Origin of the sequence: Caballeronia catudaia, from assembly GCF_001544755.2 — a bacterium.
GTDB classification, from domain to species: Bacteria; Pseudomonadota; Gammaproteobacteria; order Burkholderiales; family Burkholderiaceae; genus Caballeronia; species Caballeronia catudaia.
Genome location: NZ_FCOF02000047.1, coordinates 1 through 48111, shown reverse-complemented (window position 1 = coordinate 48111; position 48111 = coordinate 1). Strand labels below are relative to the sequence as shown.

Annotated in this window: 33 protein-coding genes; 17 read left to right on the top strand and 16 right to left on the bottom strand. The window is 66.9% G+C overall.

The features are described from left to right. Positions 1-678: 678 nt before the first annotated feature. The gene (gabT, locus tag AWB75_RS30690) at positions 679-1962 is read right to left on the bottom strand and encodes a 4-aminobutyrate--2-oxoglutarate transaminase (protein ID WP_061127781.1); all 1284 of its coding nucleotides are present in this window, start codon (positions 1960-1962) and stop codon (positions 679-681) included. Between the two features lie 136 nt (positions 1963-2098). Between gabT and pdxR the strand changes: the two genes are divergently transcribed. Both pdxR and AWB75_RS30680 read left to right on the top strand, forming a co-directional pair. Continuing rightward, positions 2099-3586, top strand: coding sequence for a MocR-like pyridoxine biosynthesis transcription factor PdxR (gene pdxR, locus AWB75_RS30685; RefSeq protein WP_061127771.1), 1488 nt, complete (start codon positions 2099-2101; stop codon positions 3584-3586). A 102-nt stretch (positions 3587-3688) separates the two neighbouring features. Then, positions 3689-4885 (top strand): M20 aminoacylase family protein, encoded by a 1197-nt coding sequence (locus AWB75_RS30680; protein WP_061127780.1) that lies wholly within the window; start codon positions 3689-3691, stop codon positions 4883-4885. A 9-nt stretch (positions 4886-4894) separates the two neighbouring features. Here the strand turns inward: AWB75_RS30680 and AWB75_RS30675 are convergent, their stop codons facing one another. From AWB75_RS30675 to AWB75_RS30660, 5 genes are all read right to left on the bottom strand, one after another. After that, on the bottom strand, positions 4895-6436 hold the full coding sequence (locus AWB75_RS30675) for a methyl-accepting chemotaxis protein (RefSeq protein WP_061127770.1): 1542 nt from the start codon (positions 6434-6436) through the stop codon (positions 4895-4897). A 155-nt stretch (positions 6437-6591) separates the two neighbouring features. Continuing rightward, positions 6592-6753, bottom strand: a complete 162-nt coding sequence (locus tag AWB75_RS38250; RefSeq protein WP_200823057.1) for a hypothetical protein — start codon at positions 6751-6753, stop codon at positions 6592-6594. Between the two features lie 43 nt (positions 6754-6796). Continuing rightward, on the bottom strand, positions 6797-7390 hold the full coding sequence (locus tag AWB75_RS30670) for a glycosyltransferase family 9 protein (RefSeq protein ID WP_061127769.1): 594 nt from the start codon (positions 7388-7390) through the stop codon (positions 6797-6799). A gap of 321 nt (positions 7391-7711) precedes the next feature. Then, on the bottom strand, positions 7712-8206 hold the full coding sequence (locus AWB75_RS30665; RefSeq protein ID WP_061127779.1) for a hypothetical protein: 495 nt from the start codon (positions 8204-8206) through the stop codon (positions 7712-7714). A 138-nt stretch (positions 8207-8344) separates the two neighbouring features. Further along, on the bottom strand, positions 8345-9844 hold the full coding sequence (locus AWB75_RS30660; RefSeq protein WP_061127768.1) for a UdgX family uracil-DNA binding protein: 1500 nt from the start codon (positions 9842-9844) through the stop codon (positions 8345-8347). A gap of 208 nt (positions 9845-10052) precedes the next feature. On the opposite strand from AWB75_RS30660, the gene AWB75_RS30655 reads away from it, so the two are divergent. Further along, positions 10053-10763 (top strand): glycosyltransferase, encoded by a 711-nt coding sequence (locus AWB75_RS30655; RefSeq protein ID WP_061127778.1) that lies wholly within the window; start codon positions 10053-10055, stop codon positions 10761-10763. Between the two features lie 185 nt (positions 10764-10948). Here the strand turns inward: AWB75_RS30655 and AWB75_RS30645 are convergent, their stop codons facing one another. Continuing rightward, positions 10949-11860: a LysR substrate-binding domain-containing protein gene (locus AWB75_RS30645; RefSeq protein WP_061127767.1), complete on the bottom strand. Its 912-nt coding sequence runs from the start codon at positions 11858-11860 to the stop codon at positions 10949-10951. Positions 11861-11967: 107 nt separating this feature from the next. Here AWB75_RS30645 and AWB75_RS30640 point away from each other — a divergent pair, with 107 nt between their 5' ends. The 5 genes from AWB75_RS30640 to AWB75_RS30620 all read left to right on the top strand — a co-directional run bounded on the left by AWB75_RS30640 (position 11968) and on the right by AWB75_RS30620 (position 17549). Next, positions 11968-13191, top strand: a complete 1224-nt coding sequence (locus AWB75_RS30640; protein ID WP_061127766.1) for a CaiB/BaiF CoA transferase family protein — start codon at positions 11968-11970, stop codon at positions 13189-13191. Further along, positions 13184-14323 (top strand): acyl-CoA dehydrogenase family protein, encoded by a 1140-nt coding sequence (locus AWB75_RS30635; RefSeq protein ID WP_200823056.1) that lies wholly within the window; start codon positions 13184-13186, stop codon positions 14321-14323. Before AWB75_RS30640 ends, AWB75_RS30635 begins: the two co-directional genes overlap by 8 nt. Positions 14324-14355: 32 nt before the next feature. Next, entirely contained in the window at positions 14356-15105 is a 750-nt protein-coding gene (locus tag AWB75_RS30630) for an electron transfer flavoprotein subunit beta/FixA family protein (protein ID WP_061127765.1), read from the top strand. A 13-nt stretch (positions 15106-15118) separates the two neighbouring features. Further along, positions 15119-16051, top strand: coding sequence for an electron transfer flavoprotein subunit alpha/FixB family protein (locus AWB75_RS30625; protein WP_061127764.1), 933 nt, complete (start codon positions 15119-15121; stop codon positions 16049-16051). 64 nt (positions 16052-16115) lie between these two features. Then, positions 16116-17549, top strand: coding sequence for a purine-cytosine permease family protein (locus tag AWB75_RS30620; protein ID WP_061127776.1), 1434 nt, complete (start codon positions 16116-16118; stop codon positions 17547-17549). 7 nt (positions 17550-17556) lie between these two features. On the opposite strand, the gene AWB75_RS30615 is transcribed toward AWB75_RS30620, so the two are convergent. Further along, positions 17557-18333, bottom strand: a complete 777-nt coding sequence (locus AWB75_RS30615) for a hypothetical protein (RefSeq protein WP_061127763.1) — start codon at positions 18331-18333, stop codon at positions 17557-17559. Between the two features lie 231 nt (positions 18334-18564). On the opposite strand from AWB75_RS30615, the gene AWB75_RS30610 reads away from it, so the two are divergent. Next, positions 18565-20337 (top strand): ATP-binding response regulator, encoded by a 1773-nt coding sequence (locus tag AWB75_RS30610; protein WP_061127762.1) that lies wholly within the window; start codon positions 18565-18567, stop codon positions 20335-20337. 40 nt (positions 20338-20377) lie between these two features. Here the strand turns inward: AWB75_RS30610 and AWB75_RS30605 are convergent, their stop codons facing one another. The 8 genes from AWB75_RS30605 to tssJ form a co-directional block, all read right to left on the bottom strand. After that, positions 20378-21085 (bottom strand): response regulator transcription factor, encoded by a 708-nt coding sequence (locus AWB75_RS30605; protein ID WP_061127761.1) that lies wholly within the window; start codon positions 21083-21085, stop codon positions 20378-20380. Positions 21086-21121: 36 nt separating this feature from the next. Beyond that, entirely contained in the window at positions 21122-22909 is a 1788-nt protein-coding gene (gene mltA, locus AWB75_RS30600; protein WP_061127760.1) for a murein transglycosylase A, read from the bottom strand. A 33-nt stretch (positions 22910-22942) separates the two neighbouring features. Continuing rightward, complete coding sequence (locus AWB75_RS30595) at positions 22943-24796, bottom strand: serine/threonine-protein kinase (protein WP_061127759.1); 1854 nt, start codon at positions 24794-24796, stop codon at positions 22943-22945. Next, the gene (tagF, locus tag AWB75_RS30590) at positions 24793-25554 is read right to left on the bottom strand and encodes a type VI secretion system-associated protein TagF (RefSeq protein WP_061127758.1); all 762 of its coding nucleotides are present in this window, start codon (positions 25552-25554) and stop codon (positions 24793-24795) included. The genes AWB75_RS30595 and tagF overlap by 4 nt, the downstream gene beginning before the upstream one ends. Then, positions 25551-29180, bottom strand: a complete 3630-nt coding sequence (gene tssM, locus AWB75_RS30585) for a type VI secretion system membrane subunit TssM (RefSeq protein WP_061127757.1) — start codon at positions 29178-29180, stop codon at positions 25551-25553. Before tssM ends, tagF begins: the two co-directional genes overlap by 4 nt. 1 nt (position 29181) lies before the next feature. Then, positions 29182-30507 carry a DotU family type VI secretion system protein gene (locus AWB75_RS30580; protein WP_061127756.1) on the bottom strand — a complete coding sequence of 442 codons (1326 nt, stop codon included), beginning with the start codon at positions 30505-30507 and terminating at the stop codon, positions 29182-29184. Between the two features lie 21 nt (positions 30508-30528). Further along, positions 30529-31869: a type VI secretion system baseplate subunit TssK gene (tssK, locus tag AWB75_RS30575; protein WP_061127755.1), complete on the bottom strand. Its 1341-nt coding sequence runs from the start codon at positions 31867-31869 to the stop codon at positions 30529-30531. A gap of 76 nt (positions 31870-31945) precedes the next feature. Beyond that, a complete protein-coding gene (gene tssJ / locus AWB75_RS30570) occupies positions 31946-32440 on the bottom strand; it encodes a type VI secretion system lipoprotein TssJ (protein WP_087087019.1) in 495 nt (164 codons plus the stop codon). Between the two features lie 150 nt (positions 32441-32590). Here tssJ and AWB75_RS30565 point away from each other — a divergent pair, with 150 nt between their 5' ends. The 8 genes from AWB75_RS30565 to AWB75_RS30530 all read left to right on the top strand — a co-directional run bounded on the left by AWB75_RS30565 (position 32591) and on the right by AWB75_RS30530 (position 48071). Beyond that, on the top strand, positions 32591-34825 hold the full coding sequence (locus tag AWB75_RS30565; RefSeq protein ID WP_235012301.1) for a CHAT domain-containing protein: 2235 nt from the start codon (positions 32591-32593) through the stop codon (positions 34823-34825). A gap of 44 nt (positions 34826-34869) precedes the next feature. Next, entirely contained in the window at positions 34870-36615 is a 1746-nt protein-coding gene (locus AWB75_RS30560) for a ShlB/FhaC/HecB family hemolysin secretion/activation protein (protein ID WP_087087027.1), read from the top strand. A 32-nt stretch (positions 36616-36647) separates the two neighbouring features. Next, positions 36648-42887 (top strand): two-partner secretion domain-containing protein, encoded by a 6240-nt coding sequence (locus AWB75_RS30555; RefSeq protein ID WP_061127754.1) that lies wholly within the window; start codon positions 36648-36650, stop codon positions 42885-42887. Positions 42888-42898: 11 nt separating this feature from the next. After that, complete coding sequence (locus AWB75_RS30550; RefSeq protein WP_061127753.1) at positions 42899-43945, top strand: type VI secretion system protein TssA; 1047 nt, start codon at positions 42899-42901, stop codon at positions 43943-43945. Between the two features lie 90 nt (positions 43946-44035). Next, positions 44036-44563, top strand: coding sequence for a type VI secretion system contractile sheath small subunit (gene tssB / locus AWB75_RS30545; RefSeq protein WP_061127752.1), 528 nt, complete (start codon positions 44036-44038; stop codon positions 44561-44563). Positions 44564-44640: 77 nt separating this feature from the next. Then, positions 44641-46107, top strand: coding sequence for a type VI secretion system contractile sheath large subunit (gene tssC / locus AWB75_RS30540; RefSeq protein ID WP_087087018.1), 1467 nt, complete (start codon positions 44641-44643; stop codon positions 46105-46107). Positions 46108-46702: 595 nt separating this feature from the next. After that, the gene (locus AWB75_RS30535) at positions 46703-47302 is read left to right on the top strand and encodes a PAAR domain-containing protein (RefSeq protein WP_061127751.1); all 600 of its coding nucleotides are present in this window, start codon (positions 46703-46705) and stop codon (positions 47300-47302) included. A 10-nt stretch (positions 47303-47312) separates the two neighbouring features. Continuing rightward, entirely contained in the window at positions 47313-48071 is a 759-nt protein-coding gene (locus tag AWB75_RS30530; RefSeq protein ID WP_087087025.1) for a peptidoglycan recognition protein family protein, read from the top strand. Positions 48072-48111 lie beyond the last annotated feature (40 nt).

Sequence of the window (48111 nt, the reverse complement as noted above, 5' to 3'; positions counted from 1 at the left end):
AACTCCGGACGAACCATTCGTCCGAAGTGTTACCCATGTCCTGGAACAGGTGTTACCCATGTCTCCGGTCTATACACTGCTGCAAAGAAAGTAACCAAAGAAACAGCTATCCCCAGCCTAAGCACTCCATGCCGGCCGCGGCACAGAACTAATCTTGTGGTCCGGCAGTAGCGAGTGCCCCCAAAGGTCTTACCGGGCTTGGATCGCGCACGGTCTGCCACATCGCGCCGCACTACTGACTGGTTCAGCACCATTTAGCTCCAGCCCGCTTCGCGGCCGACCGGTCAATCGGGTTTGCGCGTGCTTTCGTGCTGACGGCTCCATCTCACTGCATGTGTGGCCAGTTGGTTTCCCTTGCATACCCGGCGGCAGCGCGTAGCGCTGTGCCGAAGCTATTTCGTGCTGAACCAGCACGCTCAACGTATTAGCTTGTCAGACCGTGCGCGGTCCACGCCCGGCTCAACAATGGGAACACTCGCTACTCTGGGGGCCATTAGGCCAATTGCCTGTGCCGCGGCCGGTGTGAAGTGCTTAGGCTGGGAAAAGCTGCTTTCTTTGGTGACTTTCTTTGCAGCAGCAAAGAAAGTTACCCCCGCCCCGGGGAGGGGCAACGCTAATAGACCGACATCAAAACAGGATTCAACGACAAACAAGCAAACAAACAAACGACTAACAAAATCAAGCCGCCACGCCGACGGCTTCCGTCAACACCTCTTCAAGAATCCCAAGCGCCTCATCGAAAACCGTCTCTTGAATGGTGAGCGGAAACAGAAACCGCACCACGTTCGAATCAACGCCGCAAACAAGCAAAAGCAATCCGCGCTCAAGCGCCCGCGTCTGCACGAGTTTGGCGAACGCGGCGTCGGCATCATGCGACCCAGGCTTGCAGAATTCGACCGCGATCATCGCGCCAGGCCCGCGCACGTCGGCGATTTGCGGCACATCGGCCTTGAGCGCCCGCAGCTTCGCCTTGAGCTTGTCACCGAGAACCACAGCACGCTCGCAGAGCTTCTCTTCGTCGATGATGTCGAGCACCGCGTGAGCCGCCGCCACCGAAAGCGGGTTGCCCGCATACGTGCCGCCGAGACCGCCCGGCGCGGCCGCATCCATGATGTCCGCGCGTCCGACGACACCCGACAGCGGCATGCCGCCCGCCAGCGACTTCGCGATCGCCATCAGATCCGGCACGACGTCGTAATGCTCCATCGCGAAAAGCTTGCCGGTGCGCGCGAAACCGGTCTGCACTTCATCGGCGATCAGCAGAATGCCGTGCTCGTCGCAGATCTTGCGCAGGCCGCGCACGAATTCGACAGGCGCGGGATTGAAACCGCCCTCGCCCTGCACGGGTTCGAAGATGATCGCCGCCACGCGCGCAGGTTCGATGTCCGCCCTGAACAGATGGCCGATCGCGCGCAGCGATTCGTCCACCGATACGCCACGCACAGGATTCGGAAACGGCGCGTGATACACGTCCGACGGGAACGGCCCGAAGCCGGTCTTGTAAGGCGCGACCTTGCCAGTCAGCGCCATGCCCATCAGCGTGCGGCCGTGAAAGCCGCCCGTGAAAGCGATCACGCCCGGACGGCCCGTCGCGACGCGCGCGATCTTCACCGCGTTCTCGACGGCCTCCGCGCCCGTCGTGAAGAACGCCGTCTTGTTCGGATACCGGGTCGGCGCGCGCGCGCCGATCCTTTCAGCGAGCGACACATACGACTCGTACGGCACGATCTGATACGCGGTGTGCGTGAAGCAGTCGAGCTGCGCGCGGATCGCCTCGACGATCTTCGGATGACGATGCCCCGTGTTGCACACCGCGATGCCCGCCGCGAAATCGATGAAGCGCCGTCCCTCGACGTCCCACAGTTCGGCGTTCTCGGCGCGTGCCGCGTAAAAATCGCACATCACGCCGACGCCGCGCGGGGTCGCGGCGTTCTTCCGGGCTTGCAGGGCGGCGTTCTTCAGGGTCGTGGTCACGGCGGGAATCTCCTTGGCGCTGTGTCGGATGAGGTCGGTAAGGCTGAATCGAACAGAGCCGACTATAGTAAGATTTGGCCCGTAAGATCAGATCCATTTGAATAAATAAATAGGAGCCAATCTGATGTCCACACGCGCAAGCGTGCTCTCCGACTGGCTCGCGCAGCGCATCGACCGCGGCAACGGCCAGCCGATCTACCGCCAGTTGCACAGGCTTTTGCAGCAGGCGATCCTCACGCGCGAGCTCGCGGCCGGCGCGAAAGTGCCGTCGTCGCGGCTGCTCGCGGCGGAGCTCGGCATCGGGCGCAACACGGTGACGCAGGTGTACGAGCAACTGGCGCTCGAAGGCTACGTATCGTCGGCGACGGGGCGCGGCACGTTCGTCGCGGACAGCGCGCCCGACGACATCCTCTTCGACGACGCACCTTCGGACGCCGGCACGCGCACCGCCGCGCAATCGACGCTTTCCGCGCGCGGGACGCGGCTGATCGGGGGCGCGGGCGTCTCGAAGCGCCAGGGCGGCGCGTTCATGCCGGGCGTGCCCGACGTGTCGCGGTTTCCGTCGCGCGCATGGAACCGCCTGCACGCGAAATACTGGCGCAAGCCGCGCCCCGATCTGCTGACCTATGCGCCCGGCGGCGGCCACGCGGGTCTGCGCCACGCGCTCGCCGACTATCTGCGCACGTCGCGTTCGGTGCGCTGCACGCCGGAACAGATCGTCGTGACGACCGGCATTCATCAATCGATCGATCTCGCCGCGCGCCTGCTCGCGGATTCCGGCGACACCATCTGGACCGAAGACCCGTGCTACTGGGGCGTGCGCAGCGTGCTGCAGGTTTCCGGACTTGATCTGAAGGCGATTCCAGTCGACGCCGAAGGCATCGCGCCGGCGCCCGCCGATCTCGCCGCGCCGCCGAAGCTGATGCTCGTCACGCCATCGCATCAATATCCGCTCGGCATGGTGATGAGCCTCGCGCGCCGCCGCATGCTGCTCGAATACGCGCGGCAGCATCGCTGCTGGATCATCGAGGACGACTACGACAGCGAATACCGTTACGGCAGCCGGCCGCTCGCCTCGCTGCAGGGCATGGACACGGCCGGGCAAGTGATCTATGTCGGCAGCTTCGGCAAGACGCTGTTTCCGGGGCTGCGCATCGGTTATGTCGTGGTGCCGGAGGCGCTCGCGGAGAGCTTCGCCACGGCGAGCGCCGAGTTGTATCGCGAAGGGCAACTGTTGCAGCAGGCGGTGCTCGCGGAGTTCATCGGCGAGGGGCATTTCACGTCGCATATCCGGCGCATGCGCGCGCTCTACAGCCAGCGGCGCGACACGATGCTCGCGACGATCGCCCAGCGCTACGGCGACACGTTCGCCATCGCCGGCGGCGATGCCGGGCTGCATCTCGTGCTGAAGCTGCCGAAACACGTCGATGATCGCGCGCTGGCCGCCGCCGCGCTCGCGGAGGACATCGTCGTGCGGGCGCTGTCGGGTTATTACGCGCATCGGCCGGACGCGGAATCCGGCTTGCTGATCGGTTACGCATGCGTGCCGGACGAGGACATCGCGCCGGCTTTCGCGAAACTGGCCGATGTGATCGACCGCTTTTTGCGCTGATTTCGCCCGAATAGTCGAAAAGTTTGCGCCAACACTGGAAAGCGGCGCGCATGTGGAGGATCATGTGCGCCGTTTTCCATGTACCGCATCGAGGGTTTTTCCATGACGACAGCTTCATCCGGCCGACACTTCACCGTCATCGCCGATCTCTCCGACGACGCGCCCGCGCTGCGCGAGATCCGCCACGACATCCACCGTCATCCGGAACTCTCGTACGAGGAGACGCGCACCGCGGCGCTCGTCGCCGGGCGGCTGGAGGAATGGGGCTGGACCGTGACGCGCGGCGTCGGCGGCACGGGCGTCGTCGGCACATTGAAAGCGGGCGACGGCGCGAAGAGCATCGGCCTGCGCGCCGACATGGACGCGCTGCCGATCATCGAGCAGAGCGGCAAGCCCTGGGCGAGCGAGACGCACGGCAAGATGCACGCGTGCGGCCACGACGGCCACACGGCGATGCTGCTCGGCGCCGCGCGCCAACTCGCGCGCACGCGCCGCTTCAACGGCACGGTACATCTGTACTTTCAGCCGGCGGAAGAGCACGGCGTGCCGAGCGGCGCGCAGAAGATGATCGAGGAGGGCCTGTTCGAGCGCTTTCATTGCGACGCCGTGTTCGGCGTGCACAATCATCCGGGTGCGCAGCCGGGCACGTTCCTGTTCCGCAAGGGGCCGTTCATGGCCGCGGGCGATCAGGTGTCGATCGTGATCGAAGGCGTCGGCGGGCATGCGGCGCGTCCGCACCTGTCGGTCGATCCGGTGGTCGTCACGGCGAGCATCGTGATGGCATTGCAGACGATCGTCGCGCGCAACGTCGATCCGGCGCAGCCGGCCGTCGTCACCGTCGGCTCGATGCATGCGGGCACGGTCAACAACGTCATTCCGAATCGCGCGACGCTCGAGCTTTCGGTGCGTTCGTTCAACCCGCAGGTGCGCGAGCTGCTCAAGCGCCGCATCACGGAACTGGTCGAAGCGCAGGCCGCGAGTTATGGCGCGAAGGCGACGGTCAAGTATCTGGAAGGCTATCCGGTCGTCGTTAATTCGGACGCGGAAACGGAATTTGCGATCCAGGTGGCGCGCGAACTGGTGGGCGAGGAAAACGTCGTCGCGCACGCGGATCTGCTGATGGGCAGCGAAGATTTCGCGTTCATGCTGCAGGAACGGCCGGGCTCGTTCCTGCGCATCGGCAACGGCGCGGGCGAGGACGGCTGCATGGTCCACAACCCGCATTACGATTTCAACGACAGGAATCTGCCGGTCGGGGCGGCTTACTGGGCGCGGCTGGTGGAGCGGTTCCTCGCGTGACCGGAAGCGTCACGCCGGCAACCTGAAACTCCCGATCGCCTCGCGCAGCACATCCACCTGATCCTTCAGCGAATGCGCGGCGGCGGCCGCTTCTTCGACGAGCGCGGCGTTCTGCTGCGTCACCTGATCCATCTCGACGACCGCGCGGTTCACCTGCTCGATGCCCGCGCTCTGCTCGCGCGACGCGTGGCTGATCTCGTCGAGAATCTCGTTCACGCGGCGCACCGACTGCACGATCTCGGTCATCGTCGAGCCCGCGTTCGACACGAGCGACGCGCCTTGCCCGACCGTCTGCGTCGACGTTTCGATGAGCGCCTTGATCTCCTTCGCCGCCGTCGCCGAGCGCTGCGCGAGGCTGCGCACTTCGGCCGCGACGACCGCGAAGCCGCGTCCCTGCTCGCCGGCACGCGCCGCTTCGACAGCGGCGTTCAAAGCAAGAATGTTCGTCTGGAACGCGATGCCGTCGATCACGCCGATGATGTCGCCGATCTGCTGCGAGCTTGCCGTGATGCGCGTCATCGTGTCGATCACGTCACCGACGACGCCGCTGCCGCGCGTCGCCACGTCCGCCGCCTGTTCCGCGAGACGCGCCGCCTGCGCCGCGCTTTCGGCGTTGTTCTTCACGTTCGCGGTCATCTGGTCCATGCTCGACGCGGTCTGCACGAGCGCCGCGGCCTGTTCCTCGGTGCGCTGCGACAGGTCCGTATTGCCCGCCGCGATCTCCGAAGCGCCGACGTTGATGTTCTCGGTGCCGTTGCGCACCCGCGAAACCGTTTCGACGAGACCGCGCTGCATCACGCTCAGTGCATGCAGAAGGCTGGTCGTATCGTCCGGATGGACGTCGACGGTGCCCGTCAGATCGCCGCGCGCGATGCGATGCGCCGCGCCGACCGCGAGTTCCAGCTCGCCGCCGAGATTGCGCCTGATGCTGCGCAGGACGATCAGCATCGCCGCCGTCGCGATGCCGCCGAGCAGCGCCGTGATCGCGAGCCAGCGCAGCGCGCTCGCGTAGAACGCGCTCTGCACGTCGTCCATGTACATGCCGGTGACGAGATACCAGTCCCACTGCGCGAAACGCTGCGAATACGACATCTTGCCGACCGGCTTGTCGCTGCCGGGCTTCGGCCACAGATAGTTGACGAAGCCGCCGCCGGGCTGATCGCCCGCCTTCACGATATCGACGAACAGGCGATTGCCCGCCGGGTCCGTGTAGCCCGACAGATCCTGCCCGTTCATGCCCGACTTGATCGGGTGCATCACCATCTTCGGATGCGAGTCGTTGATGGAGAGATAGCCGTCCGTCCCGTAACGGATTGCGCCGACCGCTTCGAGCGCGCGCTTCTTCGCTTCTTCTTCGGTGAGCGTTTTGTTCGCCGCGAGCGCCGCATAGTGCGCGGTGATCGCGTGCGCCTCGTTGACGAGGGTCTTCAACTGCTCCTTGCGGTCGTCGATCATCGACGTCCGGTTCTGCCACGCTCCGATGATTCCGATCGCGATCAAGCCGATCCACAGCACGGCGATCATCGAGCCGAGCTTCCTGTTCAACGTCATTCTGTTCATATTGCGCCCGTCGCCTCTTTGCGTTGTCTGTCCTCGTGCGACGGCGCATGCCGCCGCATGCCCGCTTTACGGCAGGCTGCGCGGCACATGTAGGGCGGGAACTCCCGTAGGAAGGCGCGGGTGGATCGCTACGTCAAATCATCAGATCAAAGGCGCCGGATCGGGTCCTTGTCGGGCGGTGCATCGGGATGCTGCGGCTCTTCCGGGCGATGCCCCGGCGAATTCGGCAGGAACGGATCGGATTCCGGATCGCGGTTGGGGTCCGCGATGGGGTCCGGAATGGGCGTGGTCTGCATATCGAATTTCATGATGTCCCCCGGAAGGTGGAACGGTGACGCGTTGGGCTCGCCGTTACGCTGATTCGTGCGCCGCCGGCATGTGCAGCGTGAACGGCTCGCCCGGATGCGCGTCGCCGGTTTTCGACAGCGCGGCGCGGGCGCGGGCGGCAATGGCGTCGCTGCCGGTGTCGCGCGGATGCTCGTCGAGCACGATGTGCGGCGTGCCGAGCGCGCGGGCCGTGGCGACGGGCGAGGACGCGGCGGCATCGTCGGACACGAGCAGGCGCGCGTTGGCGATCAACTGCGGCAAGGTGCGCGGTGCGACCGCGCCCGCAAGAAAGAGCGCGGCCGTCTGCATCGCGCCGAGGACGCCCGCGGTGCGCTCGGGATCGGGCGCGTCGCCGACGATCGCGATCTGCCAGCCGTCCGCGGCGAGCTGGTCGGCGACATCGGCGTAGCGCTCGGCGGGCCACGCGGGCGCGTCGTGATGGCTGCCCGGATGGATCAGCACCAGCCGTTCGCGCTCGATGCCGTGGAACGCGGCGAGCTCGTCGTAATCGGCATCGGACGGCGGGCCAGCGTTCGAGCACGGCATGACGCTCGGCTCGTCGGGGACGAGCGCGGGCGCGAGCTCGTCGCTCAGGGTGGAAAGGGGTGTGGCTCGCATCCTGGCTCCTGCAAGTGGCGTGGCCTCGTTTCGATGTCCGCGAAATCGCGGGGGCCGGACGCTTGGCAAGCACCCGTCGTGCCCGCGCCGCCGGCGGCGCGCTGCGCGGGGCGGCGCGTGCGCCGCGGAGACAGATTGCATCCCGCACCGTGACAGTTTGAACGTCGATGACGGCATCTGTCACGGCATTTGTCACGTATTGAAGGTGTCGCAGCGGCGCTCGTCAAGGCGCGGCGATTTTCAGTGCCGATGTAAAAAGCCGCCGCCTCGCGATGGCGAGGCGGCGGCTCGGGCGTGCGGATCGCGCCAGGCGCGCGGCGTTCAGGTTTCCGTGTTGCCGTCGTCGGCAGGCAGGGCTTTCGGCGTGAACGCTTCGGCGCGGCGGCGGATGCCGTCGACTTCGCCGGTCACGAAGGTGCGCTGATCGGCGGCGAGCGCTTCCTGATACGACACGCCTTCCGGCACGCGATGCAGCAGCGCGCGCAATTCGCCTTGCGTGGTCTGCTCGACCGGCTCGTAGTCGTAAAGGCCGAGTTCGAGTTCGGCGCGCTCATGCAGAATGAACAGGCACGACGCGAACACCGCGACGCCGAGCACTTCCTGCGCGCCGAAGCGGAATTCGTGCGGCACCGGCGAAAACGGCAGCCAGGCGATCAGCGCCGCACCCGCGAGCGCCAGCGCGATGGTCGCTTTGAGCAACAGTTGCAGGCGCGCGATGATGCGCTCGCGTTCGGTCTTCAGTTGCCCCGCCGATTTCGGCACGAGCGCAATGAGGGATTGTTGACGGCGTAGTTCTTCGAGCGGGAGAGCGGCCATGAGGTTGTTGTGGGGACCTTCGGTGAGCGCCGGGCGGCGCGACACCGGTATAACGCGCGGCTTACAGGAACGTTGACGGCGCTTTCGACTTGTTTCGTCCTGTTGCTTCCTGTTGCATTTGGACTTTTTTCGACGCTTTTAGCGCGTGCGGTCCTTGACCGGCGTGCGGATGGTCGCGATGCCGTCCGCGATCTGCTGCGCGAAAACGAGCGCCTCGACGATCGTGCCGAAGACTTCCGCGCGCACTTTGTCGTCGGTCAGGCGCATCAGATATGAAGGGTGATAGGTCGGCACGATGATGTGCCCCTTGTGCTCGATAGTCTTGCCGAGATACTCGGACAGCGCCGTGCGATGCCCCGTGAGCGCCTTCAACGCCGTTGCGCCGAGCGCGACGACGACCTTCGGCGCGATGCGCTTCAGTTCTTCCTCGAGCCAGAAGCGGCAGGCCTCGCGCTCGCGCTGCGCGGGCGCGAGATGCGCGCGCTCCTCGCCCTGCGCTTCCCATTTGAAGTGCTTCACCGCGTTGGTCAGATACAGCGATTCGCGCGACAGCGCGGCCTCGGCGAGCACTTCGTCGAGCAGCGCGCCCGCCGCGCCGACGAACGGCTTGCCCTCGCGGTCTTCCTGATCGCCCGGCTGCTCGCCGACCAGCATCACGCGCGCATCGGCGGGGCCGACGCCCGGCACGGCCTGTGTCGCGTTGCGCCAGAGCGCGCAGCGCTTGCACGCGTCGAGCGACGGCGGCTCCGTGAGCAGCGTGCCTTTGATCGGCTCCAGATCCGTGTTGATGGCCACTTCCATCTCGGGCGGCACGTTGCGCGGATGACGGTCGCGCCGCGCATATGGATCGGCGCGGGAGATCAGCGCGGGATCGGTGCGCGCGTTCTCCGGGCTTTTCCAGTAGCGCACCGGCATGTGCGACGCCATTTCGGCGGCATTCTCCTGCGCCGGCGCGAAGGTGCTCTCGTAGTAGGCGAGCCAGAGCGCCTCGATGGCGTCGCCGCTCACGGCCTCGCCGCTCATCGCGGTGTCGCCGAAATCCATCGGCTTTTCTTCCGGCTCGCTCGTGCGGTCCACGCGCAGGAGCGCGCCGTCCCAGAAGGCGGCGCCGTGCGGCGTGGCGATCATCCACGTGGCGTTGCCCATGCGCGTGGCGAAGTGCATCGCGGCGTGCTCCAGCAGGTCGTGCACCGGCTCGAACCAGCTGATGAACTCGGGCGGCCCGAGCGACGAGTCGCGATGCCGGAAGCGCAGCACCTTGCGCATCTCGCGCTCTTCGGCTTCGACCGTTTCGATCATCCGGTGCAGCCGCAGACCGTCCGCGTCCTGCGGCGACGCGATTGCCCGATCGCCCTGCGTCCAGCGCCACAGCGCCTTGTAGAGGAACGGCCAGCGGTCCGGCGCGCGATAGCACGCCGCCGTTTCGAGCATGGCGAGGAATTCGCGCGCGATCTTGACCGGCTTTTTCGCGTTCGGGTCCACCGAGCCGGGCGGGGGCGGAACGATGGAGCCGAACACCGTTGCCGATGCATCGGTTTCTCGCCAGAACACGTCTTCCGGCCGCACGCCTTCCGTGAGCAGGTTGCGCGCTTCGGTACGCCAGGCAGCAAACGACGGATCGAGGATGACGCTTTTCATCGGAGAGGGGAATCAGAAAAGTACTGTATATCCATACAGTAATTCTAGCGATGTCCGCTGCTTTCGGGCAATTATTTGGAGACGGTCGTGCCCTTTTATGTGGCATTCGAGACGGGGAACGATGGGAACGGTCATTGCTGAAATCGATCCATCGCGGCCGCCGATTGCCTTATCGGGCCGGCCGAACAACATCGAACACGGAGCCGACATGCTTGCCATCGTCATCCCTGCCCACAACGAAGCCGCGCATATCGGCGCGTGCGTGGCGGCTGCGCGCCGCGCCGCGGATCATCATCAATTGCTTGGAGAAGGGGCGCGCGTGATTGTCGTGCTCGATAGCTGCACCGACGAAACCGGCGCTATCGCGCGAACGCTCGACGCGGACGTGACGTGCGTCGACGCGCGCAATGTCGGCATGGCGCGCGCGCACGGGGCCGAGCGGGCGCTGGCGCTGGGCGCGCGCTGGCTCGCGTTCACCGACGCCGACACGACCGTCGCGGAAGACTGGCTCGTGCGCCAGCTCGACTGCTGCGCGGACGTGGTGTGCGGCGTGATCGGCGTGCATGACTGGACACCGCATGTCGGCGCGGTGCGCGAGCACTTCGGGCGGACGTATATCGATGCGGACGGGCATCGGCATATCCATGGCGCAAATCTGGGTGTGTCGGCGAAGGCGTATGTGCGCGCGGGCGGATTCCCGCCGCTGGAATCGAGCGAGGATGTGGCGCTCGTCGAGGCGCTCGCCGCGAGCGGTGCGCGCATCGAGTGGAGTGCGTCGCCGCGCGTGGTGACGAGCGCGCGAACGGATTTTCGGGCGAAGAAGGGATTCGGCGCGACGCTGCTGGAAGTCAGCAAGCGCTATCTGCCGATGGGCGCCGACGCCGCCGAATCGTCGAATATGGCGGTGATTGCGGCATGACGCCTCACTTGATCATTTCGACGAGCCGCGGGCAACGAGGAATGCGTTCAGTTGCTCGAACGAACGCCAAGGGCGCCGTGGCCTTGGGATGAGCGAACTCCAGGCGGTAGCGGCCGCCGGCACGCACATCTTGTTCGCAGGAAAGGAGCGTCGCGCCGCTCGACTGCGCAACGGCGTTCCCGGCGTCAGCGCCTCGTGCGCGCCCGCGTCGACTCGGCGACCGCATCGCGCACACACGCCGACATCCGTTCCGACGCGCGCATGCGCGCCGCACTCGCGGGTCTCGCGATGACCAGCGGCTGAATCACCGTCGATTCCTGAATCGGGCACTCGGCCACGAGCGGCGATTGCGTCGCCGCCGGGCTTTGCGTGATCAGCAGCGACACGCCCAGCCCGCTCGCGACCATCGCGCGAACGAGTTCGATCGACGCGGCCCGATAGCGGACCTTCGGCGACAACCCGCATTGCCAGAACGGCGTCATCAGGAAATCGCGGCTCTGCGGCAGGTCGATCAGAATGAACGGCTCCGCCGCGAGATCGCGCAGCGACACGGCGCGCTTGCGCTTCGCGAGGCGCGAGCCTGCCGGCACGAGCCCGTACGGCCGCAGTTCGGCGAGGCATTCCCGCTCGATGTCGCCGGGCAGCCCCACGTCGTACATCAGCGCGAAATCGATCTGTCTCTTGCGCAGCCACGTCTCGAGCTGCGCCAGATCGCCTTCGACGAAGCGCACCGACAGCCGCGGATGACGTTCCCGAGCAAGCTCCAGCGCGCGCGGCAGATAAACCGGCGCGATGGTGCGAAACACGCCGATCTGCACCTCGCCGCCGTCTTCCTCGCCGATGTCATCCGTCGCGAACGCCGATGCCGACGCCAGCAGTTGCCGCGCCTCCGCCAGCTTGCGTTCGCCGAAATGCGTGAGCGTCATGCGCGTGCCCGCGCCGCGCGTGAACAGCGGATCGTCGAACAGCGTTTCGAGTTCGCGGATCGCCACCGAGATCGACGGCTGCGACACGTTGAGCTGATTCGCCGCCGCGGTCGTGCTGCCCAGTTCGGCGGCCGCGACGAAATAGCGTAGCAGCCTCAGCGAGAGAGCCATACGAAAATCCTATAGCCGTTAATTTATTCCGATATTTTATCTAATTGCCCGGCGCGCACAGAATCGAGTCATCGGCCGATTTGGCCTGCTCTTCAGGAGACGATGCCGTGACTGTGTCCAGGCTGCCGCTCGACGGCATACGCGTGATCGATTTTTCCCGGGTGCTCGCGGGGCCGCTGTGTTCGGCGCTGCTCGGCGATCTCGGCGCCGACGTCATCAAGATCGAGCCGCCCGGCGGCGACGACTATCGTGCGATCGGTCCGTTCGCGCACGGCGAAAGCGGCCTCTTCGGGGCCATGAACCGCAACAAGCGCAGCGTCGTCATCGACCTGAAAACGGCGGACGGACAGACGCTCGCGCAATCGCTGTGCGCGCAGGCGGACGTGGTCGTCGAAAACTTTCGCCCGGGCGTCGCCGCGCGCCTGGGCATCGGCTACGAAACCTTGTCGGCGCGGCATCCGGCGCTCGTGTATGCGAGCGTGTCGGGCTTCGGACAGACCGGTCCCGAGTCGCGCCGCCCCGCCTACGACATCATCTTGCAGGCGCTGTGCGGACTGATGGACGCGACCGGCGCGCCCGATGGCGAGCCGACGCTGGTCGGCGATTCCGTGTCGGATGTCGTGAGCGGCATCTTCGCGTCGTGGGGCGTGCTGGCCGCGCTCGTCGCGCGCGATCGCACCGGACGCGGCACGCACGTCGACGTGTCGATGTTCGACGCCACGCTGAACCTGACCGCCGGCCTCGTCGCGCGCTATGCGGCGACGGGCGTCGCGCAGTCGCGTGTCGGCAATCGTCATGCGACCTCCGCGCCGTTCGGCGCGTACCGGGCCGCGGACGGGCACTTCGTCGTCGCGGTGCTCAACAACAAGCTGTTCGCCGGGCTCGCCGATGCGATCGGACAACCCGGACTCGCCGCCGATCCGCGTTTCGCGAGCGACGCGTCGCGCTGTGCGCACGAAGCCGAACTGCGCGCGTGCATCGAACGATGGGCGGCGACGCGCACGGTCGCCGGCGTCAATGCGGACCTCAGCGCAGCGGGCATTCCGGTCGCGCCGATCCAGAGCATCCGGCAGGCGCTCGACAGCGAGCACGCCCGAACGCGCGGCCTGCTCGCCGATGCCGCCGCCGCCGATGGCTCGACGGTGCGGCTGCCCACCCAGCCGCTCAAGTTTTCCGCCTATCCGGTCACGCGCACGACGCGCGCGCCGCGTCTCGGCGAACACACCTCGACGGTCCTCGAAGAGGTGCTCGGTCTCGACGCGGCAACCATCGCAAGCTTTGCGGCACAGGGCGTCATCGCCGAATCCATTCAGGAGAACGATCTTGTATAAGCGACTGGGCGTCAGCGACGCCGACCTCGAAATCGCGGACGCGATCGGCCGTTTCGCGCAGGCCGAACTCGCGCCGCATGCGGCGCAGATCGACCGCGAAGAAATCCCGGCCACGCGCTATGTGCGGGCGCTCGCCGAACTCGGCGTCATGGGCATGAACCTGCCCGAGCGCTGGCAGGGCGTCGGCGCGTCGCCGGCTGCGATCATCCTCGCGCTTTCCGAAATTGCTAAAGCGTGCGCGGCCACGTCGTCGATGATCGGCGCGCACTATCTCGCGACCGACTCCATTCTCATCGGCGGCTCGGATGCACTGCGCGACCGCTATCTGCCGGATGCCGCGACGGGCGTGAAGCTCGGCGCATTCGCGCTGACGGAACCGCAGGCCGGCTCCAATCCGGCGGGCATGACGACGCAAGCCCTGCGCGACGGCGACAGCTATCACATTCGCGGCGTCAAGCATTTCATCTCCAACGCGGACGCGGCGCAGTTCATCGTCGTCTATGCGAAGACATCGGCCGATAAAGGCACGCGCGGCATCAGCGCGTTCTTGGTCGATCGCGACACGCCGGGCGTGACTGTCTCGCCGCCGGAAAAGCTGATGGGCATTCACGGCGCGCCGGCGCACGAAGTCGCGCTCGACTGCGTCGTGCCCGCGGCGAACCGGCTCGGCGAGGAAGGCAGCGGCTTTCGCACCGCGATGAAAGTGCTCGACAACAGCCGCCTCGACGTCGCGGCGACGAGTCTCGGCATCGCCGAAGCGGCGATCGGCGACGCGGTCGAATGGGCGAAGCAGCGCCAAGTCGGCGGCGAGCCGCTCGCGCACAAGCAAGGCCTGCAATGGACCTTCGCCGACATGAAGACGCGCCTCGAAGCCGCGTGGCTGCTGACGCTTCAGGCCGCCGCACGGCGCGCCGCGGGCGAGCCGTTCACCGAGCTGGCGTCGATGGCCAAGCTCTACGCGTCGGAAATGGTGGCGTTCGTCACCGACGCCGCCTTGCAGGTTCACGGCGGCTACGGCTTCACGCGCGAGATGCGCATCGAGCGTCTGGTGCGCGACGCGCGGATTCTGCGGATCTACGAGGGATCGTCGGAGATCCAGCGCACGGTCATCGCGCGTGCGCTGTTCGCGTGACGCGCATCGGCATTCGAAAGGGGAGACGGAACGTGAAAATTCTGGTGGCAGTCAAGCGCGTCGCCGACGCGAATGTGAAAGTGGGCGTGAAGTCGGATCAGTCGGGCGTGGACCTCGCGAACGTGAAGATGTCGGTCAATCCGTTCGATGAGATCGCCGTGGAAGCCGCGGTGCGCCTGAAGGAAGCCGGTGTCGCGACTGAAGTGATCGCCGTGAGCTGCGGCGTCGGCGAGGCGCGGGACACGTTGCGCACCGCGCTCGCGATGGGCGCGGACCGCGCGATCCTCGTCGAATCGGACGCGGAGCTGCAACCGCTCGCCGTCGCGAAGCTGCTCGAGGCCGTCGCGGACAGGGAAGCGCCGCAACTCATCGTGCTCGGCAAGCAGGCCATCGACGACGATTCGAATCAGACCGGCCAGATGCTCGCCGCGCTCGCCGGCCTGCCGCAAGCGACGTTCGCTTCGAGCATCTCGATCGCGGATGGCCACGCGACGGTCTCACGCGAAATCGACGGCGGCGCCGAAACGCTGTCGCTGAAACTGCCCGCCGTCATCACAGCCGATCTGCGTCTGAACGAGCCGCGCTACGTCACATTGCCGAACCTCATGAAGGCGAAGAAAAAGCCGCTCGACACGATCCGGCCGGAAGAACTCGGCGTGGATGTAACGCCGCGTTTGCAGACGCTGAAAGTCAGCGAACCATCCAGGCGCGCCGCCGGCGTGAAGCTGCCCGACGTGCAGGCGCTGATCGGCAAGCTCAAGACCGAAGCCAGGGTTCTTTGAAGGAGACAGGGAAATGACGATTCTGATCATCGCGGAGCATGACTGCGAATCGGTCGATGCGGCGACGCTCAAAACCATCGGCGCCGCGCAGAAGATCGGCACCGACATTGATGTGCTGATCGCGGGTCACGGCGCGCAGCGCGCGGCGGATGCGGCGGCGAAGATCGCGGGCGTGTCGAAGGTGCTGCTGGCCGATGCGCCGCAACTCGAAGCCGGCCTCGCGGAGAACGTCGAGGCGACGGTGCTGCCCCTCGCGTCGCGCTACACGCACATCCTCGCGCCGGCGACGGCCTACGGCAAGAACGTGATGCCGCGCATCGCCGCGAAGCTCGATGTCGCGCAAATCAGCGACATCACCGCCGTCGTCGGCGACGACACGTTCGAGCGCCCGGTCTACGCGGGCAACGCGATCGCGACCGTGCGCTCGGCCGACCGCGTCAAGGTCGTCACCGTGCGCGCCACGAGCTTCGACGCGGTGGCAGCCGTTGGCGGCAGCGCGCCGGTGGAGCGCATCGAGGCCGCGCCCGATTCCGGCCTGTCGCGTTTCGTGAGCCGCGAGGCGACGAAGCTCGACCGCCCCGAGCTCACGAACGCGAGCATCGTCGTGTCGGGCGGGCGCGGTCTCGGCAGCGGCGAAAACTATGCGAAGGTGCTCGCGCCGCTCGCCGACAAGCTCGGCGCGGCGCTGGGCGCATCGCGCGCCGCCGTCGACGCGGGCTTCGTGCCGAACGACTATCAGGTCGGACAGACCGGCAAGATCGTCGCGCCCCGGTTGTATGTGGCCGTCGGGATTTCCGGGGCGATCCAGCATCTGGCCGGCATGAAGGACTCGAAGGTGATCGTCGCGATCAACAAGGACCCCGAAGCACCGATTTTCGGCGTCGCCGATTACGGCATCGTCGGCGATCTGCACGAGATCGTTCCGGCGTTCATCGACGCGATCTGAATTCCGCGGCACAGCGGGCGCGTCACATTCCCTCATGAAGTTCCTCACCGCTCAGGAGACGAGCATGGAACGTAACACCACGAATTCCGCCGGCAATGCAACGCTCATCGAGCGCCGCTCGATCGACTACATTCCCGACGCCGAGCGCCACGGCAATCTCTTCAGCCAGTTCACGCTGTGGTTCGGCGCGAATCTGCAGGTCACGGCGGTGGTCGTCGGCGCGCTCGCGGTCGTGCTCGGCGGCGATGTGTTCTGGTCGCTGATCGGGCTTCTCATCGGCCAGGTGCTCGGTGGCGCGGTGATGGCGCTGCACGGCGCGCAAGGACCGCAGCTCGGCCTGCCGCAGATGATCTCGAGCCGCGTGCAGTTCGGCGTGTACGGCGCGATCATCCCGCTCGTGCTCGTCTGCGTGATGTACATCGGCTTTTCCGCGGGCGGCACGGTGCTCGCGGGACAGGCGATCGGCGAGCTGCTGCACACGGACAACACGACATCGATCCTGATCTTCGCGGCGCTGGTCGTGGTGCTCACCGCGCTCGGCTATCGCATCATTCATGCGATGGGCCGCGTGTCGAGCATCGTCGGCACGCTCGCGTTCCTGTATCTGTTCGCGAGCCTGCTGCACGGCCACGCGCTCGACACGCTGCTCGCCAACCGGCACTTCACCGTCGCTTCGTTCCTGCTCGCGGTCTCGCTGTCGGCGTCGTGGCAGATCGCGTACGGGCCGTACGTCGCGGATTATTCGCGCTATCTGCCGAAGTCGACGTCCGCGCTCAAGACCTTCTTCGCGGTATTCAGCGGCACGGTGATCGGCGCGCAGGTGTCGATGACCTTCGGCGTGCTGGCCGCCGCGCTCGCCGGCGAGCGCTTTTCAGGGCACGAGGTCGGGTTCATCGTCGGGCTCGGCGCGAGCGGCGCGATCGCCGCCGTGCTCTATTTCACGATCGCGCTCGGCAAGCTGACGATCACCACGCTCAACGCATACGGCAGCGTGATGTCGGTCGCGGCCATCGTCACCGGCTTCGGCGGACAGCGCGAGATTCCGGCGCGCACGCGCCTCGTCTTCGTGCTGCTGAGCGTGGCGGCGTCGAGCGCGCTCGCGCTTCTCGGACAGCACTCGTTCCTCAAGGCCTTCTCTTCGTTCCTGCTGTTTCTGCTCGTGTTCTTCACGCCGTGGAGCGCGATCAATCTCGTCGACTACTACTGGGTCACGCGCGAACGCTACGACGTGCCGGCGCTGTTCGACGTCAACGGCCGCTACGGTCGATGGAACGTCGCCGGCATCACGGTCTATGCGCTCGGCGTGCTCGTGCAGATGCCGTTCGTCGCGACGGGCTTCTACACCGGCCCGTGGGTCGACGCGCTCGGCGGCGTCGATGTGTCGTGGATCGTGGGCATCGTCGTGCCGGGCCTGCTGTACTACGCCGTGTCGCGCTTCGCGAAATCGACCGCGCCGGAGAGGCTCATCGTGCCCACCGCGATGACCGACGCCGACTGAAGCATCGTCAGAGCGTCTCCGAGGAAAACCTCGTCTGGCTCGATTCGACCGCGAGCAGGTTCAGCACGAGCAGAATGGCGGCCTGATTCTCCGCGCTGATCGCGATGCCGAGCACGCCGCCGATCCATCGGCCGATCTTGGTCGCGGCGAAATCCGCGCTCTGCGCCGATTTCTTCAACGTGACGCCGAGCCGGACCGCGCGATAGTGGTACGAAGGAATGTGATGCCGCGTCGCGATCCCGAACAGGCCGCCTTTACCGCCCGAGCACCAGCCGAGGGTCCCCGCGAGCACGAGTTGCTCGTACTTGTCGAGATCGTCGATGAAGGCGCGCGCGAGAGCTCGCACGCGCGCTTCGTCGAGGCCGTATTGCATCAACACGGATTCGACCGGATCGTCGACGGCGTGCGCGTGTGCATCGACTTGCTGAACGATGCCGTCGAGCTCCATCGACACGTCGCGCTGATAGCTCGCGCTGCGCAGGCAATCGATCAGAAAGCGCCTGAAATACGTGCATACCGCATAGCCGCTCGATGGCGCGCTCTGTTCGCTCGCGTGCGATTCGCCGTGTCCCGGTTCGAGACGCAGCACTTTCGAATAAATGAATTGCGCGACGAGTTCCTCCTTGTCCTCCCTGAGCGATTGCAGCTCGGGCGGGTGATAGCTGCGCAATGCGCCTTTCACGAGCTTGTAGATGGACGCCATTTCGTCGTGCGACAGTTGCGTGCGCCTGCGCCACAGATCGGTGAGCATCGAAGGCGCGCCCGTCTCGCAGACGGGATTCATAGTTAAGGTCTCCACGTTGTCAATCCCCTCGAATAGGTGGCAACGTCATGAGTATGGTTTTCTCCTATGGAACGACCAATATGAAGTTAGTCATATCCGTTGACTAAACTTTCGGGTAAACCGGTCAAGCAGGCGACCACGAATTGCACAGCGAACGCGCCGTCCCGATTCACAACGTCCGCCCGATGCCTGACGTCACCCGAAGCAAGCAACGCAAAAAGGGGATGACAGATGCATGGCGATCGTGAGCGTGGCGAGATCGACGAGGATCTCGCAAGCGCGCTCTATGCGGCGGACCCCGTATCCTTCATCGCGCACACGTGTTCCATTGCGGTTCTCGGCGCATTCTGCCTTCCAGAGACGCATCCCGGGCGGCCCCTGCTCTGGTGCCTCGTTTTCTATGGGATTGCGAACTGTTTCGCAATTTGCCTATGGGGCTGGCGGCGGCGCGATCCGCTTCGTTTCGACACCCGGCGCTGGATCCGCCTGCACGCGCTGAGAAACGTGATGCTGCACGCAGCGCCCGGCATCGCGATCTGCTTCGCGTTCCGAAGCGAATCCGCCGCGTTCGTCGTTACGCAGGCGGTTCTGCTCGTGACGCTGGCCGCGCTCGCCTATGTATCGAACGGGCTCAATCTGCTCAATCTGTCGGGCGCGGTGCTGACGCTGCTGCTGCCCGTCACCGCGATCAGCCTGCTATGGCCCGATGACGGCCGCTTCGAACTGGGCCTCGTGCTGGCGGTGTTCGTCGCCGCCGTGCACGTGTTCGGATCGCAGTATCGCGGGCTGTTTCGCGGCATCGTCGAGGCGCGCATGCATCAGGAGCGCCAGGCGCAAACCATCGCAGTCCAGAAAAGCGTGATCGAGGAAGCGAGCCTCGCGAAGACGCGCTTTTTCGCGGCCGCGAGTCATGATCTGCGTCAACCGCTGCACGCTATCGGACTCCTCGCGCAGGCGTTGAGCGACAACCGCGCGAGCGCGCAGGAACGCGATGAGTCCGCGCAACACATCATCGCCAATGTCGAGGCGCTGAATCAGCTCTTCAATCAGGTGCTCGATCTCGCGCGCATCGAAAGCGGCGTGACACAGGTCATTCCGCAGCATTTCCGGCTGGCGGAGCTGCTCGCGCGCATCGAGCGGCAATTCCGGCCCGCCGCCGCGGCGAAAGGGCTGGCGCTGCGTATCGCGCCGACGGAAGTTATCGCGTTCACCGATCCGGTGCTGCTCGAACGCGTGATCGGCAATCTGGTGTCGAACGCCGTGCGCTACACCGAGCGCGGCTCGATCTGGATCGGCGTGCGGTACGGCGGCACCGCGCGCTGTCATGTGGAAGTGCGCGATTCGGGCATCGGCATCGAGCCGCACGAGCATGCGCTCGTTTTCGAGGACTTCTATCAGGCGCCGCTGCCGCAACATGCCGCGCGTCAGGGCCACGGGCTCGGACTCGCGACGGTGCGCCGTCTCACGCGCCTCCTCGGCGGAGAACCGATACTGCGTTCCGGGCCCGGCCGCGGCACGACCATCCGCGTGCCGGTCCGGCTCGGCGATGCGAGCCTAGCGACATCGAGTCTGTGCGCGCCGTTATCGATTGGCGGATGCATCGAAGGACGCCGCGTGCTGTGCGTCGACGACGATCCCGCGAACCTCGACGCACTCGGCGCGTTGCTCGCGCGCTGGGGCTGCATCGTGCGCGGCTGCCGCGACGAACTCGCCGCCGTGCGTGCGATTTCCGACGGCTTCGTCCCCGATGCGCTCCTGTGCGATTACCAGCTCGATCGCAACGGAACCGGCGCCGAGGTGCTTCAGGCGGTGCGCGAGGCGTTGCGGCGGCGCGGGCATGGCGAGCCGGCGAGCGTGGTGATCACGGGCGACATGGCGTCGCCCGGACTTGCGGCGCTCGCGGCCGAAGGCGTGCCGATCCTTCACAAGCCCGTCACGCCGACGCGCCTGCGCCGCACGCTCGATGCGCTGCTGCAGGCGCGCGGACAGGACGCGGCGGCGTGAATGGCGTGACCGGCGGCATCGGCGGCATCGGCGGCATCGGTCAAAGCGTGCGCCCGCTTTGCAGCCAGCCGTTGATGAGCGCGATCGCCGACGACCGGTTGTGCACGCCGAGCGCCCGGAAAATCACCGAAAGATGCACTTTCACCGTGCCCTCGGCCACGAGCAGCTCACGCGCGATCATCTTGTTCGTGCAGCCGCGATGCACGAGCCGCATGATTTCGCGCTGCCGCGGCGAGAGGTTTTCCATTAGATGCAGATGATGCGGCGCGAGCGCGGCGGCCGACGCATGCGTGACGGGGCGCGGGCGCTCGGCGGCTGTCTGACGGGCGAGCCGCGCGGGCGTCGGATCGATGAGGCTCAGCGCTTCGATCGGCACATACGCGCCGCCCGACAGCACCAGCTCGATCGCCTTGACCATCACGTTGGCGGGTTCGCGCTTCGGCACGAAACCGAGCGCGCCGGCGGCGAGCACGGCGCGCATTTCATCGACCGATTCTTCCGCGGACAGCACCACGAGCGGCAGCGCGGGGTTCGCTTTCAGCAGCGCCGTCAGCGACGCCGCGCTCGCCATGCCCGACATGTGCAGATCGACGATCGCTAGATCGTGATTCGCTTCCGGGCGCGCGGCGGCGGCGAGCGTCTCCCAGTTGTCGGCTTCGTCGAACTGCGCGTCGGGATCGATTCCACGCAACAGGGATTTGACGGCCTGGCGGATCAGTTCATGGTCATCGGCGACGAGAAACCTCATGTTTTCTCCCGCTAGGGCGCGTTCAGCGCTCGCATTTCATTGGGTATCGTCGACGCACAGGTCCGGATCGCTCACGACGCAATCGGCGCTCGGGATCATCGGACCGCCTCGCACGCGCACGCCGCTTTCTTTCGCGGAAATCCGGAGTCCTTTGGGCAGCAGCACCCACATCTGCGCGGGCTGCTTGATCCGGCTCGCCTGCTGTTGCGCATGCGGCCCGGTGCCGAGGAAGTAGTCGGCGCGCACGGCGCCGCGTATCGCGCCGCCCGCGTCCTGCGCCATCAAGAGACGCGTGACGGACGCCGCGCCCTCGCTCGCGTCGATGAAAACCGGCGCGCCGAGCGGCGTCGTGCGCGGATCGATGGCCGCCGAGCGTCCCGCGGAAAGCGGCACGCCGAGTGCGCCGATGGGGCCGGCGGGCGAATCGGGAATCATGCGGAAGAACACATAACTCGGGTCCGATGCAGCGTAGGTGTAGCTGATCGGCGGCGCGTTCGCGAGCGATGGCGCTGCGGTTTTCGCCGCGAGGACGGTTCCGACCGTCGTCGCAGACGGCGCCGATGGCGCACTCACGCGCGCCGGATGCGCGGCGGCGCTCTTCGCGAGATTGAAGCCGCGCAAAAGCGGCGATTCCGGCGCGGAGTCGGCATCGCCGTGCGCGCTCGCGGAAGGCGGGTCCTGCGCGCCGCGCAGCAATGAGGACTGGGGCGCATCGTCGGAAGCGTCGCCGCCGTCGTTGTTTTGAGTGATCCGAGTGCTCACGGTGCCTTCTTCAAGGTCGATCTCGACGCCCCGCACCAAAATTCTGCGACCCTTCGTTCCCGCGCTGGCGACGCGCGGGTTGAACGCAAAACCGTTCTGTTCCGCATAGGCGAGCCGGATGACGGTCTTGCCGTCCGGCAACACGATCTTTCCGGCACCCTGCAACTGCATAGAATAGAGCATCGCGGGGTCTTCCACATAGGCGAGCACGGGGGCCTTGCTCAAACCGCGCTCGATCTCCGCGCGCGAGTAGTAGGGCACGATATTCGCCCCTTCGCGGCGCAATCGCAGCTTCTTGTCGCGGATGTCCGGCACCGTATCGCCGACGCGAAGCGTGTACGTCTTGCCGCTCATCGAAACCGTCGACAGCGGCACGACGTTGCGGCCTTCGATGCGCGCCGGGACCGGCATGCCGCGTGCGCCGGGCGGCAGACGCCGCGCGTCGAGAAACAGCAGGTCGGTCGGCACGCCATAGACGGGGTAGACGAACGGCGGATGCCGCTCGCGGCTGCCTTTCAGAATCGGTTCGTAATAGCCGGTCAGCACGCCGCGCGCGGATTTATCGACATTGCGTATCTGGTAGACCGTGAAGTTGTCCTCAAAAAACCGGCGGATGGCGGCGCTGCTGGCCGCATCGACATTGCGCGACGCGGCGCACGGCGCGGCCCATCCCGGCTTGCCGCCGAGCACGCCACAACTGCGCCGGAACGCATCCCACGATTCGGCGACGTTATCCGCGCCCCATCCGGGCAGGCTCGAGAACGGCACGGGCGTGTAGAGCGCGTTCTTCGTCGCAAACGCCGTCGCGCTGCCGCCGATCGTGGCCGTTGGGCTCGCCGGCAACGGATTCGCGATGCCCTGTTCGGAGCCCGTCGCGCTGACCATGCGGGCGTCGTCATCGGTCGATCGGGATGTCGCCGAAGCGGATGCGTCGTCCTGCGCGACGGGCGTGTGCGGCGCGCCCGCGCATCCGGCGAGCGCCACGGCCACGAGCGCGGCGAGTGCATTGAGCGCGGCGCGTTCGCCGCAGGTGATCGACAGCGGCTTCGTTCGTGTTGCCATGATGCCCTCGTCTCGCGACCGCGTTGCATTGCGCTATCTAGACGAACGGACGACGTCGATTTTGAACGCCGCCGCGCCATACGCGACGGAGCACGAAGGCGCCCTGTCGCCGCACGACGGCACGCCCGCAAACGGCGACGCGGTCAACGTGCGCTGCGCCGCCGCCGCGTGCTGCGCGTCGGGCGAGAGACTGGCGAAGACGGCGTCGTGCGCGAGATCGAGCGCGGGAAAGTCGCGCGGCGCCGCCGATACGATCGCGATGAAATGGTTCTCGCCGACCGGCTCGCCCGCCTGCATCGGCCAGTTCGGGCGCGGCAGCACGAGACGCTTCTTTTTGCCGATGCGGTTATCGCGGTCGAGCGCATTCGGAAACAGTTGCAGGTACTGATTCGCCGGATCGACGACGAACACATAGACGAAGCCGTCGCGATTGCTCGTGAGCGCGAAACGCAGCAAATCCTTGTCGACGACGGCGCGCGCCACGGGCACTTCCACTTTCACATCGAACGAGGGATCGGCGAGCGCGACGATGCGCGCGAACTCGCCGTCGGGCGTGAACGGGGGCAATGCGGGCGGCAACGCGGGCGGCGGCGGAGTCACGACCGCCGAAGCAACCGACGCGGGTGTTTCAGCCACGGACGCCGGGACCGGCGCACTCGCGGCGCGCTCGCCCGCAGGCGCAGGCGCGTGCGAGGCGAAGCGCGGCGCGAACCATCCGAGCGTGGCCGCCGCCGCGAGCACGCACGCCGCGCCGAGCGTCCAGCCGATGCGCCTGCGCCCGGCCGACGCGCCAGCGCGAGCCTTGACGCGCGATTCCGGCACATCGTCGAGCGAGATGCCGAGTTCCGCCGCGAACTGCCGGTCCGTCTGCGGCCGATGCGCGGGCGACACCGCGAGCGCATGATCGATCGCCTTCAGAAAGCGATCCGAATAGCGGCCCGCCGCCAGTTTCGCGAGCGGCTGATAGCTGTCCTTCACCACGCGCCCGACCGACGGCGGCGGCGTCTTTCCGGTCACCGCGAAATACACGAGCGCGGCGAGCGCGTAGTGATCCGTCCACGGCCCTTGCCGCATCGACGGCACTTCGGCGTATTGCTCGATCGGCGCATAGCCCGGCTTGAGAATGACCGTGAGCGCCTGCGTCATGTCGCCAATCACGCGCCGCGCCGCGCCGAAATCGAGCAGCACCGGCCGATGGCTGCCTTCCAGCAGGATGATGTTGTCCGGCGCGATATCGCGATGGAAACAGTCGGACGCGTGCAGCACCGCGAGCGCATCGATGAGCGGCGTGAGCAGCGCGCGCAGCCAGGCTTCGTCGGGCGGCTTCTTCATCGCATGCAGCGCGTCCTTGAGCGTTACGCCCTTGTAGTAGGGCATCGCCATGTAGGCGGTGCCGTTGGCTTCCCAGAATCGATACACCTTCACGAGCGACTGATGATCGAAGCGCGCGAGCAGCCGCGCCTCGTCGTTGATGAAGCTCTTGAGGCCGGCGCGGAACATCGGCTCGTAGCGCTCGGACTTGACCTGAACCTGCGTCACGCCGACGCGCGACGCGAGCGCCGCCGGCATGTATTCCTTCACCGCGACATAACGATCGAGCGAAGTATCGAACGCCAGATAGACGATGCCGAAGCCGCCTTCGCCGATCAGCCGCACGATCTCGAATTCGCCGAGGCGCGTGCCGGGCGGCAGGACGCTGTGCAGCGGCGGGGCGTCGGGCGCGCTCATGCCCGCCATCGCCGCCATCGCCGATGAAGGCACGCGCGCGCCACCGCCGACGATCACCGTCTTGTCTTCGTCGCCGACATCGCCCGGATTGGTTTCGGTCTTGCCGCCGTTGCCGGCCGTGCCGCCGTCCCCGCCGGGTAGCCTGCCCGTCGCATTCATGATCCGCAGTCCCGCAGCAGGGTGGTGAAGAGCGCCGTGTCGGGCAGGCCATACGCGGGCCAGATGGTGAACGCGCGCGGCGTCGAGTCCTGCTCTTTCCTGGCATCGTCCGCACCGTTCGGGTCGGGCGATGTCTGCGCCGATGTCCACATGCTCATGCCATAGACCTCCGTCTGCCAGACCGGCGCAAGCGCGCGGGCGAGCGCGTCGGGCAGCGCCGCGGCCGACCGCACGATCCACGGTTCCTGCAGCACGGCGGCGCGCGTGCCGGCGCGCACGGGCTGCGGCACCGGCAGCGTCGCGAGCTGCGCGTCGAGCCGCTCGATGCTGTGATCGAAATCGAGCGCGGCGAGCGCCACGCCTTCGATCGCCGCAAGCCATCGCCAGAGCGCCGCGACTTCGCCGCCCGTCGATGGCGCCGCGGGCATCGACGCCGCGATCGTCAACGGAAAATGCCGCCCGACGCGATCCACCGACGCCATCACGACACCCGTCCAGCACGCGCCGAGCGTCGGCGCGATCGCGCCCGGCATCGCGAAAAAGCGCCACACCGGACACGTGAGATAGAGCGCGAGCCATTCGTCGCCGAGCGCGATCTGCGTTTCGGCGACGCGCTGCGCGAGCCACGCGTCCCATGGCGCGACGAACGCGTCGGAGAGCCGGCGCGCCGCGAAATCGCCGAGCGAGGGCAGCTTGCCGTACCAGCCCGCGATCGCCGCGCCGTCGTCCGCCAGGGCAACGCCTGCCGCATCGCTCATAGCCGCTCCGGACAGGAGAACGCGCGCAGATCGGCGAGCCGGAACGGATTCTCGACACTGTTCGCCGTCACTTCGAAGCGCGTCTTGCGCCCTTCGACATCGAACGTGACGATGAAGCGCTCCGGCTGCTCGGTCGGCTGCACGTCGAGCCGGTCGAACATGCGAAAGAGCGCCCACGGGCCTTCGAACACGAGATTGCGCGCGCCGCTCGTCGGCGGCGGCGTCAGTTGCAGGCTCACGCGTTGCGAGCCGCGCGTGCCGGGCCATTGAATGGCGGTGGCGATCTGCGGGCCGTGCGCGTAGGTGAGCACTTGCCCGTCCACATCGAGCGTGAAGGAGAGAATCGTCGGGTCCATGTCGAGCGGCCTGAACTGCAACGCGAGCGCGGGCGTCTTGCCGCCGCCGCGAAAGAACACGCCGCGGATCGTCGCCGCGTGCTCGAACTGCGCGAGCCCGGCCGGGCTGATCTGCGAGGCCGACGCATCCGATTTCTTGAACGCCCACGGTTTCGCGGAGACATCGACGTCGGGCGCCAGGTTCTTCTGGAAGAAATCGTCGAACTTGCCGCCCGGCGCGAACAGCGTGGCGAAATCTTCGGGCAGCACGTCGCGCCCGGAATTCGGATTGAACGGATAGCGCCCGCTCACCGCGCGATTGCAGAACGACGAGATCGACTCCTTCAGATCCGCCGAAAGATTCGCGCGCCGCGCCTGCTGCGCCTGCCCCGCGCCCTGGCTGCCGAGATCGAGCAGCGCGGTGCGGATCGGCTCGGGCATGCGCGGCGCGAGCGCGCGCAGCTTCGCCGGCGCGTCGGACGGCGGCGGCGCGGTCTTCTGCTGCAAGGCTTCGTCGGTGGCGCTGAGGTACGTGTAGACGTCGTTGATGACGGCGAGCGTCTGCGTGATCGGCGCAGGCTGCCCCGCGGCCGGACTCGTGACGAGCGCGCGCAGGCCGGTAAAGCGGTCATCGACGATGCTCTCGAGCCGCGCGCCCGGCGCGACCGTCGCGATTTGCGTCGGATCGGACCCGCGGATCACCTTCAGCAGCCGTTCGCGCGCCGCGCCGATCTTGTCGTTGGCGCGATCGACGACGGTCGTTTCGCCTTCTGGCTTCGCGCCGAGCGTCGTTTCGCGCGACGCCGCCTTCGACAGCGCGGCGAGCGGCGAATCGGGCGCGGAAAGAATGCGCGCGATCTGCGTCGATTGCGACAGCGAGTCCGCGTGCACGATGCGGATATCGTTGAGGAATTCCGTCCAGATGCGCGCGTAGTCCTGCAAGTAAAGCAGCCGCACGTCTTCGGTGAGGCGCTGCATCGCGGCCGGATCGCCGCGCGGCAGCCCGCTCTGATCGCGGATGCCGAGCACCCACGGCTCTTCGGCGGCGAGCTGCGCGGCGGTTTCATCGACGGCTCCGAGGAACGCCTTGTGATAGCCGTCGAACGAATACAGCCCCGGCACGCCGCGCGTGAGCGGTGCGCCGCTCGAACGCGTAAAGACGAGCGATGCGTTCGGCCCGCCCGCGTGCGCGACGGTGAACTCCGGATAATCCGCGCCGACGCCTTGCTGCTTCACGCGCCCGTACACGCGCTGCGCGAGCGTGCTCGCGGCGAGCATGCCGCGCAGATGCGCGACGAGCCGCTCATCGAACGGCAGATTCGGATGCACCACGCCGCGCGCGAACAGCGCATCGAGGTGCCGGCCAAGCGCGGCGCGTTCCTCGTTGCCGACCTCGCGCGGCAGCGACCGGTCCCAGTCGGTGAGAATCCACGCCTTGAGCGCATCGGCGTCCTGATGATCGGGCTGGTTCAGCATCAGATACGCCTTGAGCGCCTCATACGCGTAGCCGGCATTCGCGGGACTCGCGCTGCGCGCCTGTTCCTCGATGCGAGCCGCGAGCTTCGGCAGGAACAGATCGGTCAGCAGGCGCTCGTAAGCGCCGGTCGCGCCGGCGTCGAGCTTCGCGCCTTGCCACAGGCCGAACTGCATCGCGATCGGTGGATGCGCGGCATCGACCTGCGGCGTCGATGCGAGATGGCGCACCGCCGACAGGAGCGGCAGGAGCGCGACGAGCTGCGTGCCCGCCGCGGTCGTCCGCGCGACGGCCTGCTTCGCCGCGCGCGCGCTCTGGTCGACGTTCGCGACATACGCGCGATTGCGCAGATAGCTCGTGCTCCAGAGCGCGAGCACGCCGACCGTCACGGCCGCGATCGCCGCATACGCGCCCAGCCGCCAGAGATGACGCCTGCGCGCCCATTGCAGATTCGATCCGGCGAGCCCTTGTTCCGCGAACACGACCTGCGTCAACAGCCGCTCGATGAAGTAACTGCGCCCGCTCGACGGACGCGGCGGCTGCACCCCGCGCTCCATGCCCAACGCGCGCGCGAGCGACCCGAGCACGCGATCGATCGGCGTGCCTTCCTGCGTGCCGCTCGTGAAGTAGACGCCGCGCAGAAGCGGCATGTCCTCGTGCTTCGACTGCACGAAGGTCGCGCGCAACGCGTCGGCGAGCAAGGGCCGGATTGCCGCGAATTGCTGCGGAAAACTCATGATCGCCGCGCGCTGCGCAAGCCCGCTCTCGGCGTTCAGGCGATCCGGCAGACGCGCGACGAGGCGCGCTTCGAGCGCATCCAGCTCGGCGTCGACGCGCGCGCGGAATTCCGCATCGGTGAGCGGGTGCTTCGGATCGAACGGGAAGGTGAAGCCGAAGATCTGCGCGCGCTCTTCCTTCGGCATGTCGGCGAAAAACTCGGTGAATCCCGCGAGCAAGTCCGTTTTCGTGACGAGCACATAGACCGGAAAGCGCGTGCCGAACGCCTTCGTCAGCTCGCGCATGCGCGCGCGCAAGGTCGATGCCGTCTCGTCCGTGCTCGCGGGCGTCGCGGCGAGCAGATCGGGGACGGCGAGCGTCAGCAGCACGCCGTTGATCGGCTGGCGCGGGCGCGTCTTCTTCAGCAGCGTGAGAAAGCCATGCCACGCGGTCTGGTCGGTGTCGCGGTCGCTTTCGTGCGTCGTATAGCGCCCGGCGGTGTCGATGAGCACGGCTTCGTCGGTGAACCACCAGTCGCAATTGCGCGTGCCGCCGACGCCGCGAATCCGGTCGGTGCCGAAACGCTCGGCGAGCGGAAAGCGCAAGCCCGAATGCACGAGCGCGGTGGTTTTGCCCGCGCCCGGCGCGCCGATGAACATGTACCACGGCAACTGATACAGATATTGCCGGCCGGACATCGTGACCCAGTCGCGCCAGCCCGGTTTTCTGCCCGACGCCGTGAGGCGCGGATCGCGCAGCACGGCGAGCGCTTCGTCGAAACGCTTGCCGAGCGTCGCGACTTCGGCTGCGCCGGCGGTTTGCGGCGCGGCCTCGCGGCGCGGCGCGTCGATGGACGCGGCAAGTCCCGCCGACAGCGCCGCCTGCGTGCGCCGCGCGCGCCACGCGGCCCAGATTCGCCGCAGCACGAGCAGCAGCGCGACGCAGCCGATCGCGATGAAGCGCGCCGTCGCCGATTCGAGCGGATAAGTGTGCGCGAACGACACGAGCGGCCCGGCGATCCAGATCGCGCCCGACACCAGCAGCAAGCCGACGATCAACAGCAGCACCGGATGAAAGAGGATCGAGAAGAGCTTCTTCATGTCAGCTTCCCGGCTTCGCGAACAGCGTCACCTCGACGCGGCGGTTGCGCGCGCGGCCGGCGGGCGAATCGTTCGGCGCGACAGGATCGGCGTCGCCTTTGCCTTCGGCTTTCAGGCGTTCGGGCGCAACCGTCGCGGCGAGCAGGTCGCGCACGTTCGCCGCGCGTTCCTGCGACAACTCCCAGTTCGACGGAAAGCGCGCCGAGCGGATCGGGCGGTCGTCGGTGTGGCCGGTGACGAGCACGTTGCCCGGCACGGCTTTGAGCGCCGCCGCGATGCGCCCGATCAGCGGCTTGGTCTGTTCGGCGACATCGGCGCTGCCGGGACGAAAGACGTTGTCGCCATGCAGCGTGACGACGGAGCGGTCGACGCGGTCATCGACGGCGACGAGGCCATCGCGGATCTCCTGCGCGAGAAATTCCGCGAGACGCGGCCGCGCCGCCTGCGTGACCACGAGCGGCCGCTGCGCACCCGCGCGGATCGACGCGAGCGTATCGAACGCCGGGTCGGACGAGCGGCCGAGCTGGAAGCTCATCGCGAGCCACGCGGCGGCGAGCAGCAACAGCGCGAACGCGCCGACGACCCAGACCGGCAGCACGTCGGTCGTGCGCCGCCGCGCCGTCGGCACGCCTTGCCAGTGCGGCGACAGCGCGCGCTCGGGCTCGCCGCGCTCCTTGCGGATCAGCTGATACAGCCGCGCGCGGATCGCGTCGAGTGTCTGCCTGCCTTGCGCGGCCACGCGATAGCGTCCCTCGAAGCCGAGCGCGAGCACCATGTTCGCCAGTTCCAGAAGATGCAGATGCTGCGCGGGCTTCTGCGCGAGCCGCGCGAGCAACTGAAAGACTTTCTCGCCACCCCACGCTTCGTTGTGAAACGTGACGAGCAGGCTTTGGCGCGCCCAGACGCCCGCGCCCCACGGCGTGCCGGAAGCGGCTTCGTCGAGCATCGTGCAGACGATGTAGCGCGCCGCCGTCACCTGTTCCGACGCGATGCCGTGCGCGCGCGCCTCGTCCTCGAAGCGGCGCACGCCCGCCGCGAGCGAGTCGCGCAGCGCGGCGGGATCGGCGCAGGCGCTCATCGTGCGGATGCGCGGCGCGAGCTGGAGCAGCGGCGCGCACGCTGCGACGAGCGGATTGACGGCGCCGCCGCCCGCGAAGGCCGCGTCGAACGCCCGCTGACCGGAACCGGCCGCTCCAGCCGTTGCACCCGCCGCATACGCGCCTTCCGTGCTGCCGCTGCCCGCGCTGCGCCGCCGCGCGCCGGGATTGGGCTTGATCATCGTCTGATCGGATTCGAAGCCTGCGAAGGGATCGTCGTCGTTCGTCATGGTGTCCGATGACCTCGCTCTTCAATGACGGATCGCCCAGAATTCGAGTTCGAGCGCGGGAAAGTCGCCGGCGATATACATCGCCAGATTGCCGGTCTGCTCCAGCTCCTTCCACAGCTCGCCGCCGCGATCCAGTTCGAAGTACGAAAAGCCCGCGTGAAACGGAATCTGGCGCGGCGCGACCGGCATCGCGCGCAGCCCGATGCCCGGCAGCGCGAGATTGACGAGATCGCGCAGCTTTTCGGCGGGCGCGATCTTCACCTGTGTGGGAAAGCGCGTGCGCAGCGTTTCGCCGGGCATCTGCGCGTTCGCGGCGAGCACGAAGCCCGCGCTCTTCACGAGCGCCAGATCGTCGATGCGGGCGACGCGCACGCCGGGCTTGCGGCTCTGCAATTCGATGGCGACGGCATCCGGTTCGCGCACGATGCCGATGAGCTGCCGCACGTCGCGCATCAGCGGCTCGAACGACGTGGCGACGTCGTCGTGGCGATACGGCGGATACGCGAGCACGCGGCGGCGCTCGTCGAACGCGGCGAGATCGCCGGCGAGCGCGAGCGTCGTCTGATAGAGCCGTTCGGGATGCAGAAGCGGCACTTGCAGCAGATGCGCGTACTGCGGCTCGAAGCGGTTGAGCGTTTGCAGCAGCAGAAAATCCGCGATTTCCGCGACGCCGCCGCGCCCCGGATTCGCGAGCCGGCTCGCGAGCCGGTCCGCATGCTGATGCACGAGGCCGGCCAGCTCCTGCGCGTAACCGAAAAGGCGCGGATCGGCGTGCGCGTGCAGCATCGGCGGGATGTATCCGGGATCGAGCAGCACGCGATTGTCCGCGCGGCGTTCGAGCACGCGCGCGAGCCCGATGGTCGCGAAGGCGTCGGTGGCGTCGCGCGCGAGCATGAGGCGCAGGTTCGGCGCGCCGACGCGAATCTGCGCGACGCGATCGGTGCTCGTCGTCACATCGGCGACGGAAGTGTCGGTCGTGCGAAAACGCAGGCCGTCGATGCGGCTGTCCGTGTTGCCGTCGGCATCGAATTCTTTTGCGCCCGCGCGCGCGAGCGGCAGCGCCAGCAGCACGATTTCATCGCGCGTGCCGGCGGGAATGTCGAGCGGCGGCGGCGCGGGCGCGTCGTCGGGAAAGGAGAACGCGGTGCCGTCCGGCAGCACGCCGAACGCCGACGCGAGCGCGATCTTGCCGAGCCCGAGCGCGATCTCGTCGAGCATCACGGCAGCCCAGCCCCACGACCACGCCTCGGTCGCGCGCGCATGCGAGCGCACGAGATGCTCGATGAAGCGGTCGTGCTGCTGAAAATGCTGGGGTTCGAGGAACAGCCCCTCGGACCAGATCATGCGTTGATGCCAGGTCATGGTGCCTCGCGTGGCGCGTGCGCTCGATGCTCAGAGAACGATTCAGCGCGGCGGATTTGCAAACCGCCGTGCGCTTTCACTTCTTCTTTCCCGATGGCGGCGCGGGCTGCGCGGCGATGGACACATCGGCGGCATCGACGCGCACGTTCATCAGCGTCGTCTGATTGGGCGGCACGGGCGCGCTCGCGCGCCAGCGTGAGCGTTCGATATCGCGATACGCCGCCACGACCGCGACGAACTTCGTGCCCGGCTGCACGGTCTGCTCGACGCTGCGGCTGTCGCCCGGCTTCAGCATGAACTCGTTCTTCGCGTTGAGATCGCCGCCGAGGGTCGCCTGCTCCTTGCCGTAGAGCGTGAAGAAATCGGCGCTGTCGAAGGCGGCCGTCGCCTTCAGTTCGTACACGCGCACGACGACCGGCGACGGACGGCCCGCGTGATCGGGATTGACGCCATCGAGCGCATTCACGCTGATGCGCACGATGGTCGGCGCGGGCGGCGGTGGCGGCGACTTGCACGCGCCGATGGCGCATGCGCAGAAGAGCGACGTGAACAGCCGTGATGTGTCCATCATCGGAATCGTGGGTGACCTGGGACACAGCAACAGACGAACGAAGCCGCCGCGCTTTTCAAAAGCGCCGAGGTGTTTCGTCTAGTGAGGGCACCGCGCCGGGCGATGTCCGGTTGCGCCGGTGCGAGGCGACGGTCTTCGAGGAGCGCATTCGTGAAACCGATCGAGCGGATCGCGCCGGCCCGTATTGTGGCCGGTGCTCGCGTGCCGGCGGGCGACGCGGCAAGGCGGCTTTGCACGGCGCTCGCGCTGGCTGCGGCGCTCGGCGTTGCTGCACCCAATGCCCGTGGACAAAGCGCGCCGGGCGTGCGAACCGCGCCGAACGTGCAAAAGACGCCGGGCACGCAAAGCGACGAAGCCCCGACGCCCGCCGCGCGTCAGGCCGAAGCCCGCGTGCGCGACGCGGAAACCATCGCGACCTTGTCGCAGGAAGGCCGGCTTCTGCTTGCGCGCGATCAGGTCAAGCTCGACGGCTACGCGTACTGCAGCATGTCGGTGGCGGCGGCGGAGCGCGGCGATTTCCGGCAGAGCATCGAGGCGGCGTCGCGGGCGCTCGTCGTCGCGCGTCAGACGGACAACGCGAACCTCGCCGCGTTGTCGCGCCGCGATCTGGCGATCGCCTACAGCTACGCCGGCGATCTCGACGACGCCGAACGGTACGCGAAGGAAGCCATCGCCGCGGGCGAAAAGAATCCCGAACAGGTGCTCGCGCCCGCGCACAAGGTGCTCGGCGACATCGCGGCGCGGCGCGGCGACGCGGCGGGGGCGCTCGTCGAATATCGCGCGGCGCTGGCGTTCGCATCGGAAAGATATAAGCCGATGGTCCTGCTCTCGATCACCAACGCGCAGATCGCGACCGGCGACGCGGCCGGCGCGCGCGCCACGTTCGCGCAGACGAGCGGCGTGCAGGAAACTTTGCTCGCGCCGCTGTACAAGCGCATCGAAGGCAATCTGCTGCTCGCGGAGAACAAGCCGCAGGCGGCGCTCGAAGCCTTCACCGCGAGCGCGACGAAAGGCGGCACCGACGCGAGCTACGACAACCTGTGGGCGCACGAAGGCATGGGCCGCGCGTATCTCGCGCTCGGCGAGCGCAAGAAGGCGCGCGAAGCCTGGCTCGCCGCGCTCGACGATTCCGAGACCATCCGCGCGCGCTTTCGCAGCGACGAGTTCAAGACCGGCCTTTTCTCCGATACGCAGACGGTTTTCGAGGAAACGATCGCGCTCGTCGTCGAGGACGGCGACTATGCGCTCGCCTGGACGCTCTCCGAAAAAAGCCGCAGCCGCGCGCTGCTCGATGTCGTGCGCAACCGCCTCGCGACGAACGTCGACGAAACGCAACTGAACGGCCGCGCGCTCTCGCTCGACGATGTGAAGAGCGCGCTGAATCCCGGCGAAGCGATCGTCGAGTATCACGGTTTGCCCGACAGGATGATCGCGTGGGTCGTGCGCCGCGACGGCATCCAGGGCTTCACGCTGCCGATCCCGCGCAAGGAGATGACGCTCGCCGTCGGCGATTTCCGGACGTCGATCATCCGCGGCCGTCCGCAGGCGCTCACCTACGGCGCGAAGCTCGACGCGCTCTTGATCCAGCCGCTCGGATTGCGTGCGAACGAGCGGCTCGTCGTCGTGCCGAATGGTTCGCTGCACTACATGCCGTTCCAGGCGCTCAGGAATGCGCAGGGATTTCTGATTCAGCGGCACGCGCTCGCGCTCGCGCCATCGGCGAGCATCGCGGTGCAGCTCGTGCGGCGGCAGCAGCGCATCGCGAGCAGTCTCGTCGCGTTCGGCAATCCGCGCATTTCGCCCGAATTCGATCTGCCCGGCGCCGAAGCCGAAGTCCGCGCGATCGGGCCGCTGTTCGCGCAGCGCGAGACCTTCGTGCAGGGCGAGGTCACGCGCAAAGCCTTCAGCGACAACGCGCCGGAAGGCCGCATCGTCCATGTGGCGACGCACGCGCAGGCCGACACCATCGACCCCTTGCATTCGCGCGTGCTGCTCGCGCCCGCGAAGCAGCCCGCCGACGGCCCCGATCCGATGCTCGCGCAGGACATCTACAACCTGAAGTTCGATTCCGTCGCGCTCGTCACATTGTCGGCGTGCGAAACGGCGCTCGGGCGCATCGAGCGCGGCGACGAAATCATGGGCTTCACGCGCGCGTTCTTCTACGCGGGCGCGTCGGCGCTGCTCGTGTCGATGTGGCCCGTCGCCGACGAATCGACTGCGCTCACGATGCGTACGTTCTACGGATCGCTCACGAAGGGCGAGGAAGCCATCGACGCGATGCGCGACGCGCAGCTCGCCGTGCTCGCCAACAGCCGCTTCGCGCATCCGTTCTACTGGGCGCCGTTCGATCTGATGGGCAACTGGCGGCTCGCGGTCGCGCGCTGACCGCTAATTGATCACAGATGGGGATGGCAGAAGTGAATCACGCCATGAAATCCGAATCCTTCTCCTCGCGTTCGAAAGCGAAAGCGCGCCCGCGGCATCTGGCGCGCGCGGCGGGCGTGGGCCTCGTCTGCGGCAGCGCGCTGACCGCGTGGGCGCAGCAAGTGCCGCTGCCCGGCACGGCGCAGACGCCGAGCGCCGGCACGCTGCTCAACGAGCAGCCGCGCCCGTCGACCGCCGCGCCGCCGCCGGGCGGTTCGAATGCGCTGCCCGCGCCGCCCGCCGCGCCGACGGAAGCGCCCGAAGGCAAGAAATTCGTATTGCGAAGCATCCATCTCGCGGGCAACGAAACACTGCCCGCCGACATGCTCTTGCCGCTCGTCTCGGACAAGATCGGCCAGGAAGTGTCGATCAACGATCTGAACGCGATGAGCGCGCGCATCGCGCAGGCGTATCGCGAGCGCGGCTTTCCGCTCGCGCAGGTCGTGATTCCGCCGCAGGACGTCACCGGCGGCGATGTCACCTTCACCGTGCTCGAAGGCAAGATCGGCCGCGTGCGCCTGACGATGGCGCCCGGCGCGCCGATCAGGGAATCGATGGTGCGCGCGCGGCTCGCCGCCATCGAGCCGGGCAAGCCGCTCAGGCAGAGCGAGCTCGAGCGCACGATGCTGCTGCTGTCGGACTTGCCGGGCATTCGCGTCACGTCGGCGCTGGAAACCGGCGGCACGCCCGGCACCGTCGATCTGAGCGTGACCGTCGAGCCCGTGCGCCGCTGGAACTTCGCCGTGTCCGCCGACGACTATGGCGCCGCGCCCGCCGGACGCTGGCGGCTCGGCGCGGTCGGGCGGCTCGCGTCGCCGTTCGGCATCGGCGACAACCTCGACATCAATCTGCTCGCCGCCGAGCGCGCGGACACCGTGTACGGGCGCATCGGCTACGACGCGCCCGTGGACGCGAGCGGCACGCGCGTCGGCATCGCGTATTCGCATCTTTACTACTACCTCGGCCAGCAGTTTTCGGCGCTCGAAGCGCACGGCGACGCGGATGTCGTCACCGCGTCGGTGTCGCATCCGCTGATCCGCTCGCGCAGCCAGAACCTGCTCTTGCGCGGGGCGCTGGAATATCGCTCGCTGACCGACAAGATCGACGCCGTGAGCTTCGACAATCCGCAAAAGCTGTACGTGGCGAGCGTCGGGCTGTCGTACGAAAGCCGCGACAGTTTTCTCGGCGGCGGCTTCAACAGCGCGGATGTGCAACTGGCGTTCGCGCATCTGAACATCGATTCGGCTATCGCGGAAGCGATCGACCAGGGCCCGTTCGGACGTCACACGCAAGGCAACAGCGTGCGCCTGACGATGCAGGCGAACCGGCTGAACGCGATCACCCGCAACACGAGCTTTTTCATGGGCGTGTCGGGGCAATGGGCGAACCAGAACCTCGACAGTTCATCGCGCATCACGCTCGGCGGGCCGCGCGCGGTGCGCGCTTACTCGCCGTCCGAATCGGTCGTCGACGAAGGGCTGATCGCGACGGCCCAGCTCCGTTACACGGTGATTCCGTCGCTGACGCTGTCGACGTTCTTCGATTTCGGCGTCGGCCGCTACAACGCGCGCTCGATTCCGGGACAAGGCGCGAACACCGTCACGCGCAGCGGCGCGGGCATCGGCGCGTTCTGGACGGGGCCGTACGGCATCACCGTCGATGCGAGCGTCGCCTGGCGCACGACCGGCCCGGACACGACCGGCGACGACAAGGTTCCGCGCGTGTACGTCCAGGTTTCCAAATCGTTCTAGCGCAAGCGGATCGGCAATCAAAGGAGTTCGCCATGAGCGACAGCACCTGCCTTCGGACCCGCAAGCATCGCCGGGCGTGGGATCGCGCGATCCGCCGTTTCGCGAGGCGCGCGGCGCGTCACGCGGGCGCCGATCTCAAGGCGACCGCGCTTTTGCCGCTGCTCGTTTTCGTCGCGGCGCCGGGCGCGTTCGCGCTGCCCGTCGGCGAGCAGGTTCAGAGCGGCAACGTCACGATCAACCGGCCGAACACGAGTTCGATGACGATCAATCAGGGCTCGCAAAAAGGCATCGTCAACTGGAACGGGTTCTCGATCGCGGGCAACGAGCGCGTGGATATTTCGCAGCCGTCGGCGCAGGCGGTGCTGCTCAACCGCGTGGTCGGCAGCGACGCGAGCCGCATCGCGGGGCAGCTCAACGCCAACGGCCGAGTGTTTCTCGTGAATCCGGCGGGCGTGGTGTTCGCGCCCGGCGCGTCGGTGAATGTGGGATCGCTCGTCGCGTCGACGCTCGGCATCACGAACGACGAATTCCTCGCCGGGAAGTATCACTTCAATCAGAACGGGGCGCCGAACGCGAAGGTGTCGATCGAAAAAGGCGCGAACATCGCGGCGTCGCCGGGCGGCGCGGTCGCGCTGCTGGGCGCGCAGGTCGACAACAGCGGCTACGTAAGCGCGACGCTCGGCAAGATCGCGATCGGCGCGGGCAGCGACATCACACTCGATTTCGCCGGCGACGGCCTCACGATGCTGAAGGTGAACAAGGATGTCGCGAACGCGCTCATCAGCAACTCGGGCACGGTCCAGGCCGACGACGGGCAGATCGTGATGTCGGTGCGCGCCGCCGACGCAGCCACGGCGAGCGTGCTCAACCAGACCGGCACGGTGCGCGCGAGAAGTATCGAGACGCGCAACGGGCGCATCGTGCTCGATGGCGGCGCGACCGGCGTGACGGAAATCGGCGGCACGCTCGACGCGACCGCGCCCGGCTCCGGCACGGGCGGGCATATCGACGTGACGGGCTTTCACGTCGCGGTGAACGACGGCGCGCGCATCGACGCGAGCGGCGCGCAGGGCGGCGGGCGCGTGCGCGTGGGCGGCGGCGCGGCGGGCAAGGAAAGCGATATTCGTAATGCGGACGCCGTCTGGATGGGAGCGGGCGCGCAGGCGAGAGCCGATGCGCTCGTGCACGGCGATGGCGGCAACGTCGTGTTCTTCGGCACGCAGGCCGCGCGCGTCCACGGAAAGGTGACGGCGCGAGGCGGCGCGAACGGCGGCAATGGCGGGCTGATCGAGACATCGGCGCTTCATCTCGACGTGCCGGGCGACAACATCGACGCAAGCGCGCCACACGGCGCGGGCGGAACGTGGCTGCTGGACCCGTTCAACGTGATCATCAGCAACATCAGGGCCGACGGAAATCCCACCGTCGACTTCACCGCGACGGCCGACGATACGCGCATCTGGTCGCAGGCGATCAACGCCCAGTTGAACGGCGGCGTCAACGTGACCGTCAGCACGGGCACTTCGGGCGCGCAGCCGGGCAATATCACGCTGGAAGGGCCGATCGCGAAGACATCCGGCAGCAGCGCGACGCTCACGCTGAACGCCGCAGGATCGATCATCGCGCAGCGTGCCCCCGGCGCCACCGCCACGGCGGAGATCGTCGCGTTCTCGGACACCAGTGCGGCCGCGAAGACGGGGCCGCTCAACGTCGTGCTCAACGCCAATACGGCCGGGCTGACGGACGGCACCGCGATCATTTCCCTCGGCGGCACGCCGGCTTTGCCGATGAACATCTTCAGCAACGGCGGATTCATTACGATCGGTGTGCCGCAGCAGGCGAACGGCATCGCGCCGGCCGTCGTGCTCGCCAACGCAATCGTCGATTCGCGCGCGATGAGCTTCACGCCGCCGCCCCCGCCGCCCCCGGCCGTCATCGGAGTTCGCGCGGCGCTGCTGGATTTGAGCCCACGCACGGTGGTTGCGCCGCCAAACCTCGCGTTGCAGACGGTCGTGCCGGATGCCGCCGCCCAGAGCGGCGCAATCACGATCAACGGCAACGGACCGGCGACGAACCCGGCCGCGGGCCGCGCAGGCGTGGGTGTCGCGATCGGCGGCAACTCCGAGATCGCGGCGACCACGGGCGCGGTCACGCTGACGGGCATCGGCACGGCGGGCGGCGTGTCGCTCGGCGCAGTGACTGTCTCGACGGCGGGAAACATCGCGATCGACGGGACGGCGTCGGCGGGGCGGGGCGTCGATATCGGCGCGGCCACCGGCGCCGCGCTCGAATCGACGAACGGCGCGGTCACGCTCACCGGCCGCGGCACGAGCGGCGGCGTGGTCCTGAACGCGACCGACGTCACGGCGCTCAGCGGCGTGTCGGTCAGCGGCACGGCGTCGGCGGGCGTGGGCGTGAGCATGATCGGAGGCGCGGGGCCGAGCATCGTGAACGTGTCGGCCGGTCCGCTCGCGATCAGCGGCACGGGCACGGCGGGCGGCGTGTCGATGGACACGATCAGCCTGTCCTCGCTCGGCGACCTGACGATCAACGGGACGTCGGCGGCGGGCGTGGGCGTCGCGCTGACGAATACGGGCGCCGAATCGAACACCGGCTCGGTGACCGTGCACGGCAGCGGCGGCGCGGGCGGCGTACGGACGCGATTCGGCAGCTTCTCGTCGGACGAGGGCGGCGTGACCATCGACGGCACGTCGCTCGCCTCGGGCGCGAGCGCACGCGCCGACGGCGTCGCGATGAGCCAGACGCCGATCGACGCGTCCGGAGCCATCGCGATACGCGGCCTCGCCGCGCTGCAAGGGCCGCTCGGCGCGGGCGTGACGATTCTGTCGGCGGCGGAAGGCACGTTGACGCTGAGTTCCGGCACGCCGGGCATTCGGATCGAAGGCAGCGGCAACGGCTACTCGGGCGTGGCGATCGGCAACGACGTCCCGGCCGGAACCGCGCGAACGGTGTTTTTCAACGCGGACGTCGGCCCCGCGTTCACGCCGCCGCTGACCATTCTCGGCACGACCAACGGCGCGCCCGTGCCCGGCGGACCGGGCGCGGCGGGCGTGAGCATCGCCAATGCGCTCCTCAACGGCTCGGACGTGACGCTCGCCGGCTCGGTGTCCGGCACATCGGCGGCGCACGGGCTCGATATCGAGAATTCGAGCGTGACCGCGACGCGCACGCTCAGCTTGCGCGCATCGAACCTCAGTCCGGCGACGTCGTCGATTCAGGTCGGCGGCAATACGGCGCTCGGCGTCCCCGCCGGCACGCTCGTGCTCGCGCCGGGCGTGGTGACGCCGGGTGCGTCGTTCGCCGTCGCCGCCGCCGACGCCGCGCCGATCAACATCGGCGTTCCCGGCGTGTCGGGGCCGGGATATACCCTCGATGCCGCGTTCGGCGGGCGCTTCGCCGCGGGCGTCGCCAATACGTACATCGGCTCGGCGAGCCACACGGGGCGCATCGCGCTCGGCGCCGTTTGCGCCGCTGCGGGATGCGCGAGCGTGCTGCCAGGCATCAGCGGCGAACTGTCGATTGCGAACGCAGGCGCGGGCAGCCAGGGCATCGCGTTGTCGGGCGCTTCGGGCATGAACCGGCTGACGCTCGATTCCGCGGGCACGATCAGCGAAGGCGCGGCCGGCATCCAGACGAACCAGTTGCTGCTCGCCGGACCGGGCCGCTTCGCGCTGACGAGCCCGGCGAACGCGATCGGACAGGTCTCGTTCGCCGGCACCGGCGACACGTCCGTGACAGGTCTCGGGCGGCTCGTCGTCGCACCGCTCGCCGGCAACGTATTCAACGCGCGCGGCAACGCGCTCGCGCCGGTTACGACCGTAGGCGGGGCGTCGACGCTGACGGGCGATCTCACGCTGACGTCGAGCGCGAACGGCAACGCGGGCGCCGGCACGATCACGACCGCCATGCCGATGCAAAGCGTCGCCACGCGCGGGACCACGCTCACGATGCGCGCCGCCGATACAGTGTCGATCGGCTACGGCATCGCGTCGGTATCGGCGCCGCTGAATATCGTCGCGGACGCGGTGAAGCAGGTGATCGTGGGCGGTGCGGGCGGGTCGCGCATCGCGATCCAGACCAACGGCGGCAACGTGACGCTCGGCACGCAGGGCGGCGGCGCGACGGGCTTCGACGGCGCGTCGGTGACGCTGCGCCTCGCCGACATCGACACGCGCATCGGCGCGCCGGCCGGTGCGCCCGCCGCCACGGGCGGCGTCGTGACGATCCACGGCGTCGCGCAGCCGCCGATTCCCGGCAACGGGGACGGAGCCGGACCGCTCGCAATCGCACCGTTCGGCGTCGAGCTGGACGGCGCGTCGATTGCGAGCGGCAGCGGGCGCATCGAACTGATGGGGCAAAGCCTGAACCCGGCGGTCAATCCCGGCGATGGCGTCGTGCTGCGCAACGCGTCGCGGCTGGCGAACGGCGCGGGCGGCATCGACGTGTATGGCACGGGCAGCGGGGCGGGCTCGGCAGGCGTCGCGCTACTCGATGGATCGACGATCACGAGCGCGGGCGGCGCCATCGACATTCGCGGCGCGAACGTGGGCGCTGGTGCAGGCGCAGAGCCGTCCTCGCCTGCTTTCGGCGTGGCGCTGCTGCACGGCTCGATCGACGCGAGCGCGCCAGGCGGCGCGGTATCGATCGCAGGTTCGACCACCACGGCCGACGCGGGCATCGCGTATGGCGCGGTGCCGCTGCCGGTCAATGCGGGACGTGTGACCGGACCGTTTTCGATCACGACCGGCTCGCAAGGCAGGATCACGCTGCGCGCGTCGAACGACGCAACGGCCACGAGTCTCGTCGGACGCAGCGGGCCGGGATCGATTTCGACGCCCGGCGGCTCGGTGTTCGTGTCGCCGGCGACCGTCGATCCGGCGACGTTCGGCGTCGCGCAGGCCAACGCCGTGCCGATCACGCTGTTTGGCGCAGCCGCGACGCACGGCCTGTCCATCGACGCCGCCACGTATCGAACCTTCTCGACCGGCATTCAGACGCTCGTGCTCGGTTCGTCGACGCAATCCGGGCGCATCGTCGTCGAAGGACCGTGCGCGGGTGGCGCCGGTTGCGCCGCGCGGCCCGCCGTCGCGACGAGCCTCACGCTCCAGAGCACCGGCGCGGGCAGCGCGGGCATCGATCTGCCGTCGGGGCTCGCGTTGCCCGCCAAGACGCTCGCGCTGGCGTCGGCGGGGTCCGTGACCGATCCGGGCGGCGTTCAGGCGCAAACGCTCTTGCTCACGGGCGGCGGCGATTTCGATCTCGCCGACGCGGGCAACGACGTCAAAACGCTCGCGCTTTCCGGTGCGCGCGACGTGAAATTTTCGACGCCGGGCGGCTTCACGATCGACACGGCGAGCGCGAACGGCCTCGACGGGGCGACGGGCGCGCTCACGACCCTCGGCGGCACGCGGCCGTTCGTGACCGGCAATCTGACCGCGATTTCACAGAACGGCGCGATCGCGCTCGGCACGCCGGGAGCGCCGGCGCACTTGAGCGCGGGCGGCAGCATCGACCTCGTGATGCAGAACGCCGTTTTCGATAACGAATCGGGCGGCACGCTCGCCGCGGGCAACGCGTGGCGCGTATGGGCCTTGGCGCGCGACGGCCGCGAGAACCGCAACGGCATCGATCCGGGCGGCGCGCTGCCGAACTTCTACGGCTGTCTCTATGGCGGCGTGTGTGGCTGGAACGGGCAGCCGTCGCAGAACGTCGTGCCGGCGGACGGCAATCACTTCATCTACGCGGAGCGGCCGACGGCGACGATCACCATCGGCGATCAGACGCGCGGCGAAGGTTCGCCGAACGCGCCGTTCGGCTTCGATATCGGCGGGCTGCTCGGCGGCGACCAGGCGGGCTCGGCGATCCTCGTCACGCGTCCGCCCGGTTCGTCCGCGACGGCGACATCGCTGGCGGGCGCGTATTCGATCGACGGCACGTTCTCGTCGCAGGTCGGCTACAACATCGTCGTCGTGCCGGGGACGCTGACGGTCACGCCGCTCGAGCTTCAGGGCGCGGTCTTCAATCGAACGGGCTTGCAGCCGCTGTTCACGGCGCAGGAGCAGACTTTCGTCTACGAGAGCAATACCGGCGCGGTGAACATTTGCGTCGGCACGAACGAGCCGATACTCGCGCTGCAGCAGTCCGAAGGCGAAGCCGACACGCTCGCGGCGGAATGGAAGCGCGTGCGCTCGCGGCCGAATCTGAACAACTGCCTCGTCGTGAACGGGCAGCACGGCTGCGGCGAATTCTGAGCGGAGCCGCGATGATCGACGTCGAACCGCTGCTTGCGCCGACCGAAGCGATGCCGCCCGCGGGCATCGATCTGGAATACGACGGCGCGTATCTCGAATTCGAGGCGCTCGCGCGCGGCATGCCGCAGCGCCAGTTCGACACGCCCGCCGAGCCGCCGCCGTGGAGCGACGTGCTGGAGCAGGGGCAGGCGCTGCTCGCGCGTTCGAAGGACGTGCGCATCGCGATCGCGTGGACGCGCGCGGCGGCGCATGTGCACGGACTGGCGGGATTTCTCGCGGGCGTGCGCTTGCTGACGGGGCTCGTCGAACGATATTGGGATGGCCTCTATCCGCTGGCCGATCCCGACGATAACGATAACGATAACGAAGGCAGCGACGGCAGCGACGCCGCGTTGCGCATCAACGCGCTGGCGCCGCTCGCCGACGCCTACACGCCGTTCGCCGAAGCGGAAACGCTGCTGCACGATCTGCGCGAATGCGAAGTGTGCCGCGTGCATGGCGAGCGGCTGACGGTGCGCGACATGCTCGTCGCGCAAGGCCGGCTCGCGGCGCAGGAGGGCGCGGCGGCCGCGACGTTGCCGCGCGTCGAAGGCATGCTCGCGGACGCCATCGCGCAAGAGCCTGGCCTTCTCGCCGATGGCATCGACTTGCAGAGCGCCGTCCAGGCGCTCGCGGCTTGCGTGACGGACAAGCTCGGTGAACAGCGCGCGCCCTCGATGACCGCGCTGACGATGACCGCGCGCTATGTCGCCGCGCAGTTTCGCGCGCTTGCGCCGGCGTCGGGCGAGCAAACGGCCGAAGCCGCGAAACCGGCCGATGCGCCGCCGCCACATCGCGCGATTGCGCGTCCCGGCGAGATCGCGACGCGCGAAGATGCGCTCGCCGCGCTCGATGCCGTGTGCGCGTTTCTCGAGCGGACCGAGCCGACGAATCCCGCGCCGCTCCTGATCCGCCGCGCGCGCGGGCTGATGGGCAAGGATTTTCTTGCGGTGATGCAGGATCTCGCGCCCGACAGCCTCGCGCAGATTCATCTGATCGCGGGCACGCGGCCGGAGTGAATTCCAGACGCAACGCAGCGCTGCCCTTTAAATCCACGCGCGGCTGAATCGTCTTCAAAGCGTGGCTCACGCTCACGCGAAGGAGACGTCATGGCAACCAGCAGTCAGAAATTCATCGGCCGCAATCGCGCGCCGCGCGTGCAGATCGAATACGACGTCGAAACCTACGGCAGCGAAAAGAAAATTCAGCTTCCGTTCGTGATGGGCGTCATGGCCGATCTCTCCGGCAAGCCCGCCGAAGCGCTGCCGCCCGTCGATCAGCGCAAGTTCCAGGAAATCGACATCGACAATTTCGACAGCCGCATGAAGGCGATGCATCCGCGCGTCGCGTTTCAGGTGCCCAACAAGCTGACGGGCGACGGCAATCTCAGCGTCGATATCACGTTCGAGACGATGGACGATTTCTCGCCCGCGGCCGTCGCGCGCAAGGTCGATGCGCTCGCGAAACTGCTCGAAGCGCGCACGCAGCTCGCCAATCTCGTCATCTTCATGGACGGCAAGAACGGCGCCGAAGAATTGATCGCGCGCGTGCTCGACGATCCCGCGCTGCTCAAGACGCTCGCCACGGTCACGCCGCCCGCCGCCGACGGCGCCGCCGCGCCCGCCGCCGCCGAATGAGTGCCGAAAAGGAAACGACCATGTCCGATATTCCGCAATCCTCATCGCCCCAGTCGCAAGCCGACGCGCATTCCGCCATGCAAGGCGCGACGCTCGAAGGCGACGCGCTGTCCGCGCTTCTGAATCGCGAGTTCCGCCCGAAGAGCGACGAAGCCCGCACCGCCGTGCAGACGGCCGTGCAGACGCTTGCGCAGCAGGCGCTCTCGCAGACCCAGATCATTTCCGGCGACGCGATCCGCTCCATTCAGGCGATGATCGCCGAGATCGACGCGAAGCTCACCGAGCAGGTCAACGAAGTCATGCATCATCCGGACTTCCAGAAGCTCGAAGGCTCGTGGCGGGGCCTGCACTATCTCATCAACAACACCGAAACCGACGAGATGCTCAAGATTCGCGTGATGAACATCTCGAAGAAGGATCTCGGCAAGACGTTGAAGCGGTTCAAGGGCATCGCGTGGGACCAGAGCCCGCTCTTCAAGCAGATTTACGAGCACGAGTACGGCCAGTTGGGCGGCGAACCGTTCGGCGCGTTCGTCGGCGACTACTACTTCAATCAGACGCCGCCGGATGTCGAACTGCTCGGCGAGATGTCGAAGATTTCCGCCGCGGCGCACGCGCCGTTCATCGCGGCCGCCGATCCGAGCCTGTTGCAAATGGATTCGTGGCAGGAACTCGCGAATCCGCGCGATCTCACCAAAATATTCGGGACACCAGAATATGCGAGCTGGCGTTCGCTGCGCGCGTCGGAAGATTCGCGCTACGTCGGACTCGCGATGCCGCGTTTTCTCGCGCGCGTGCCGTACGGCGCGAAAACCGAGCCCGTCGATGAATTCGACTTCGAGGAAGACACCGGCTCCGCCGATCACACCAGGTACACGTGGGCGAACTCCGCGTATGCGATGGCCGTGAACATCAACCGTTCGTTCAAGCTCTATAGCTGGTGCTCGCGGATTCGCGGCGTGGAATCGGGCGGCGCGGTCGAAGGCTTGCCGGTGCACAGCTTTCCGACCGACGACGGCGGCGTCGACATGAAATGCCCCACCGAGATCGCCATTTCCGACCGGCGTGAAGCGGAGCTCGCGAAGAACGGCTTCATGCCGCTGATTCATCGCAAGAACTCGGATTTCGCGGCGTTCATCGGCGCGCAGTCGCTGCAAAAGCCGTTCGAGTACGAAGACCCGGACGCCACCGCCAACGCCGCGCTCGCCGCGCGCCTGCCGTATCTGTTCGCGTGCAACCGCTTCGCGCATTATCTGAAGTGCATCGTGCGCGACAAGATCGGCACGTTCAAGGAACGCTCCGACATGGAAATCTGGCTGAACAAGTGGATCACCCAGTATGTCGACGGCGATCCGGCCAACTCGTCCGAGCACACGAAGGCGCAGAAGCCGCTCGCCGCCGCCGAAGTCAAGGTGCAGGAAGTGCCGGGCGCGCCGGGCTACTACACGTCGCAATTCTTTCTGCGTCCGCACTATCAGCTCGAAGGGCTGACGGTGTCGCTGCGGCTCGTGTCGCGGCTGCCGTCGGCGAAGCAGGCGGCCTGAACATTCCTTTATCGACGGCGATGCCCGCGATGCTTCACGTTCGGGGCGTTAGGGTCTGTTCACGTATAAAAACGTGCATGCGAACGCCCGAAATCGGCTTTAGTGCAAGGGGCGCGGCGCGCCGTTTGGCCGCTCCAAACAAGCGACGCGCGACGCCACAATACGGCCGATTTCGGGCGTTCCCCAAGATTGAATTTTTTAGTCAAGGGTTGCCCCGTAAAGGGCCGCTCGCGGCGTCGTGCTCCTCGCGAATACCGACGTATTGGCTTCGTCGCATTCCTTGCGATCGGCCCTTTACGGGTCTAACGCTTCGCTCGCATTGCGCGAGCGTGCGGGTTAATACGTCTACAGGCTGCAAATCCTGCCCTAGCACAACCACGCGCTGGACTTCGCAGGATATGACAGACCTCCCGTACATTGGATTCTACGGTAGCGTGAAAATTTGTCGATTTCGATGCCTGTCTATTGGTATTCGGTTGCGTGTTTCCGCACCCTTCGTATGCTGACCTCTCACCGATCCGGTGAGCATTCCCATGAAGGAGCCGAGATAGATGCCAAAAATCAAGCATAACGAATCAGATGGCGGAGGCCGCCTATGATGCGTCGAATTGCCGTCGTCGGAGACAAGCTCGATAACGACGGAGAGGTTTGCTCTTACGAAGGACCGCAATTTCTCGTTCACGGGCATCAGGCCGCGCTTATAGGCGGTGCGGCTTACTGCCCCGTCTGTAAAACGATCGGATACATCGCCAAGGATGGCGGGCCGCGTCGTATGAATTTCTTCATTAGCGAGATTGCAGCGCATGACGACGTAGTCGTGTGCGGTTGCTCAGAGCATCCGCGCATCTTCGCCACGCTTGCTGGAGAAGCTTGGTACGACGACATGGCCGAGAGCCTTGGAGTCATCAAGTCCCGAAGTGCAGCCAATTCGGGCAACTCGGCGGCAACCACAGAGCCTGCCAAACAGGCGGGCAGTGAGGGCAAGCATACGAGTTGGTTCTATGTGCAGGACAGCGTGACTGGGGAGCCGCTGCGGAATCAAGATTATGTTGCGCGCGTAGTGAGTGTCGAACAAACCGGTAAAACGGACGCCAACGGCAATGCAAAAATCGAAACAGATAAGGTGAGCACCGTCGATATGCACGTCACTTTCTCAACACCCAAACGCCAACTTAATCCCGGAAGAGCAGCCTAAGCATATGGACATGGATTACAAGATCGAACATTGGACGTCGAGTTGTTCGGCGGTGGGAAGTCGTAAGGATGATGCGATAACCATCTCTGTGAATAATCGTGCCGCGATTCGGAAGGCGATTATTAATGCTCTGTCAAGAGAGGGCTACAAGCTGATTGAACGATCGGATTGGCATGCAAAGCCGCCGAGAGGAACCTTGCGGGAAAGTCAGTGGGATTACAGTGATATCGTCCTGCACCACGCCGGTCGCAGTTATTCCTGTGGCGCGCCTTCCATTGATGAAATGCAGCGCCTGCAAGCAGAGGATATGGGTAGAAGCCCGCCATTTGATGATGCGGGATACCACTATGCTGTTTCATGCCAAGGTGAGATTTATGAGGCTCGTGATATCAGATTTATCGGCGAGCACATAGATAAAGGCAACACGGGGAAAATCGGGGTCGTTTTCTTGTCGGATTTCGTTCAGGCGGGCGAGGCATACGAGCAAGAATATAAAGGGCTGTCCTTCGTCGATAAAGTAAAAAATCTGAAGGACATTGCAACTGATCAAGTTGTCACGCGTCACGACAAGCCAACTCCGCCTCAAATAAGAGCGGTAGAAATCCTCTGTGAAACCTTGAAGGAATTTTTTAATATCACCTACTTAGTCGGTCTTGCAGAATCGCGCGAAGCCAAGCACCGCGTGCGAATAGGTGCAGATAAAGGGTTGCGAAACTCCCAGTTTCAATATGAAATTGGCCTATCTTCTGGGAGTGAGAAGCGCCGATGAGCACACCGGATTTCTTCCGCAGCCGCCTGGAATGAAATGA

Excerpts from the sequence above, each read along its gene's own strand:
- AWB75_RS38250 (WP_200823057.1), bottom strand. The coding sequence starts at position 6,753 with ATGAAATTCGATATGCAGACCACGCCCATTCCGGACCCCATCGCGGAC.
- mltA (WP_061127760.1), bottom strand. The coding sequence starts at position 22,909 with ATGGCAACACGAACGAAGCCGCTGTCGATCACCTGCGGCGAACGCGCC.
- AWB75_RS30620 (WP_061127776.1), top strand. The coding sequence starts at position 16,116 with ATGGAACGTAACACCACGAATTCCGCCGGCAATGCAACGCTCATCGAG.
- AWB75_RS30555 (WP_061127754.1), top strand. The coding sequence starts at position 36,648 with ATGAGCGACAGCACCTGCCTTCGGACCCGCAAGCATCGCCGGGCGTGG.
- tssK (WP_061127755.1), bottom strand. The coding sequence starts at position 31,869 with ATGACCTGGCATCAACGCATGATCTGGTCCGAGGGGCTGTTCCTCGAA.
- AWB75_RS30660 (WP_061127768.1), bottom strand. The coding sequence starts at position 9,844 with ATGAAAAGCGTCATCCTCGATCCGTCGTTTGCTGCCTGGCGTACCGAA.
- AWB75_RS30675 (WP_061127770.1), bottom strand. The coding sequence starts at position 6,436 with ATGACGTTGAACAGGAAGCTCGGCTCGATGATCGCCGTGCTGTGGATC.
- AWB75_RS30625 (WP_061127764.1), top strand. The coding sequence starts at position 15,119 with ATGACGATTCTGATCATCGCGGAGCATGACTGCGAATCGGTCGATGCG.
- tssB (WP_061127752.1), top strand. The coding sequence starts at position 44,036 with ATGGCAACCAGCAGTCAGAAATTCATCGGCCGCAATCGCGCGCCGCGC.
- AWB75_RS30665 (WP_061127779.1), bottom strand. The coding sequence starts at position 8,206 with ATGGCCGCTCTCCCGCTCGAAGAACTACGCCGTCAACAATCCCTCATT.
- AWB75_RS30670 (WP_061127769.1), bottom strand. The coding sequence starts at position 7,390 with ATGCGAGCCACACCCCTTTCCACCCTGAGCGACGAGCTCGCGCCCGCG.
- pdxR (WP_061127771.1), top strand. The coding sequence starts at position 2,099 with ATGTCCACACGCGCAAGCGTGCTCTCCGACTGGCTCGCGCAGCGCATC.
- AWB75_RS30530 (WP_087087025.1), top strand. The coding sequence starts at position 47,313 with ATGGATTACAAGATCGAACATTGGACGTCGAGTTGTTCGGCGGTGGGA.
- AWB75_RS30605 (WP_061127761.1), bottom strand. The coding sequence starts at position 21,085 with ATGAGGTTTCTCGTCGCCGATGACCATGAACTGATCCGCCAGGCCGTC.
- AWB75_RS30595 (WP_061127759.1), bottom strand. The coding sequence starts at position 24,796 with ATGAATGCGACGGGCAGGCTACCCGGCGGGGACGGCGGCACGGCCGGC.
- AWB75_RS30550 (WP_061127753.1), top strand. The coding sequence starts at position 42,899 with ATGATCGACGTCGAACCGCTGCTTGCGCCGACCGAAGCGATGCCGCCC.
- tssJ (WP_087087019.1), bottom strand. The coding sequence starts at position 32,440 with ATGATGGACACATCACGGCTGTTCACGTCGCTCTTCTGCGCATGCGCC.
- AWB75_RS30645 (WP_061127767.1), bottom strand. The coding sequence starts at position 11,860 with ATGGCTCTCTCGCTGAGGCTGCTACGCTATTTCGTCGCGGCCGCCGAA.
- tssC (WP_087087018.1), top strand. The coding sequence starts at position 44,641 with ATGCAAGGCGCGACGCTCGAAGGCGACGCGCTGTCCGCGCTTCTGAAT.
- AWB75_RS30655 (WP_061127778.1), top strand. The coding sequence starts at position 10,053 with ATGCTTGCCATCGTCATCCCTGCCCACAACGAAGCCGCGCATATCGGC.
- AWB75_RS30610 (WP_061127762.1), top strand. The coding sequence starts at position 18,565 with ATGCATGGCGATCGTGAGCGTGGCGAGATCGACGAGGATCTCGCAAGC.
- AWB75_RS30615 (WP_061127763.1), bottom strand. The coding sequence starts at position 18,333 with ATGAATCCCGTCTGCGAGACGGGCGCGCCTTCGATGCTCACCGATCTG.
- AWB75_RS30535 (WP_061127751.1), top strand. The coding sequence starts at position 46,703 with ATGATGCGTCGAATTGCCGTCGTCGGAGACAAGCTCGATAACGACGGA.
- tssM (WP_061127757.1), bottom strand. The coding sequence starts at position 29,180 with ATGAAGAAGCTCTTCTCGATCCTCTTTCATCCGGTGCTGCTGTTGATC.
- AWB75_RS30680 (WP_061127780.1), top strand. The coding sequence starts at position 3,689 with ATGACGACAGCTTCATCCGGCCGACACTTCACCGTCATCGCCGATCTC.
- tagF (WP_061127758.1), bottom strand. The coding sequence starts at position 25,554 with ATGAGCGATGCGGCAGGCGTTGCCCTGGCGGACGACGGCGCGGCGATC.
- AWB75_RS30580 (WP_061127756.1), bottom strand. The coding sequence starts at position 30,507 with ATGACGAACGACGACGATCCCTTCGCAGGCTTCGAATCCGATCAGACG.
- AWB75_RS30560 (WP_087087027.1), top strand. The coding sequence starts at position 34,870 with ATGAAATCCGAATCCTTCTCCTCGCGTTCGAAAGCGAAAGCGCGCCCG.